The following is a 56,662-nucleotide window of genomic DNA, read 5'->3' as shown; positions in this document are numbered from 1 at the left end:
CATGCGGCGGTAGTCGATTTCCTGGAACGCTTCCCGGTCGACGAAATCATTGCCCACCTGGCCGATGAACAGGATCATCGGCGTGGAATCCTGGTACGCCGTGTGCACGCCGATCGAGGCGTTGGTGGCGCCCGGTCCGCGCGTGACGAAGCAGATGCCTGGCTTGCCCGTCAGCTTGCCGTAGGCTTCGGCCATGAAGGCGGCGCCGCCTTCCTGGCGGTTGATGATGAAGCGGATGCCCGAATCGTGCAGGGCATCGAGCACGTCCAGGTAGCTTTCGCCAGGCACGCCAAAGGCGGTGTCGACACCATGGATCTGCAGGGCATCGACCAGGATCTGGCCGCCGGTACGGGATTGTTGCGTCATGTTCGGCTCTTTATATTCTAGTGGGTGGCAAAGAAGTGGGGCAAGCGATGCGCATGCGCTCGCATGCAAGCAGCTTGTCTCATTCTATGTGAGCCGATTTGGCCCGGCTTTTGAAATGGCGACACCGAATTACACAATCCCTCGGGCCGGGGCCCGACGAGTGGCCCGGCGAGCGGTGTCGTTCCTGCACAGGCCTTTTTGCAGAAACATGCTGCGGCGCGGTACAATGGCGGGTGAAGCAGGCCAGACAGTCGCTGGCCGGTGCAGCAATGCGCTGGCGGGAGGAAGGTCCGGACTCCATAGAGCGGGGTGACGGTTAACGGCCGTCCGCTGAAAGCCGACCTGGTGTACTTGTATGCCGGGGGAGTATAAGGCGAGGAATAGGGCCACAGAGACGAGCGTATTAAGTTACGGTGAAACGCGGTAACCTCCACCTGGTGCAATTTCAAATAGGCACGCGATGATGCTGCTCGCGGAGCGTGCGGGTAGAAAGCTTGAGCGCCCGAGTAATCTGGCGCCTAGAGGAATGACTGTCATAGCGCCAACCTGCAAGGGAAGGCGCCGTAACAAAATCCGGCCTACCGGCCTGCTTCACTTGAATTCCAGCTCCCTGGTCTGCCGGGGAGTGTATCGGCCGCAGCGGTTTGCTTGCTGCGCGCCGCCAAAAAGCCCCCGCAAAGGGGCTTTTTTTGTTTCTAAAAATAGTGCAGTCAAGATAAAGTTGTATATACAACTAAAATGAACAATTGGTTAAAGTTTCTTCGTTTCAAGTAATTGCTGCATTGCAAAAATAGTTGACCCGCATCAGGCCAGCCCCGGAAAACAGGGCCGGTACGCGCCAAGAGCGCAATTTTTTTGCCTTAAACCAAGTCTTTTGCTGTGGCTGCTTACTGTTGTGCCTGGATGGCAAAAGTATTGCCATGTGTCAACTAACTGTAAAAAATTCAATTTTTACATTTCGTCTTTTTCGATGTTTACGGTAGGAAAACACATGTGTGCAGATGAGGTAGCACATTCACTATCTTTCATAAGTATCTAATTTATCGATATATTTTTATTTGAGACTGCTTCAACGATATGCGCTAAGTCCTTAATTTCATTAATAAAATTCCTGTTTTGCCAATCGGAAACCGCTTGACCACTATCTTTGCTTACTCTAAAGTGGGCAACTGTGTGAAAAAGTGTGTTTTTGTGGGAAATTTCCCCTTTTCATCATGATGCGCAAGCGTCGCAACCCAAGCTCAAAAAAGGTCTTCCGTGTTTCAAGGCGCGTCCGCAATCAATCTCGATGCCAAAGGCAGGATGTCTATCCCTGCCAAGCACCGTGACGCGCTGGCGATTCAATGCGAAGGCCGTCTGACCCTGACCAAGCATCCCGATGGCTGCCTGCTGTTTTTCCCCCGTCCCGTGTGGGAAAACCACCGCCAGCAAATCGCCGCCTGGCCCATGTCGGCGCGCGCCTGGCAGCGCATCTTCCTCGGCAACGCCGTCGACGTCGAACTGGACTCGGCCGGCCGCGTGCTGATCTCGCCCGAATTGCGCAACGCCGTGGGGCTGTCGCGCGAAGTCATGATGATCGGCATGGGCAGCCACTTTGAAATATGGGATGCCGCCAAGTTGGCCGACAAAGAACAGCAGGCGATCGATGCCGGCACCCCCGATGTACTTTCCAATTTTTCTTTCTAAGGCTCCGTAATGACACAACTCACGGTGCCGGAATTTCAGCATCGCACGGTGCTGCTCGATGAAGCGGTCGATGCGCTCGACCTGACGGGCGACCGCGCGCACGGCATTTACGTCGATGGCACGTTTGGCCGCGGCGGGCATAGCCGACTGATCCTGTCGCGCCTGGCCGCTGATGCGCGCCTGATCGGCTTCGACAAGGATTTGCAAGCCATCGCCACGGCCGAACAGATCGGCGACCCCCGCTTTGAAATTGTCCATGACAGCTTTGCCACCATGACGGCCAGCCTGGCCGCGCGTGGCGTGCAGCGTGTGGACGGCATCTTGCTCGACCTGGGCATCTCGTCGCCGCAGGTCGACGACGCGGCGCGCGGTTTCAGCTTCCGCAACGACGGACCGCTGGACATGCGCATGGATACGACGCGCGGCATCTCCGCGGCCGAATGGCTGGCGGTGGAAACCGAGCAGAAATTAGAGAAAGTGATACGCGATTATGGGGAAGAACGGTTTGCTTTTCAGATTGCAAAGGCGATTGTTGCTGGCCGGGCAGTCCAGCCAATTTCAAGCACACGACAGCTTGCCGGCATCGTGGCAGGCGCCGTCAAGACCCGCGAGAAGGGTAAGGACCCCGCTACCCGCACCTTTCAGGCAATCCGCATTTTCATTAACAAAGAGCTCGAGGATCTCGAGATCGGTCTGAACCAGGCGTATGCCTGCCTGGCGCCCGGCGCGCGCATGGCCGTGATCAGTTTTCATTCGCTGGAAGACCGCATGGTCAAGCGCTTCTTCGCCTCGAAGGCGAACGTGGAACAGCCTGACCGCCGCCTGCCGATCCGCGCGGTCGATTTGCCGCAGCCGGAAATGAAGCTGATATTGAAGATGAAGCCGTCCGATGCCGAGATCGAGGGTAATCCCCGTTCGCGTTCGGCCGTGATGCGCGTGGCGCAGCGTTTGCCCATTCCAGTTAGTGGCGGCGCCCGATGACTGGCAAGCTGTGTGTCGTGCTGTCGGCCCTGCTGGTGTGCTGCGGCCTGTCGCTGGTGAACGCGCAGTACCAGTCGCGCCACCTGCTGATCGACCTGGAGCGCGCGCAAGCGCTGTCGCGCCAGCTCGACATCGACTGGGCGCAGCTGCAGCTGGACCAGTCCACTTTGGGCAAGCATGAACGCATTGAATCGATCGCACGGCGCGACCTGAGCATGACGCCATTGACGGCGGCACGTACGCAATACCTGACGGAGGGCGAGTAATGAAGTTGGGCGGTAATAGCAACGGCCGGGTGGCGGCATCGAAAGGCGTGCCATTCTCGAAGAACCCCGTACTGGCAGTGCGTCTGCCCGTCTGGCGTTCGCGCGTCGTGCTGTTCCTGCTGTTCTTCGCTTTCGCCGGCCTGGGCGCGCGCGCCTTGTGGCTGCAGGGCGTGTCGACGCAGTTTTTGCAAAAGCAGGGCAAGGCGCGCTACGAGCGCACGCTGGAACTGCCGGCCACGCGCGGCAAGATCACCGACCGCAACGGCCAGGTGCTGGCCTCGTCCGTGCCCGTGAAAGCCATCTGGGCCATTCCCGACGACGTGCTGCAGGCGTCGCCCGAGAAAATCAATGCGCTGGCCGGCCTGCTGGAAATGAACGTCAATGAATTGCGCAAGAAGCTCGATTCGGACCGCAGCTTCGTTTACCTGAAACGCCAGGTCGAGATGGACGTGGCCGACAAGATCTCCAAGCTGGGCATCGACGGCATCGACGAGCGCAAGGAATACAAGCGCTTTTACCCACAGGGCGAAGTGATGACCCACGTGGTGGGCTTTACCAACGTGGAAGACGTGGGCCAGGAAAGCATGGAACTGGCGCAGCAGAAAACCCTCGTCGGCACCACCGGCAGCCGCCGCGTGATCAAGGACCGCCTGGGCCACATCGTCGAAGACATTGGCTTCATCCACGAACCGCATGACGGCAAAGACCTGACCCTGTCCGTCGACAGCAAGATCCAGTACATCGCCTTCACGCAGTTGAAGGAAGCGGTGGAAAAATTCAATGCCAAGGCAGGTGGCGCCGTGGTGCTTGACGTGCACACGGGTGAAGTACTGGCCCTGGCCAATTACCCCAGCTACGACCCGAACGACCGCCGCAAGCTCACGGGCCAGCAGCTGCGCAACCGCGTCATGACCGACACCTTTGAACCCGGTTCGACCCTGAAACCGATCACGGTCTCGCTGGCGCTCGACACGGGCAGAGTCAAGCCGGGCACGCTGATCGACACGGGTCCGGGCCGCTACACCATCGCCGACCGCACCATTACCGACACCAAGCCGCACGGCGTGATCAGTGTTTCCGAAATCATCGAGATGTCGTCGAACATCGGCACTTCGAAGATCGCGCTGGGCATGCCGTCGCAGGAAATGTGGGAAATGTTTACCAAGGTGGGCTTCGGTCAGCAGCCGAAATGGGGCTTCCCCGGCGCCGTGGCCGGCCGCGTGCGTCCGTATAAGTCGTGGCGCCCGGTGGAACAGGCCACCATGAGCTACGGTAACGGCATTTCCGTCTCGCTGATCCAGCTGGCGCGCTCCTACATGATGTTCGCGCGCGACGGCGACACGATCCCCCTGTCATTCCAGAAGGTCAATGAGCTGCCCGTGGGCCAGCAGGTGATCAAGCCGAAGACGGCCGCCGAAATGCGCGCCATGCTGGAACTGGTGGTCTCCGGCGCGCACGGCTCGGCCAAGCGCGCGCAGGTCGCCGGCTACCGCGTGGGCGGCAAGACGGGTACCGCCTACAAGGTGGAAAACGGCCGCTATGCGATGCCGCGCAAATACATCGGCTCGTTCGTGGGCATGGTGCCGATGTCGGCGCCGCGCTTCATCATTGCCGTGATGATCGATGAACCGACCGGCGCCGCCCACTATGGTGGACAGGTTGCCGCTCCCGCTTTCGCGGCGATTGCGACCAACGCGCTGCGCGCGATGAACGTACCGCCCGATTCCTCCGTTACCGAAATCGTGGTCCCGGCCAATGCCGGCCCGGAGGCCATGTGAAGTCACTCATGACCATACAAGACATCAGTTTGTGGATCAAAGCGGCTGCCCCGTCCGGGCAGCTGACGTCCGATTCGCGCCGCGTGCAGCGCGGCGACGTGTTTTTCGCCTACGCGGGCGCCACGCATTTCATCGACGCCGCCATTGAGCAGGGCGCCGCCGCCATCGTGCATGACGCCGTGGAGTGGAGCGCCGCATGGAGCGTGCCGCATCTGCTGGTCAGCGACCTGAAACGCCTGGCCGGCCCCGTGGCACATGCTTTCTACGACATGCCCGACAGCGCCATGTTCAGCGCCGGCGTGACGGGCACGAATGGCAAGACCTCGTGCGCGCTGTGGCTGGCGCAAGCCCTGGCGCGCCTGGGTGTAACCTCGTCCGTCATCGGTACCCTGGGCGTGGGCCTGTGCAAGCCACGCGGCGCCATCGAATTCGACGTCACCGGCTACACCACGCCCGACGCCGTGCTGCTGGCGCGCAAACTGGCCGCCATGCGCGACGCCGGCGCGCAAGCCGTTGCCATCGAAGTGTCGTCGATCGGCCTGGACCAGGAACGCGCGGCCGGCATGCATTTCGATGTCGCCATGTTCACCAATCTGACGCGCGACCACCTCGACTACCATGGCGACATGGCCACCTACGAGGCGGCCAAAGTCAAGCTGTTCGACTGGCCCGGTCTGAAAACGGCCGTCATCAACCTCGATGACCCCATGGGGCTGCGCCTGGCGCGCCACGTGGATGGCAAGCTGACGGGCGAATATCCCGTCATCGGCTATACCTTGCAGGATGCGACCAGCCAGCCTGACTTGCCGGGCGTGCTGATGCTGCGCGCCAGCCAGTTCCGCAGCCGCAATGCCGGCACCGACTTCCACCTGGAATGCGCGCTGGGCGTGGCGCTGGTCAAGACGCAGCTGGTGGGCCACTTCAATATCAGCAACGCGCTGGCCGTGCTGGGCGCCTTGCTGGCGCATGGCACCGGCCTGCGCGCCGCCATCGATGGCATCGAATCGCTGCAGCCGGCTCCCGGCCGCATGCAACAGGTGGGTGGCCAGGAAGCGCCGATGGTCGTCATCGATTACGCGCATACGCCGGACGCGCTGGAAAAAACCCTGGCCGCCTTGCGCCAGGTGGCGCAGGAGCGGGGTGGCCAGCTATGGTGCGTGTTCGGTTGCGGCGGCGACCGCGATCCGGGCAAGCGTCCGCAGATGGGCGCCATCGCGCAGTTGGCCGATCACGTGCTGGTCACCAGCGACAATCCGCGCAGCGAAGACCCGCACGCCATCATCGCGCAGATCGTCGCCGGCATGCGTGCAGACGGCCCGCAGCCGCAGGCCATCGAAGACCGCGCCGCGGCCATCCTGTCGGCCATCAAGCATGCCGCCAAGCCGGACGTGATCCTGCTGGCGGGCAAGGGCCATGAGCCGTACCAGGAAATCAAGGGCAAGAAACTGCCGTTCTCCGATGCCGATCATGCGCAGCTGGCCCTGTCCGCGCGCCTGACCATGATGAGGACGAACTGATGGACCGCCTCATGCACGCAAGCCTGGCAGAGTTGATGCCGTCGCTGGACGGCGCACAGCTGACGGGCGATGCCGTTTTTGACGGCGTCTCCACCGACAGCCGCAGCGCCCAAGCCGGCTCGCTGTTCGTCGCCTTGCGCGGCGAGAGTTTCGACGCCCACGATTTCCTCGACCAGGTGGCCGCGCGCGGCGTTGCTGCCGTGGTGGTCGAGCGCCTGCCAGCAGGCTGGGACAGCGGCAAGGTGCCGGCCATCGTGGTGGCCGATACATTGGTCGCGCTGGGCCGCATTGCCCATCACTGGCGCCGCCGTTTCAATTTGCCCGTCATCGGCGTCACCGGCAGCAATGGCAAGACCACCGTCAAGGAGATGATTTCATCCATCCTGGCGGCGGCCTTCGGCGAAGAAGCGCGCCTGGCCACGCGCGGCAACCTGAATAACGAGATCGGCGTGCCGCTGACCCTGTTCCGCCTAAATGAAGAACACAAGGCGGCTGTCATCGAGATGGGCATGAACCATCCGGGCGAGATCGGCCGCCTGGCCGCGATTGCCGCGCCGACCCTGGCGATGGTCAACAACGCGCAGCGCGAGCACCAGGAATTCATGCATACGGTGCTAGCGGTGGCGCGCGAGAACGGCGCGGCGCTGGCGGCATTGGCCGACGACGGCGTGGCCGTCTTCCCGCATGGCGATGAGTTCACGCCCGTGTGGCGCGAGCTGGCCGGCGCGCGTGCCGTCATCACGTTTGGCCTGTCGAAGGATGCTGATGTGAGCTGCACGCATCGCGCGGCCGAGGATTTTGGCAGCGACATGTTCGTCAGCGTGCGCGCGCAGGACGGCAGCTTGCGCCAGTTCTTCGTCGGCTTGCAGGCGGCGGGCGAGCATAATGTGCGCAATGCGCTGGCGGCCGTGGCATGCGCCGTTGGCGCCGGCATCGCCATCGAACATATCAAGCAGGGCCTGGAGGCGTTCGCGCCAGTGAACGGCCGCCTGCAGAAAAAACGTGCCGCCAACGGCGCCACCATCATCGACGACACGTATAACGCCAATCCGGATTCGGCGCGCGCGGCCATCGATGTGCTGGCGCAGGCTGCGGCACCACGCATCCTGGTGCTGGGCGAGATGGGCGAAGTCGGCACGCAGGGGCAGCAGTTCCACGAAGAGATCGGCGCCTACGCCGCCATCAAAGGCATCGAACACGTGCTGGCGACGGGCGGCCTGGCGCGCCATCTGGTGAATCCGGCGCAGGCTGCCGCCAGCCAGGAATCGGGCACGGTCGTGGAGTATTTCGAACAGTTCGACGGCTTGCTGGCGGCGCTCGATGCGCATCTGTCCGGCCGTTCGGATGCAACAGTATTAATCAAGGGCTCCCGCTTCATGAAAATGGAACGGGCCGTGCAGCATTTGATTGGTTCAAACAACAATAACAAGGAAGCTCACTAATCATGCTGCTCTGGCTCGCTCATTATTTCCAGGACGACATTGGCCCACTGCGGGTCTTTAACTTCATCACTTTCCGCGCCGTCTTTGCTACCCTGACGGCGATTCTGATCGGGCTGTGCGCCGGTCCTGCCGTGATTCGCATGCTCACGCGCATGAAGGTCGGCCAGGCCGTGCGCACGGACGGTCCGCAGACGCATCTGAAAAAACACGGCACGCCCACCATGGGTGGCGTGCTGATCCTGATCGCCATCGGCATTTCCACCCTGCTGTGGGCCGACTTGTCGAACCGCTTCATCTGGCCAGTGCTGATTGTCACGCTGGGCTTTGGCGCCGTCGGCTGGGCTGACGACTATCGCAAGGTGGTGCACCAGGACCCGGAAGGCATGCGCTCGCGCGAAAAATACTTCTGGCAGTCGTTGATCGGTATCGCCGCCGCCTTTTACCTGGCGTTTTCAGTGTCCGTGTCGGAACCCGATGCGGGCCAGGTGTGGAATTTGATCTACGCCTGGGTGCAGTCCGGCTTCGCCATGGACCTGCCGCCGAAGGCCGATCTGATCGTGCCCTTCTTTAAAACCATCAGCTATCCGCTGGGCGTGTGGGGCTTCATCGCGCTGACCTACTGCGTCATCGTCGGTACCAGCAATGCCGTCAACTTTACGGACGGTCTGGATGGCCTGGCCATCATGCCGACCGTGATGGTGGGCACGGCCCTGGGCCTGTTCGCCTACCTGACAGGTAACGCCACCTATGCGCGCTACCTGTTCATCCCGCACATCCCGGGCGCCGGCGAACTGGTGATCTTCTGCGGCGCGCTGGCCGGTTCCGGCCTGGCCTTCCTCTGGTATAACACGCATCCCGCGAAAGTGTTCATGGGCGACGTGGGCGCGCTGGCCCTGGGCGGCGCGCTGGGCACCGTGGCTGTCATCGTGCGCCAGGAAATCGTCCTGTTCATCATGGGCGGCATCTTCGTCGTCGAAACGCTGTCCGTGATTATCCAGGTCATCTGGTTCAAGTACACCAAGAAGCGCTATGGCGCTGGCCGCCGCGTTTTCCTGATGGCGCCGTTGCATCACCATTTTGAACAAAAAGGCTGGAAAGAGACGCAGGTTGTCGTGCGTTTCTGGATCATCACCATGATGCTGGTGCTGCTCGGCCTGACCACCTTGAAGCTGCGCTGATGATGTACGACGCTAAAACCGCACTGGTACTGGGCCTTGGGGAGTCAGGCCTGGCCATGGCCCTGTGGCTGGCCCGCAGCGGTGCTCTAGTCCGCGTGGCCGATACAAGGGAAACCCCTGAGCGCCTGGCCGCGCTGCAGGCCGCCGTGCCGCAGGCGCAGTTCATCGCTGGCGCCTTCACGGCCGAGCTGCTCGATGGCGTCGATTTTGTCGCCGTCAGCCCCGGCCTGGCGCCGGGCCGCGAACTGGCGCAGATTGCACCGGCCGCCCTGGAAAAAAATATCCCCGTATGGGGCGAGATCGAACTGTTCGCCCAAGCCTTGGCCGCACTCAAGGCGGAACGCGGCTATGCGCCGAAAGTGATCGCCATCACGGGCACCAACGGCAAGACGACGGTGACCAGCCTGGTGGGCCTGCTGTGCGAACGCGCCGGCCTGGCCACGCGCGTGGCCGGCAATATCAGCCCGGCCGCGCTGGACGTGCTGCGCGAGGTACTCGATGCGGAACCTGCGCCGCTGCCGGTCGATGCAGAAGCTGAAGCGGAGGAACCGGTCGCCAGCAGCTTGCCGCAGGCGTGGATACTGGAGCTGTCCAGCTTCCAGCTGCACACGACGTTCAGCCTGCAGGCCGATGCGGCCACGGTCTTGAATCTGTCGCAGGATCACCTGGACTGGCACGGCGACATGGCCTCTTATGCGAGCGACAAGGCGCGCATCTTCGGCGGCCAGACCGTGCGCGTCCTGAACCGCGACGATGCTGCCGTCATGCACATGGCCGATCCGCTGGCCGCGACGATCACCTTCGGCACGAGCGAGCCGCTTGACGTGGACAGCTTTGGCCTGGTCAATGAACGGGGCATCTTCTGGCTGGCGCAAGCCGTGCCCAGCGAAGAAGTCATCGAGAAAAAACGCAGGAAGAACGATCCGGCACCCGAACCGGTGCCGACGATGGCGAAGAAACTGATGCCGGCCGATGCGCTGAAAATCCGTGGCCAGCACAATGCCTCGAATGCGCTGGCGGCGCTGGCCCTGTGCCGCGCCATCGGCTTGCCATTCGCGCCATTGCTGCACGGCTTGCGCGAGTACCAGGGCGAGCCGCACCGCGTGGAACTGATCACGGCCGTGAATGAAGTCGAATACTACGACGACAGCAAGGGCACCAATGTGGGCGCGACCGTGGCTGCGTTGTTCGGCCTGGGCAAGGCGTTTGGCGGCGCGGAACAGCGTTTGGTGCTGATCGCCGGCGGTGACGGCAAGGGGCAGGATTTCTCGCCGCTGGCTGAACCCGTGTCGCGCTACGTGCGTGCCGTGGTGCTGATCGGCCGCGATGCGCCAGCGCTGCGCGCTGCTCTGGAGCCGGCTGGCGTGGACGTCATCGACTGCGCCACCTTGCCGGAAGCGGTCAAGCGCGCCAGCAGCCTTGCCTTAGCCGGCGATGCCGTGCTGCTGTCGCCCGCCTGCGCCAGCCTGGACATGTTCAAGAACTATGCGCACCGCGCGCAGGTGTTTGTCGATGTCGTGCGCGATATCGCGCTGGAAAACGGACAGGATATCTGATGGCCTTCCAACTGCCCTTCAGCTTTGGTTCCGGCTCGGCTGCCAAGCCGCTGGATAGCCGCGCGCGGCAATCGAAGATGATGGACTATGACAAGCCGCTGGTGTGGGTCGTCCTGCTGCTCATGTTGCTGGGCATGGTGATGGTGTATTCGGCCTCGATCTCGCTGTCGGACGCGCGCAAGTTCGCCGCCTACACGAACAATTATTTCGTCGTGCGCCAGGCATTGTTCATCGGTATATCGATCATCGTCGGCGCGCTGGTGTTCCGCATCCCTGTGGCCACCTGGCAAAAGATGGCGCCGTGGCTGTTCATCGGCACCCTGGTGCTGCTGGTGATGGTGCTGATACCTGGTCTGGGCGTGTCGGTCAACGGCGGGCGCCGCTGGCTGAACCTGCCGGGCCTGCGGCCGCAGCCGTCCGAGCTGATGAAGGTGGTGATGGTGCTGTACGCTGCCGATTACACGGTGCGCAAGCAGGAATACATGCACAAGCTGACCAAGGGCTTCATGCCGATGGCGCTGGCCGTCAGCTTCGTCGGCCTGCTGCTGCTGATGGAGCCCGACCTGGGCGCTTTCGGCGTGATCGTCTGCATCGCCATGGGCATTCTGTTCCTGGGCGGCGTCAACGCCATCTGGTTTGGCGGCATCGGCGCCATGCTGACGGCGATTTTCGTCACCATCATCGCCTTGTCGAAATTCCGCCGCGAGCGGTTTTTTGCGTATCTCGATCCTTGGCAGGAAGACAATGCGCTGAACAAGGCTTACCAGCTGACGCACTCCCTGATCGCTTTCGGGCGCGGCGAACTGTTTGGCGTGGGCCTGGGCGGCAGCGTGGAAAAGCTGCATTACCTGCCCGAAGCGCATACGGACTTTTTGCTGGCCGTGATCGGCGAGGAGCTGGGCCTGGTGGGCGTGCTGATCGTGATCGGCATGTTCTACTGGATTATCAAGCGCGCCTTCGACATCGGCCGCCAGGCGATCGCCATCGACCAGACCTTCGCGGGCCTGACGGCGAAAGGCATCGCCATCTGGATCGGCGTGCAGACCTTCATCAACATGGGCGTGAACCTGGGCCTGCTGCCGACCAAGGGCCTGACTTTGCCTTTGATGAGTTATGGTGGCACGGGCGTACTGATTAACTGTATCGGCCTGGCCATCTTGCTGCGCATCGATTACGAAAACCGGATCCTGATGCGCGGAGGCCGGCTATGAACAACGTGACGAACTTGAAAACGACGAAAAGACTGATGATCATGGCGGCCGGCACCGGCGGCCATATTTTCCCGGGCCTGGCGATTGCGCAGACGATGCGCGCGCGCGGCTGGGAAGTGAGCTGGCTGGGCACGACCCATGGCATGGAACAGGAACTGGTGCCGAAGAGCGGCATTCCCATGGATGCCATCGAATTTTCCGGCATGCGCGGCAAGGGCCTGGCGCACACGGTCAAAGGCGGCTTCAGGATGCTGGCGAGCTTTTTTGCCATCCGCCGTTTCATCGCCAGCCGCAAGCCGGACGTGGTGATGGGCATGGGCGGCTACGTTACCGTGCCGGGCGGCCTGATGGCGCGCCTGAAGGGCGTGCCGCTGGTGCTGGTCAATGCCGACGCGGCGCTGCTGCTGTCGAACAAGACGCTGGTGCCGCTGGCGCAAAAGGTTTGCTTCGGTTTTCCCGCCGATTTCGGCAGCGCCGCCGGCAAGGCCGTCGTCACGGGCAATCCCGTGCGCGCCGAGATCCTCGCCATGGCGCCGCCGCCATCCCGCTTTGCGGGCCGCAGCGGGCCGCTGCGCATCCTGGTGGTGGGCGGCAGCCTGGGCGCGAAAGCGCTGAACGACAATCTGCCCGCCGCGCTGGCCCTGATGCCGGAGGGCGAACGTCCGCTGGTGACGCACCAGTCGGGCAAGAAGAATATCGACGCCCTGCATGCCGCGTATGCGCAGGCGGGCGTGCAAGCCAATGTGGTCGACTTCATCGACGACATGGCCAGGGCGTATACCGAGGCCGACCTGGTGATTTGCCGCGCTGGCGCCATCACCCTGTCGGAATTGACGGCGGCCGGCGTGGCCAGCGTGCTCGTGCCGCTGGTGGCGTCGACCACCAGCCACCAGCGCGATAACGCGCAATGGATGGCAAAACAAGGTGCGGCGATTCATCTGCCGCAGACGGAAATGAGTGCGGCGTCGCTGAGCACCCTGCTGGCGTCAGTGACGCGCGATACCTGCCAGCACATGGCGCAAGCGGCACTGGCAGCAGGCAAGCGCGACGCCAATGAGGCGATCGCAAACGTATTGGAAAAACTGGCATGAGGTTAGCTCTGTGAAGCATAAAGTAAACAATATCCACTTTGTCGGCATCGGCGGCAGCGGCATGAGCGGCATCGCCGAAGTGCTGGTCAACCTGGGCTACAAGGTGTCGGGCTCCGACCTGGGCAGCAATGCGGCGACGCAGCGCCTGGCGAGCCTGGGCGCGACTGTCATGCTCGGCCACGCGGCCGAGAATATCGGCGACGCCGATGCGGTCGTGACGTCGGGCGCCGTCCCGCAAGACAATCCGGAAGTGGTGGCCGCGCGTGCGCGCAAGATCCCGCTGGTGCCGCGCGCCGTGATGCTGGGTGAATTGATGCGTTTGAAACGCGGCATCGCCATCGCCGGCACGCACGGCAAGACGACGACCACCAGCCTGGTCGCGTCCGTGCTGGCGCAGGGCGGCCTCGATCCTACTTTTGTGATCGGTGGACGCTTGACCAGCGCCGGTGCTAACGCCAAGCTCGGTTCGGGCGACTACCTGGTGGCCGAAGCCGATGAGTCGGACGCTTCGTTCCTGAACCTGACGCCGATGATCGAAGTGATCACGAATATCGACGCCGATCACATGGACACCTACGAGCACGATTTCGAAAAGCTCAAGCAGGCGTTCGTGCAGTTCACGCACCGTCTGCCTTTCTATGGCCGTGCCATGCTGTGCATCGACGATCCGCACGTACGCGCCATCATCCCGTTCGTGACCAAGCCGGTCACCACCTACGGCTTCGCGGAGGACGCCGAAGTGCGCGCCATCAACGCGCGCGCCGTGGGCCTGGAAATGCATTTCACGGTGCTGCAGGACGGCTATCCTGATCTCGACGTGGTGCTGAACCAGCCTGGCATGCACAATGTGCAAAATGCCTGTTCGGCGATCGCCATCGCGCGCGAAATCGGCATCGCCGACAGCGCCACCCAGCAAGGCCTGGCCGAGTTTTCCGGCGTGGGCCGGCGCTTCACGCGCTATGGCGACGTGGCGCTGCCGAATGGTGGCACCTTCGCCCTGGTCGACGATTTCGGCCACCATCCGGTGGAAACGGAAGTGACCCTGGCCGCTGCGCGCGCCGCCTATCCTGGCCGCCGCCTGGTGCTGGCTTTCCAGCCGCACCGCTACAGCCGCACGCGCGACCTGTTCGAGGATTTCGTCAAGGTGCTCGGTGCACCCGACGTGCTGCTGCTGTCCGAAGTGTATGCAGCCGGCGAAGCGCCTATCGTCGCCGCCGACGGCCGTGCCCTGGCGCATGCGCTGCGCGCGCGCGGCAAGATCGAACCGATTTTCGTCGAGTCCATGACGGAAATGGCCGACACCATCATGAGCGTGGCGCGCGACGGTGACGTCGTGCTGACCATGGGGGCCGGCTCGATCAGCGGCATCCCGCAACAACTGACAACGTATCAATCTCACACTGTAAAGGCCTGACGTGAACCAAGCTTCAGCTATCGACGTTAAACAATTGGGCAAGGTCGGCGTCCTGTTCGGCGGCAGCTCGGCCGAGCGCGAAGTGTCGCTGATGTCCGGCACGGGCGTGCTGGCCGCTCTGAAAAGCCGTGGCGTGGACGCGCATGCGTTCGACACGGGCGAACGCAGCCTGGCCGAACTGGCCGCCGAGCAGTTTGACCGCGTCTTCATCGCGCTGCACGGCCGCTTCGGCGAAGACGGCAGCCTGCAGGGCGCGCTGGAGCAGCTGGGCATTCCCTACACGGGTAGCGGCGTGATGGCGTGCGCGGTGGGCATGGACAAGGTCTATACCAAGATGATCTGGCTGATGCACCAGTTGCCGACGCCACAGTACGCGGTGCTCAATGACAGCTCCGACCTGGCCAAGGTGGCAGCTGAACTGGGCTTGCCGCTGATCGTCAAGCCGCCGCATGAGGGTTCGAGCATCGGCATCACCACCGTCAACGAAGCATCGGCCTTCCAGGCGGCCTACGATATCGCCGCCGGCCTCGATGATTCGGTGCTGGCCGAGGAATTCATCAAGGGCCGCGAATTCACCGTGGCGATTTTGGGTCAGGGCGCCACGGCGCGCGCGCTGCCGCCGATTGAAATCGTCGCGCCGCAAGGCAATTACGATTACCAGAACAAGTACTTCACGGACGACACGCAGTATTTTTGTCCGCCGCAGCTGGACCAGGCAATCGTGGCGGAAATGGAGCGCATCGCCGTGGCTGCCTACCGTGCCCTCGGCTGCGAAGGCTGGGGACGTGTGGACGTGCTGATGCGCGCGGCCGACAGCAAGCTGTTCCTGCTGGAAGTCAATACCTCGCCCGGCATGACGGGTCACTCGCTGGTGCCGATGGCGGCGCGCGCGGTGGGCATCAGCTATGAAGACCTGTGTCTGGAAATCGTCGCCGGCGCGCGTCTGAAAATGCACAAGGGACAGCACTGATATGTGGCATGACGCTAAAAGCCTCAATACGACTGCCAACGGCTTGCTGGCCGCGGTTCTGGTCGTGTGCGTGGCCGCCGGCGTCTGGTGGGTGTCGCAGCGTCCCATGTTCGACCTGCGCACCATCAAGGTGGAAAGCGCGGACGACAAGGGCTTGCGCCACGTGAATTACCTGACCCTGCGCAGCGGCACTTTGGGCCGCATCAAGGGCAATTTTTTCACGACCAATCTGGAAAGCGTGCGCGGCGTGTTCGAATCGGTGCCCTGGGTGCGCCGCGCCAGCGTGCGGCGCGAGTGGCCGAACCAGCTGATCGTGGCGCTGGAAGAACACGAAGCGCTGGGCACCTGGGGCGAGGACGGGCGTTTGCTGTCGGTCAAGGGCGACGTGTTTACGGCCAATGTGGCCGAAGCCGAAGATGACCATGAGTTGCCTGCCTTCGCCGGCCCCGATGGCAGCGAGAAGGAAGTGCTGGCCACCTATGTGCAGCTGGCAAAGTGGTTTTCACCTTTGAAGATGGTGCCCGAATCGCTGTCGCTGTCGAGCCGCTATGCGTGGACCGTGAAACTGGATAACGGCATGAGCGTGGCGCTGGGGCGCGAGCAGAATCATACGACCCTGAAGGCGCGGGTCGACCGGCTGGTGGGTATCTACCCGCAGCTGGCGAGCCGTCTGGAGAATATCGACACGATCGATATGCGCTACCAGAATGGCCTGGCGCTCAGTTCAGCCGGCCTGGTGATACCGGCCGAAGGCAAGGACGGCAAGCCGGCAGCGCCGATCAAGAAGAAAAATGGCAGTCCGATTAAAAAAACGACTTAACTTAATAATCAATTTAGCAATAGCCCAAAAAATTAGGCGACAGAAATGACAAAAGACGCGAAAAACCTGATCGTCGGCCTCGACATCGGCACCTCGAAAGTGGTGGCGGTGGTAGCCGAAGTGATGTCCGATGGACGCCACGAAGTGATCGGGCTGGGCCAGCACGAATCGAAGGGCCTGAAAAAGGGCGTGGTGGTCAATATCGAGGCCACGGTGGAATCCATCCAGCGCGCGCTGGAAGAGGCCGAGCTGATGGCTGACTGCAAGATCCGCAATGTGTACGCGGGCATTGCGGGCAGCCATATCCGCAGCTTCAATTCCAGCGGCATGGTGGCCATCAAGGACAAGGAAGTGACGGCGACCGACGTGGCGCGCGTCATCGAGACGGCAAAAGCGGTTAACATTCCGACCGATCAGCAATTGCTGCACACGGTGCCGCAAGAGTTCATCGTCGACAGCCAGGAAGATGTGCGCGAGCCTATCGGCATGAGCGGCATCCGCCTGGAGGTGAAGGTGCATATCGTCACCGGTGCCGTGTCGGCAGTGCAGAACATCGTCAAGTGCGTGCGCCGCTGCGGCCTGGAAGTGTCGGACCTGATCCTGCAGCCGATGGCGTCTGCCGATGCGGTGCTCACGCCCGACGAGAAGGAACTGGGCGTGGTGCTGATCGACATCGGCGGCGGCACGACCGATGTGGCGGTATTCTCCGATGGCGCGATCCGCCATACGGCAGTCATTCCCATCGCCGGCGACCAGATCACCAACGACATCGCCATGGCCTTGCGTACCCCGACCGCGGAAGCGGAAGAGATCAAGATCCGCTATGGCGTGGCCAAGCAGGTCCTGGCCGACCCTGGCGAATCGCTGGAGGTGCCAGGCCTGGGTGACCGCGGCCCGCGCAACCTGTCGCGCCAGGCGCTGGCGGCAGTGATCGAGCCGCGCGTCGAGGAGCTGTTCGCGATGGTGCACCAGGTGGTGCGCGAATCCGGTTACGAAGGCGTGCTGTCGTCGGGCATCGTGCTCACGGGCGGCACCTCCATCATGCCCGGCATGGTGGAAATGGCAGAAGACATTTTCCTGAAACCGGCGCGCCTGGGCACGCCCGAGTATCGGGGCCAGCTGGCCGACGTGGTGCGCAGTCCGCGCTATGCCACGGTATTGGGCCTGCTGCTGGAAGCGAAGAAGCAATACCTGCGCGGCCACATTGTGACGCGTCAGGACGGCTCGGTGAAGGCAGTCTGGCAGCGCATGAAGGAATGGTTTTTAGGTAATTTTTAAGGGCGTACTTCAAGCCCGGCAGCACAGGTTTTTTGGCAGCATCGCAGGTACACACACATAACTTTATTTTATATTTAACCGCAGTTTTCAATCTCCAGTTCTCCTACCAATATGAGGCCTGGCGCTTGGAAACCGCATCTGATAGGAGCACATCATGGAGTTCGATATGGTCGATAACACAGCTATAGGTACCGTCATCAAGGTCGTCGGCGTCGGCGGTGCGGGTGGCAATGCAGTCCAACACATGATCAACAAAGGCATGTCGGGTGTGGAGTTCATTGCCGCCAACACCGACGCACAGGCCCTGTCGACATCGAAGGCGCACAACATCATCCAGATCGGCGATACCGGTCTGGGCGCCGGCATGAAGCCTGCCGTCGGTCGCCAGCTGGCCGAGGAATCGCGTGCGCGCATCGCCGACGCGCTGCGCGGCGCGCACATGGTCTTCATCGCTGCCGGCATGGGCGGCGGCACGGGTACGGGCGCCGCTCCTATCGTGGCCGAAGTGGCCAAGGAAATGGGCGCGCTGACGGTCGCCGTGGTCTCGAAGCCCTTCTCGTACGAAGGCCAGAAGTGCATGGACATCGCCGACGAAGGCCTGGAGCAGCTGTCGCTGCACGTCGATTCGCTGATCATCATCCTGAATGAAAAACTGGAAGAGATCTACGAAGACGAAAGCATGCTGGAATGGATGCAGCATGCCGATGATGTGCTCAACAACGCGGTGGCGGGTATTGCCGAGATCATCAACGTGCCGGGCCATATCAACGTCGACTTCAACGACGTGAAAACCATTATGGGCGAGCAGGGCAAGGCCATGATGGGTACGGCGACGGCTTCCGGCGTCGACCGCGCGCGCATCGCCGCCGAACAGGCTGTCGCTTCGCCGCTGTTGGATGGCATCGACCTGTCCGGCGCGCGCGGCGTGCTGGTCAACGTCACGGCCAGCCGTGGCCTGAAAGGTAAAGAGATCAAGGAAGTCATGGCTGCCGTGCGCGCGTTTGCCGCGCCGGACGCCTCGATCGCGCAAGGTATCGCCTACGACGACGCCATGGGCGACGACATCCGCGTTACCGTGGTGGCCACGGGCCTGGGCCGTGCGAAGAAAAACATCCAGCTGGTACCGCAGCAAGTGCTGCGTACCGGCACCCACAACAGCCCGCTGACCCCGTCGGCGGCGATGGGCGGCGCGCAGGCAGCGACGACCAGCGTGGGCGTGGCCACGCCGGCTGCCGGTTTCGACGGCATGAAGGCGCCGGCAGTATGGCGCCGCGAATCGGCTTCCGAGCAAGTGCGCGCGATGGAAAAGAATGGCATGGAAACCTATGACATTCCCGCCTTCCTGCGCAAACAAGCCGATTAAGGTGGTTTGATGCAAGCAAGCATGACGGCGGCCTGAGGGCCGCCGTTTTTTTTGCCGTTTTTTGACTTTTGCCTTTGCCTTTCCGGCCACTTTCTGCACAAATACGGCAAGTCAGGCATACTATCGCGCAGTGTCGGCATCATGCCGGCAGCATCCTCAACCGACAGTACACAAGGAGTCAACATGACCATCAAGATCGGCGACACCCTGCCAGAAGGCACCCTGGCCGAATTCATCGAAAGCGAAACCGAAGGTTGCGCACTGGGCCCGAACACGTTCAACGTGCAAGACCTGGTCAAGGGCAAGAAGATCGCCATCTTCGGCTTGCCAGGCGCCTACACCCCGACCTGCTCCGCACAACACGTGCCAGGCTACGTGCAGCACGCTGCCGACCTGAAAGCCAAAGGCGTCGATGAAATCTGGTGCATCTCCGTCAACGACGCGTTCGTGATGGGTGCCTGGGGCCGCGACCAGAAAGCCACCGGCGTGGTACGCATGATGGCTGACGGCAATGCCGCCTACAGCAAGGCCCTGGGCCTGGACGCCGATTTTTCCAAGCACGGCATGGGCACGCGCTCGCAGCGCTACTCGATGCTGGTCGACAATGGCGTCGTGACGCAATTGAACGTCGAGCAGGGCGGCAAGTTTGAAGTGTCGAATGCGGAAACCTTGCTGGGCCAGCTGGCCTAAGCAGAGTGTGGCTTGGGTGGGCCTGTGCAGGTCGGCGTAGGTCGGCGTAGGTCGGCTTAGCGCAGCGTAAGCCGACGAGCGGAATTGGCATCACGTTTGCTCTGGCATTGTTGGATTACGCGCTGCGCGCTAATCCAACCTACGCAATAAAAAACGGCGCCATCGGCGCCGTTTTTTTATTGCACCGACGGTTTCGTCGCCTCGAACATGGCCGCATCGATGCTGAACGAATAATCGTCCTGCAGCGCGAAATACTTGCGTGCTTCTTCGGGTGCGCCATCGAACAGGTTGCGGATGGCCGAGACTCTTTCGGCGGGCGTGCGCATGCGCGCCACCCACTCGTCGAACTGCATCGTCAGCTTCCACACGCTGCGCAAGCTGTGCGTGAATCCCGCGTTATCGAATTTGGCGCCCCATTCGCAGGTGCGGTAATCGCGCACGTGCGACGCGTCGCGCAGCATTTCCACCGCTTGCAGAGTGCTGTCGTACAGGGCCGTTTTCGGCGCGACAATATCGACCACCAATAAAGTGCCATTTGGGCGCAGCACACGCCAGGCTTCCGCCAGGGCAGCGGCGACGTCGTTCCAGTGGTGCGCGGAAAAGCGCGTGACGACCATGTCGAAGCTGGCGTCGGCAAACGGCAAACGGGCCACATCGCCCTGTTGCGTGCGGATGTTGTGCAAGCCGCGCTGCACCCTGGCGCAGTCGACCACGTCGAGCATGGGCTGCGCCAGGTCGTAGGCGACGACCGATTGCGCCACGGGGGCGACGGCGAAGCTGGCGTGGCCGGCGCCGCAGCCCAGGTCCAGGACATGAGGTTTTCCCTGCTTGCCATGGCGGCGCGCGCATTCCTGCATCAGCACCAGGTCGGCGCCTTGCGCGTGTACCGCGCTGCTGAGGTAGGCATTCGCCGTCTTGCCAAACTGTTCGGTAACGACATCGTGCTGCTGCATGGTTTTCTCCTGTTGATGGGTGAGTTCCTGCAGAATAGGGATAAAATTATCCTGTAACAAGACCATAACTTATACTGGTATATCTACTACCATGCATCCCCGCCATGTCGAGCAAACTCGCTGAATTCATCCGCGCCCGGCGCGAAGCCGTCACCCCCGCCATGGCTGGCTTGCCTGGAGGTGGGCGCCGCCGCACGCCAGGCTTGCGGCGCGAAGAGCTGGCGCAGCTGTGCGATGTCAGTCCCACCTGGCTGACGTGGCTGGAGCAGGGGCGGCCCGTGTCGGCGTCGGCCAAGATGCTGGCCCGCCTGGCGCAGGTGCTGCAGCTGAGCGCGGCCGAGCGCGCCTATCTGTTCGAGGTGGCCGACAAGCATGATCCCAGTCATGGCACAGGCGAGGGCGGAGGGCCGGCCGCCGCCGAGCTGGCCGCCATCGTCGCCGCCATCGACGCGCCTGCATATATCCTCGACCGCGAATGGAATGCCGTGGCGTGGAACGGGGCGGCGTCCGCGTTGTTTGCCGGCTGGCTGCATGACGCCGGGGACACACCGAACCAGCTGCGCTTCATGTTCCTGGAGGCGGGGGCGCGCGAGCTGGTCGTCGGCTGGCCCGAACGGGCGCAGCGCCTGGTGGCGGAATTCCGCGCCGATATCGGCCGCCAGGCGGACCAGGCGCCGCTGGCCGGCCTGATCGCGGAACTGGCCGGCGCCAGCCTTGAATTTCGCCAGTGGTGGGGCGCGCAACAGGTGCAGGGCCGCGATGGGGGATTGCGCCGCTTCCAGCATGCGCAGCAGGGGCTGCTGGAGTTCAATCAGGTGACCTTGCACCTGGCGCGCCAGCACGACTTGAAACTGGTGATGCTGTTGCCGGTGTCATAAGGTAAACGGCCGCGCTTGCTATAATCGGGCCGACGGTATGGCCTTGCCAACCGGTCCTGGCTCCGGCCGTCGCCATGATGACGGTCCCGCTCTTTTGCCCGGAGTCTGTCCTGCTACCCCGCAACCAAAACCTGCGCAGCATCTATGTGATGCTGATCGCCGTCGCCATGTTTTCCCTGATGGACACGGCCATGAAGCTGCTGTCCGCCCATTATCCGGCCATGCAGGTGACGGCCTTGCGCGCCCTGTCGTCCTTGCCGCTCGTGTGTCTGTACCTGCTGTACCGCGGCGCTTTCAAGAATGTGCTGAAGGTGCGCTGGCCGCTGCACTTGCTGCGCGGCGCGCTGGGCGTGCTGATGATCACCTTGTTCGCCTACGGCTTGAAGCGCATGTCGCTGGCCGAGACGTATGCGCTGTTCTTCGTCGCCCCCTTGCTGATCACGGTCCTGTCGGTGTTTATCCTCAAGGAAAAAGTCGACTTTGCGCGCTGGTGCGCCGTCGCCGTGGGGCTGCTGGGCGTGCTGGTGGCGCTGCGCCCGGACGGCTCGGGATTTTTCTCGCTGGCCGGCCTGGCCGTGCTGGGCTCGGCCGCCTGCTACGCCATTTCGGCCGTCACGGGACGCATCCTGAGCCGCACGGACGCCAGCGAAAGCATGGTCTTCTGGCTGATGGTGATGATGGCCATCGGCGGCGTGGCCCTGTCGGCGCATGAGTGGGTGAGCATCCGCCGCGAAGACTGGTGGCTGCTGGCGGGCCTGTCCGTCAGCGGCTTCCTGGGGCAGCTGGCCATCACGGAGGCATTCCGCTTTGGCAAGGCGTCCAGCGTGGCGCCGTTCGAATACTCGGCCCTGGCCTGGGGCATGGCCCTGGACTGGCTGCTGTGGCGCGCCTTGCCCGACGAATACACCCTGATCGGCGCGGCCATCATCATCGGCAGCGGGATTTACCTGGTGCGCCGCGAAGCCGTGCACGCCGAGAGCGAGCATCCTTAATGAGTGGTTGTGGTATTTCTGGCGTCAGCCATGCCGCACCGCAACGAAAATCCGGCAAATAGATATAATCGACAGATGTTAAAACAACGCACTATCAAACAACAGGTCCGCACCATCGGTGTCGGTTTGCACTCTGGCACCAAGGTCGAGCTGACCTTGCGTCCCGCCGCGATCGACACGGGCATCGTGTTTCGCCGCATCGACCTCGATCCCATCGTCGAGTTTCCCGCCAGCGCCATGGCCGTGGGCGATACACGCATGGCTTCCGTGCTGATCAAGGATGGCGCCAGGGTTTCTACCGTGGAACATCTGATGTCGGCCGCGGCCGGCCTGGGCGTCGATAATATGTATATCGACGTGAATGCGGAAGAAATTCCCATCATGGACGGTTCCGCCTCGTCCTTCGTCTACCTGCTGCAGCAGGCTGGCGTGGAAGAGCAGCAGGCGCCGAAGAAATTCATCAAGGTCATCAAACCGGTGGAAGTACGTCACGGCAAGGGTGACGCGGAGAAATGGGCGCGCTTGTCGCCGTACGACGGCTTCAAGCTCGATTTCTTCATCGAATTCAATCATCCGGCCGTCGATGGCACGATGCAGCGCGCCTCCGTCGACTTCGGCGACGTGTCGTATGTGCATGACGTGGCGCGCGCGCGCACCTTTGGTTTCATGCAGGACGTGGAAAGCTTGCGCGGCATGGGCCTGGCGCGTGGCGGTTCGCTGGAAAACGCCATCGTCATGGATGAATACCGCATCCTCAACGCCGATGGCTTGCGCTATGAAGACGAGTTCGTGCGCCACAAGATCCTCGACGCCATCGGCGACCTGTACCTGGTGGGCCACCCCTTGCTGGCGTATTACACGGCGCACAAGTCCGGCCACGCACTGAACAACCAGCTGCTGCTGGCGCTGCTGGAACAGCCGGAAGCGTATGAAATCGTCTCGTTCGATACCAACGAGGCGGCGCCGCAATCCTACTTACGCCAGATGGAGCGTGAGTGGTCGTTGACGTAGGTCGGATTAGGCCGTAGGCCGCAGGCCGTAATCCGACAACCCCGCAGGCGCCAACAATGTTGTCGGATTACGGCCCGAAGGGCCTAATCCGACCTACGTGCTGCCGCCTGGCGTTGCTAATCTTTAGGTTCGCGGTGGTGGCGCAGCATATTGCGCAGCGCCGCGATCAATTGCTCGTTCTGCTTCGACGCGGGCAGGGCCGTGCTCAGCTCTTCCAGGGCCGTCATGGCCTTTTCCGGCAAGACCAGCGCCCGCGTATGCACGATGGGCGCGATGCTCCTGATGACCTGCACTTTCAGCTTGATGCCTGAAATCTGCCAGCCCTTTCTTTCCAGTTCCCCTTGCAGTTTCGGCAATTGCTGCTTGAGCTTGGCCGCCAGCGCCGCGTTCGGCGTGGCCAGCACCAGCTGGCCGCCCTCGAATTGCAGGATGTCGCAATGCTCGAACATCGCCGGCAAGGCCCTGGCGCAATCTTTTTGCAGGGCGGCCAGGCGCGTGACGGTGGGCATCAGGGAGGCCATCGTCGCATTGCCGCGCAGAAAGTCGGTCGCGCCCGTGACGGCCGGGCCTGAACGGGCAAAGCCGTAGCCGCGGCGCGGTGCCGGAGAGTAAGTGGGAGTTCGCATGGCCGAAACATAGCACACTCGCCCGCGCATGACGAGTGCGGCGGCGGGTGCGGCGCAGGCTGGCCGGCCGTATTGCCTTACAGTATGGAAAATGTCCGCAATTTCTGCCATTTGTTTGTCATTAAGCTATTGTTATATGGTGCATTAGCCCAACCTTGGCGGGAACGCATGATAAAATCATCGTCTTTTGCCATAGTCGAACTCCGTGCGGTCACGCGATTGTTACCTCGTTGTCACCTACCGAGCTTTTTTTAACGGCGTTTTTTCAAGAATTCAAGCATGTCATTACTGACCCAGATTTTCGGTAGCCGCAACCAGCGGCTGCTCAAGCAATACCAAAAAACGGTACGCGAGATCAATGCGCTCGAGCCGGCAATCGAAAAGCTGTCGGATGCCGAGCTGCAAGCGAAGACGCCTGCCTTCAAGGAACGCATCGCCGCTGGCGAAGCGCTCGATGCCTTGTTGCCGGAAGCATTTGCCGTCTGCCGCGAGGCCAGCAAGCGCGTCCTGCGCATGCGCCACTTCGATGTGCAGATGATCGGCGGCATGGTCTTGCATTTCGGTAAGATCGCGGAGATGGGCACGGGCGAGGGCAAGACCCTGATGGCCACCTTGCCAGCGTACCTGAATGCCTTGTCGGGCAAGGGCGTACATATCGTCACCGTCAATGATTACCTGGCGCAGCGCGATGCCGAGACCATGGGCCGCCTGTATGCGTGGCTGGGTCTGTCGACGGGCGTGAACATGTCGCAGATGGAGCACAGTGCCAAGCAGCAGGCGTACAACTCCGACATCACGTATGGCACGAATAATGAATTCGGTTTCGACTTCTTGCGCGACAACATGGTCTACGAAGCGCGCGAGCGCGTGCAGCGCAGCCTGAACTTCGGCATCGTCGATGAAGTCGACTCGATCCTGATCGATGAAGCGCGTACGCCGTTGATCATTTCGGGCCAGGCCGAGAACCACACGGACCTGTATTACAAGATCAATGAAGTGCCTGCGCTGCTGACTTTGCAGATCGGCGAAGAAACGCCGGACGGCAAGGGCAAGGTTGACGTGCCGGGCGACTATACCAAGGATGAAAAGGCGCACCAGGTGCTGCTGACGGAAGCGGGCCATGAAAAGGCCGAGCGCATCCTGATGGAAATGGGCCTGCTGCCGGAAGGCGCTTCGCTGTACGATTCGGCCAACATCACCCTCGTGCATCACCTGTATGCGGCCCTGCGCGCGCACGCGCTGTACTTCAAGGATCAGCACTACGTGGTACAGAACAGTGAAGTCGTCATCGTCGATGAATTCACGGGCCGTCTGATGACGGGCCGCCGCTGGTCCGATGGCTTGCACCAGGCCGTCGAAGCGAAAGAAGGCGTCAAGATCCAGAACGAGAACCAGACCCTGGCCTCGATCACCTTCCAGAACTACTTCCGCATGTACGCCAAGCTGGCCGGCATGACGGGTACGGCCGATACCGAAGCATACGAGTTCCAGGAAATCTACGGCCTGGAAACGGTCGTGATCCCGCAAAACCGTCCGCTGCAGCGCAAGGACCGCCAGGATCAGGTCTACAAATCGTCGGCGGAAAAATACAACGCGATGTTGAACGACATCCGCGACTGCTATGAGCGCGGCCAGCCCGTGCTGGTCGGTACGACCTCGATTGAAAACTCGGAATTGCTGTCGGGCATCCTGACCAAGGCCGACTTGCCGCACAACGTGCTGAACGCGAAGCAGCATGCCCGCGAAGCGGAAATCATCGCCCAGGCAGGCCGTCCGAAAGCCATCACCATCGCCACCAACATGGCCGGTCGCGGTACGGACATCGTCTTGGGCGGCAACGTCGAGAATCAGATCAAGTTCATCGAAGCCAATCCTGAACTGAGCGATGCCGACAAGGCTGCCCAGTCGCAGACCTTGCGCGATGAATGGCAATCCTTGCATGACCATGTGGTCAATGCGGGCGGTTTGCACATCATCGGCACCGAACGCCACGAATCGCGTCGCGTCGACAATCAGCTGCGTGGCCGTGCCGGCCGCCAGGGCGATCCGGGTTCGTCGCGCTTCTACCTGTCGCTCGACGATGCGCTGCTGCGCATCTTCGCCGGCGACCGCGTGCGCGCCGTGATGGATCGTCTGAAAATGCCGGAAGGCGAACCGATCGAGGCGGGCATCGTCTCGCGTTCGATCGAGTCGGCCCAGCGCAAGGTCGAAGCGCGTAACTTCGACATCCGCAAGCAATTGCTGGAATACGATGACGTCGCCAACGACCAGCGCAAGGTGATTTATCAGCAGCGTAACGAATTGCTGGAAACGACCGACATTTCGGACATGATCGGCTCGCTGCGCCATGGCGTGTTCACCGACCTGGTACACGAGTATGTGCCGCACGAATCGGTGGAAGAGCAGTGGGATATCAAGGGCCTGGAAAATACCCTGTCCAGCGAATGGCAGCTCGACTTGCCGTTGCAGCAAATGCTGGAAGCCGATTCGACCCTGACGGACGAAGAGATCCTGGAAAAAGTGCTGGTCGCGGCCGATGCCGTGTACCAGTCGAAGATCGATATCGTCGGCAAGGAATCGTTTGGCGGCTTCGAGCGCAATGTCATGCTGCAAAGCGTCGACAGCCACTGGCGTGAACACCTGGCGGCACTCGATCACCTGCGCCAGGGTATTCACCTGCGCGGTTATGCGCAGAAGAACCCGAAACAGGAATACAAGCGCGAAGCGTTTGAACTGTTTGGCCAGATGCTCGACATGATCAAGAACGACGTCACGAAACACGTGATGACGGTGCGTATCCAGTCGCGCGAAGAAGTCGATGCGGCCGAACAGGCGATGCAGCAGTCGCACGTGGAAAACGTGCACTACCAGCACGCCGAGTTCGATCCGAACGCGGCGCCGGAAGAACTGCTGGCACCTGCGGCAGGCGGCAACATGGACAACGTCGACGACATGAGTGTGAGCATGGGCGTCAAAGTGGGCCGCAACGACCCATGCCCTTGCGGCAGCGGCAAGAAGTACAAAGCCTGTCATGGAAAATTGGCGTAAAGCCGGTTTGACAGCTTGAACAAGAACGGAGACTGCGGTCTCCGTTTTTTTATGTCCGCGATGGCATGAGCTGCGTGTTCATGTGTTCAGGGAAAAGCCCAGTATTGCGGCGCCTGCGACGGAATGCCTTTCAAGCCGCCACGGTTCCTTGCCCGTTGCCCCGTCTTGATCATGGTGGCGATATCGGTCAGCAAGACGCGGTTGCTGGCGAAGTAATCGTGTCCCATGAAGTTCATGATGACGGTCGAGGCATCGACGAGTTCCATGCCGGGGATGCCGACGACGGGGCCGCGGATGTCGCCTATCCTGTCCCAGTCGGCAAAGGTGTAGGAAGCGCGCATGGCCTTGTCGTTCGCGGACGCGTACAGGGTGGTGGGGAGCTTGAGGCTGGCAAAACGGGGGGCGATCTGGTCGCGGAAGACATCGGCATTGATGTCCGGCGCCGCCAGCACCACCTGCTTGAACAGGGGCAGCAGGTCGGGGCGTTTTTCCAGCAGGTTGGCCAGGGCCACGGTCATCGGGCGGTTGCCCATGCTGTGGGCGATCAGGTAGATATCCGTGGCGGAAGAATGTTCCGCGAAGTCGGCCAGGAAGGCCTGCAGGTGCGCCTGCGTCCATTCGGCCGAATTCTGGTCGTATTCATAGCCAGCCAAGGTGCCTTTCGACGGCCAGCTGTAGAACACGGGCAGGGCGCCGATATCGAGGTCGACCGCCATCTGCGCCGTGCGCCGGGCGGCGTCGTCAAAGGAGTTGCTGTAGCCATGGATGTAGATGAAGGCGGCGTGCCGTTCCGGGGCAGCCTGTATCCTGGCCTTGACTGTAGCGAGAAAATCCGTGCGCGACAGGCGCGTGGCTTCCTTGATCAGTACATATTTTTGTGCATTATCGCTGGAAAGGATGGCGTACCAGGGCGGCAACGGCAGTTCGCCCGGCGCTCTTTTTTCAGGGATGCTCACCACGACGCTGCCATAGCTGAGGTAGGGCGCCGCGCGGTTGGGTTGCCAGCCATAATTATGGCTGCGGGCCTGGTATTGCCTGTCGGTGGCGTAATACACGGTGACGTGCATGGCGCCGGCTGGCGCAGTCTCGTTGCCGGACGCCAGCGTGCCGCCACTGCCTGTGCTGCCGACCAGATTGCCGAGGTTGCCCAGCAAGCCACCCATGCCCGACCATGCGCTGCCCGACGGCCTGATCGTCGATGGCTGCGCTACCTCGGCAGGCGGCGCTTCAGATGCCAGTTCGGCAGAGTCGCCGTCCAGACGGTACGCCACGCCATCCTGCACCGTACAGGCCGTCAACCAGGCCAGCAGGCAAAACAGGCATAACAGACGCAACAGGCATGACAGACCCGTATCGCTGTGCTGCATTCGGTTTGACTGAGCATGCGCCATGACATCCTCTCTGGCCGGTGCGATGGCATGACTCACCATCGTCCATTCCCCTACCTTAGCGCCGCCAGGTGGCATGGTTCTGATAAATCGCAAACCTGGCCACGCTGCCGACCCGCTGCGGCGCAGCCGGGGCCGTTGCGACTATTCATTTGCCGTATGTTCAACGGCGCCGCGAAGGCGCTACAATAGCGCTTCCCTTTTCCCTCGCAGAAGAAATCACCATGGCCGTCAATTCTCCCAAGCCCGTCGCCGCCGACTTGAAAGCCGTCGCCGGCATTGAAATCGGTGTTGCCGAAGCCGGCATCAAGAAACCCAACCGCAAGGATTTGCTGGTATTGAAACTGGCGCCGACGGCCACCGTGGCTGGCGTGTTCACCCTGAACCGCTTCTGCGCCGCGCCCGTGCAAATTGCGAAAGCCAACCTGGCGGCCGTGACGGCCGGCGCCGCGCCGATCCGCGCGCTGCTGGTCAATACAGGCAACGCGAATGCGGGCACGGGCGAATCGGGCCTGGCCGATGCGCAGGCCAGCTGCGCCGCGCTGGCCGACCTGCTGGGCTGCACGCCGCAACAAATCCTGCCGTTTTCTACCGGCGTGATCCTCGAACCGCTGCCCGTGCAGCGCCTGGTGGCCGGCTTGCCGCAAGCCGTATCGGCATTGACATCGGATAACTGGTTCTCGGCCGCCGAAGCCATCATGACCACCGACACGCAGCCGAAAGCCGGCTCGCGCACGCTCACCATCGGTGGCCACACGGTGACCCTGACGGGCATCAGCAAGGGCGCCGGCATGATCAAGCCGAACATGGCCACCATGCTGGGTTTCCTTGCGTTTGACGCCACCGTGGCGCAGCCGGTGCTGGACCAGCTGGTGAAGCAGGCGGCCGACAAATCGTTCAACTGCATCACCATCGACGGCGACACGTCCACCAATGACTCGTTCATGCTGGTGGCCACGGGCGCGGGAAGCCTGGTCATCGATTCCATCGACTCGCCGCACTATGCGGAACTGGCTGCCGCCGTGACCGAATTGTCGACCTTCCTGGCACAAGCCATCGTGCGCGACGGCGAAGGCGCGACCAAGTTCATGACCGTGACCGTGGAAGATGGCCGCAACGTGGAAGAGTGCCGCAAGATCGCCTATTCCATCGCCCATTCACCGCTGGTGAAAACGGCCTTCTTCGCCTCCGATCCGAACCTGGGCCGCATCCTGGCCGCCATCGGCTACGCGGGCGTGGACGACCTGGACGTGGGTCAATTGAATTTGTACCTGGACGACGTGTGGGTCGCCAAGAATGGTGGCCGCAACCCGGACTACCAGGAACAGGATGGCCAGCGCGTGATGCAGCAAAGCGAAATCACCATCCGCGTGAAACTGGCGCGCGGCGATGCCACGGCCACCCTGTGGACGTGCGACCTGTCGCATGACTACGTGTCGATCAACGCCGACTACCGCTCATGACCGGTCTCGATCAATTCCTGCTGCGCGCGGAAAGCTTGCTGGCGCGCGTGGAGGCGATCCTGCCGCAGGCGACGCCAGCGCCGGACTGGACCAGCTTTGCCTTCCGCTGGCGCCGGCGCCAGGGCGCCGCCAGCCATTTGCAGGCGGTGGCCCACGTGTCGAACATCGCGTTGGACGACTTGCACAATATCGGCACGCAAAAAGCGCAAATTGAACAGAACACGCGCCAGTTCGTCGGTGGCCGTCCGGCCAACAACGTGCTGCTGACGGGTGCGCGCGGCACGGGCAAGTCTTCTCTGATCAAGGCATGCCTGAACCAGTTTGCCGGCCAGGGCCTGCGCCTGATCGAAGTCGACAAGGCGGATCTTGCCGACCTGCCCGACATCGTCGACCTGGTGGCGGCGCGCCCCGAGCGCTTCATCATCTTTTGCGACGACCTGTCGTTCGAAGAGGGCGAGAGCGGCTACAAGGCGCTGAAGGTGGCGCTCGATGGCAGCATCGCCGCGCAATCGGACAATGTGCTGATCTATGCCACCTCGAACCGCCGTCATCTGATGCCGGAACGCATGTCGGACAATACCAGCTACAAGACGGACGACGACGGCGATCTGCATCCGGGCGAGACGGTGGAAGAGAAAATCTCGCTGTCCGAGCGCTTCGGCCTGTGGCTGTCGTTCTACCCGTTCAAGCAGGATGATTACCTCGATATCGCGGCCCATTGGCTCGCTTCCTTCGGCTGCACGCCGGAGCAGATCGCGGCAGCGCGCGGCGACGCCCTGCGCTGGGCCTTGCAGCGCGGTTCGCGTTCGGGCCGGGTAGCCTGGCAATTCGCGCGCGATTATGCTGGGAAACTACCTGCGGGAGAGTTGCCGCAATGAGCGATGTGAAAGTGAAACCGGTGGACGTCGCCGTTGGCATCCTGATGAAGCCGAATGGCGACGTGCTGCTGGGCCAGCGCCCGGCCGGCAAGCCGTATGACGGCTATTGGGAGTTTCCTGGCGGCAAAGTCGAACCGGGCGAAGCCATTTTTGATGCCTTGAAACGCGAGTTTGTCGAGGAACTGGGGCTGTATATCGACAGCGCCGAAGCCTGGTGCGGCGTCGAATATGTGTATCCGCACGCCCATGTGCGCCTGCATTTCTATATCAGCCGCGAATGGCGGGGCGAGCCGCAAAGCCTGGAAGGGCAGGCGTTCGCCTGGCAGGGCACGGTCGGCGTGGAACCTTTGCTGCCTGCCACCATTCCCCTGCTGGAATGGCTCGATGAGGTACGCCGGGAATCCCTGGCGTTGGCCTGATGTTCAATCGTGCCAGCGGGCAGCGCCATGCTGCGCGCTGGCGCAAGCTTTCCTGTGACTTTCCTTGTATCGTGCGCGCTTTGCGCTACAGTGCTTGCATCACGCACGGGGGAGTTTCGCATGCCGCTGACACTGACCTTTACCGATACCGATGAATTGCTGATCGCCGCGCTGTACAAGCGTGCCCGCGCGCATGGGCGCAGCATCGAAGAGGAGCACCGCGACATCCTGCGTAGCGCCTTGCGGCCGCTGCCGAAGCGTCCGCTCGAGGATATTTTGCGCAGCATGCCCGAGGTGGGGCTGGACGCGGATTTCGAGCGCCGCTCCTGACCCGCCATGCCTATGCCCGGCTATCTGCTCGATGCCGATGTGATCGTTGCGGCGCGCAAGGGCAACGCTGCGCCGGCAGGCGTGCTCGCATTTTTCGAACGGGTAGCACCTGAAGCGCGCTATGTGCCGGTGCAGGTGATCGCGCAGTTGCGTGCGGGCATACAGCGCAGCTGGCGGCGCGAAGCGGCGCTGGAAGCTCTGGCGCTGGAAGGCTGGCTGGAAGCCGTGCTGGCAGAGTATGCGCCGCGGCTGCTGGAATTTGACCTCGATTGCGCACTCGTGTGCGCACGCCTGCATGGCTGCGGCCACGCGCGCGGCGTCGATGGACAGATCGCGGCGATGGGCATCGCCTATGGCTTGACGGTGGTCAGCGGCAGGCTCGACAGTTTCGTGACGCAGGGACTGCGTCTGGAAAATCCTTTTGGTTGAGGCTAATTGCCGCTTACTGCGGCTTGTTGTCTTCGTCTGCGAGGGGATCTTCAAACGGATCGGCGGCGGGGATCGTGTATTTCTCTTCGGCCCAGGCACCCAGGTCGATCTGCTTGCAGCGTTCCGAGCAGAAGGGGCGGAATTTGTTGGCTTCAGTCCATTCGACTTTGGCGGCACAGGTAGGGCAATTAACGACGGTCATGATGGGGCAAATAAGTAACAGTTAAAAATTACAGAGCGTGAGCTCGAACGGAACATCTTCTTCCAGCGGCTTGGGTTTCAAGTCGCCACCCTGGGTAGTGAAGCGTACCCACAGCATATATTTGTTGGCGGAAATTTCAGGGATGGCACCGATGTTTTCATCCAGGCTCAGGCGTAGCATCTGGTACACCTTGCCTTGCAGCATTTGCTGGTAGCTGCCGCCATTGGCGATCAGTTTAACGGGGCCGCCGGAATCGCGCAGCAGGCGCAAGACCAGGGCCAGCGCATCGAACAGGGGCGCCAGCGGTGCGAACCAGGCGTGGATATCGGTCAGGCGCTGCTCGGAGCTGCGTTTTTGCCAGGCAAAGTAGGAAGGTAAGTCAAATTCGCAGGCGCCACCGGGGATGATGGTGCGGCCGCGAATACTCATCAGCCATTCATTGTCGCGGATATTCTGCCCCGTCTTGCCTTGCGCCGCCACCAGGGCGCCGCTGACACTGTCGAGTTCACCGAGGATGGCGTCCAGGGTTTCCGGTTCCACGTTCGGATTGCTGCGGTAGCCCAGCAGGCTCTGGCGCTGGCGCTCGAGTTCCTGCAGCAGGTCGGACTTCAGGTCGGCGCGGCCGGCCACTTCGAGCATGTCAAAAATAGTTGCCAAGGCAACATGGTGCTGCATTGCATGCTCTTGCTGGATGAAGAACTTGAATTTGTCGTACAGGTCTTCCAGCCGCAACAAGGTACGTATGCGTTCGTTGAAAGGGTATTCGTAGACAATCAAAATAATTCCCTTAAGTAAGGACCTGCAAACAATCCCGTGATTTTGAACCAAGCGTCGACAAATTACAAACGTTGCGGCCCGATTCCGGCCATTCTTTTTGAAAATGCCAGATATAAATCGTGCAACTGGGCAATCTGCGGCGCCAGGGCGGCCAAATCGCCATTATTGTCGATCACATCGTCCGCCGCCGCCAGGCGCATGGCGCGCGTGGCTTGCGTGGCCATGATGGCTTTGACTTGTTCTTCCGATAAGCCATTGCGTGCCATCACGCGCGACACTTGCAGGCTTTCCAGGCAATCGATGACCAGCACGCGGTTGACTCTTTCCACCCATCCGCCGGACTCGACGAGCAGGGGGACGGCAAAGATCACATAGCTGCCCGTCGCTTCGGCGGCGGCCGCCAGGGTGGCCTGGCGGATGCGCGGATGCAGGATGGCTTCCAGTTTCGCCTTGGCGGCGGCGTCGGAAAACACCAGCTTGCGCATTTTTGTGCGGTCGAGGGCGCCGCGCGCATCGGCGTAGTCGGGGCCAAATTCCGCCACCAGGGCCGGCATGGCGGCGCCGTTCGGTGCCGTCAGGCTGTGGGCGATCTGGTCGGTATCGACGATGGTGGCGCCGTGCGCGGCGAACAGGTCGGCCACCGTGCTCTTGCCGCAACCGATGCCGCCGGTGAGGCCGACGCTGAAATAAGGGACGTTTTGTCGTTGCATGTATTTATCCATAGGGGCGCAGTGCTGTACCGGTCAACCGGTCAGACCCAGCGTGAGGCGCGACAGGGGCGCGCCGTACAGCAGCGCGATCAGGCCCGCCGCCGCCAGGTAGGGGCCGAACGGAATCGGTTTGTCGCGTCCCCGCCTGGCGAAGACGATCAGGCCGATGCCGACCACGGCGCCGACCAGCGACGACAACAATATAATCGTCGGCAACATGGTCCAGCCCAGCCAGGCACCGAGCGCCGCCAGCAATTTGAAGTCACCATAGCCCATTCCCTCCTTGCCTGTCGCCAGCTTGAAGGCCCAGTACACGGCCCACAGGGCCAGGTAGCCAGCGGCCGCGCCGATGACGGCGTCCTGCAGGGGCACGAAGGTGCCATTGATGTTGACCAGCAGTCCCGCCCACAGCAGGGGGAAGGTCAGGTCGTCGGGCAGCATTTGCGTGTCGGCATCGATGAAGGTCATGGCGATCAGCAGCCAGGCAAACACGAGCGTGGCCAGGCCCGTCCAGCCGCTGCCGAAGTGCCAGATCAGGAGCGCCGACAGCGCGCCCGTCAGCAGTTCCACCAGCGGATAGCGCACGGAGATGGGGGCCTTGCAGGCGCTGCACTTGCCGCGCAGCAGCAGGTAGCTGATGACGGGGATGTTTTCCATGGCCGTGATGCGGTGGCCGCAAGCGGTGCAGTGCGAATGCGGCAGCATCAGGTTGTAGCGGTCCGTATACGGCAAGGGCAAGCCGCTTTCTTCCGCCACATAATTATCGGATTCGCGCTGCATCATTTTCGGCACGCGGTGGATCACCACGTTGAGGAAACTGCCGACGATCAGGCCGAACAGGGCGGCGACGAGGGCGATGGGCAGATTGCCGGGCGCGGCGAACAGCAGGGTATCTTGCAGCATGGTGGATTGGTCTGAGGTGATGATGTTGCCGCGCAAACATTGCCTGGCACTGCCGCAGTGTAAAACATCTGCCAGCACATGGGGATGTTTTGCGCAGGGTGCTGGAAACGCCTGCGCTGCCTTTAGATGGTCAATATTCGGATAGGGGCAACAATGAGGTCACCTTTATGGCTTGCGGTGCACCTTGTCGCGCCGGTTGACCGCGCGCTCCAACAGCGAGCGAGTCAGCAGCTTATGAAACGGCATGATGATAAACAAATAAACTCTTCCAAAGAGATTGTTTATTTTAACCAAGGTTGAAACCGTCACTTCCGATCCCTTCAGACTCGGTTGAATGCTTATCCAGATCCGAAAATCCAGATGCTTGTCGTCACCACCGACGACGACTTCAGTGCCCGTACTTGAAATAATCGGAAACATGCCGATCTTCCCCAGTCCGCGATCGCTAAAGCTGATACTTTTCTTTAGTCCCAACGGTGCGACGATTCCGTTGCGCAGAATAATGAGCCAGGTGAGCATGCGATGCGGTTCAGCGAACACGGCGCGCCCCGCTTGTTCGGCGTCCACGTAGGTTCGATCCCCCTGGCCGGAATAGCCGTCGGAGAAATCAATGCGCGTCAATCCTGACGCCGACATGGCTGCTGCCGGTGCGGCAATGAAGAAGACTTTGTTTGCTTCGTTTGTCATGAATAAAACTCTCTCTCTGTAAAGTGAGTGACGGTCGGACTGCGGTTGTTTTGATTGGCGCGCATTCCAAGTTTGCAAACGTGCTCTGGCGGACGGAATGCTTGCATCGTGGTCACATGGGCCCGCATGCTCTATCTAATATTGCGCCAACGCCTGCTTTCGGGGCAATGGCGTCTCGGATACTCGTATCAATGAGTCGTTCATAGATTGCGCTTTGGCCGGCCGGAATAAGTTCTCTGAGTGTTTCTTTACGTTTGTCCCGGCCGAACAAGGCTTCAACAGCCCAACCGATCAGATACACGGCAGACAAACAGCCACCTGCGGTCGCCACATTCCCTTTGCATACCAAGGGCAAATCGAGAACCTCAATTCCCAGCGCTTGCAGTTCCTCTTTGGCATCGGGATGAGTCGTGGCTGGCCCCAATGCCAGCAGACCCAACTTGGCAAGAATGAACGAGCCGGCACAGATCGATCCAATGAGCTGCGTATCTGGATTCAGGGAAAATGCACGCATGAAATCCTGGTTGGCGATAGCGCCTTTCACGCCAACTTTACCGCTGGAAAACAATACAACGTCTGCGTCATTCGCTTCGCTGATGCACCCGTGGGTCTTGATAAGCAGACCGTTTGCGGATTGATGTGCTTCCTTTGTTCCCAATATCTTCACTTGCCAGTCCGTTTTATTCCTCCCGAGGATGTCCCACATCAAGAACAAATCCAAATCGGTGAAATGATCAAAAATCACGATGACTATTTTCTTCATGTTGCGCTCCGCCGCTTGCATCGATTCAAAATGAGACCACGGACGAGCACCACATTTTTTGCGTCCGCAGTTGTGAATAAGTCCGTCAAATATCTGTTTGTGAGGAACTTCTTTTCCTGATTGGACGGGACTCAGTGCTGGCCCGCTAAGTAATCCTCAGGAAATTATTGTGAATTTATGACGAACAGAACCGGATGCTATGCAAGGCGCCCACTGCGACGCAGTGCGAGCACTGTTAGCAGCGGGCAACGCCGCAGAGCGCCGGTTATGGAAGTCAGAAATCACAATAATTTATTGGGGGTTACTTAGGACAGTTCTTGCCGACTGCGCGTCGGCTTTCAGTGCGAAGTAGGTCCACATTCCTCCAAGCAGATCTGCGACGCCGAAAAAAACGATCATTGGGCTGGCAAGGCCTATGGCAGCGAAGGTCGTGAAGGCCGCGAACACGAAGAGGCGCGTGTATACCGACGCTACCAGAAACGGCTTGTTTTCGTGCTTGGCCGCGACCCACGCATAGACGCCAAGCATGGATACGACAACGCCAAGCAAATGAATCCAGACCTCGGAGGTTGGCGGAATTTGTAAGATGAACAGCAAGAAGTTTGGCGCGACGACTAACACGGGCCCAACGACGAACAAGTAGATGGCGAATACTTTGGCGCTATACGCAGACTTGGACATGTTTTTTCTTTTCGAGAGAGTTGCCGACAGGTTTGGGGGTTACTTAGGATCAAGTGCAGCACTGGGTGATTGAACTGTGGTGCTCGGATATCACGCAAGCGCGGCGTGGCTGCTGCCAGGCATGATGAAGACTGCGCATCGCGGAAGCAGAAACGTCGTATGCATTTAACGAATCCAGGGGTTGGCGGTGCGCACACGTGCACCGAGGGTTTTGAGAAGCTGGAGCAGACCTAAATAGGCCCGGTCTACGTAGGGCAGTTCCTCCGGCAAGGACTGCAGGTGCCGAAGTGCCTGGCGCTGATGCTCGGCGGATGGACGTGGGTATGGCGGGTGTTGCGCAAAGTCATACACCGCCACGGTGAACGGCAACTTCTGCCAGGCATGCCGCTCGGCCATTGCCGGCAGCAGTTGCTGGCAAAAGTCCTGTTCATTCAGATTCGGCCCAATCAGGCCCAAGTCCCGATAGGCCTGATGCATGGCACTGTGGTCCGCCGGGTCGCGCAACTGTGCCGACCAAAGCGCGCTGAGCGCTTGGCAAAAGTCAGCGTCCAGCGCGTGGGTGCAGCCAAAGTCCAGCAGGCCCAGTCGGCCGTCCGGCATGAACAGATAGTTGCCCGGATGCGGGTCGGCTTGCAAGCGGTGCAGCACAAAGGTGCAATGAAAGAAGGCGTCAAACAGCAACTGACCAGCCTGGTCACGTGCGGCTTGATCGGGTTCGGTCAGCAACCATTCGTTCAGATGCAGTCCCGGCAGGCGTTGCATGGTCAGCACGCGGCGTGTGGTGCGGCCCATTACCGGCTGGGGGATCACCAGGCCCGGCAGCGTGAGATGCTGTGCAAACCATTGCATGGTCTGTGCCTCGTGCAAATAGTCCAGCTCCTCGGCCAGTTTCTGCTCGATGTCATCCATCATGCGCGCGATGATATCGGCTTTGGGCATCATCTCCGAGCGTTCCCCCAAGGCTTGCAGCAGGCTGCGCAGCATACGCATGTCGCTGCCTATGGAGTCCGCCATTCCGGGGTATTGTAGTTTGACGGCCACGGCCAGACCATCGGTCATGATGGCGGCGTGGACCTGACCCAGACTGGCGGCAGCAAAGGCGATCGGATCGAATTGCTGGAACAGGGCTTGCGGATCCTGGCCAAACTCCTGGCGCATCACTTTGATCACCAACGCGCGGTTCAGCGGCGTGACCTGGTAGTGGGCGCGGGCCAGTTCCTGGCGCATGCCCTCGGGTAGAAAGCCTAGTTCCATGCTGAGCAGCTGCGAGGCTTTGAGTGCCGTGCCCTTGAGCTGGTTCAACGCGGCAAACAGGATGCGCCCGAGTTCCGCCCCATGTTCCACGCGGGCCTGTTCCGTTTTCGCATCGTCGCGCGTCATCGACTTGGCCTTATGGCCCAGGTGGCTCAGCCCGGCTCGCGCCACTGCCATGCCGACAATCGCGCCACGCGAAAGACGCCCGGTACGCGGCAATTGCGCAACTTTGTTCGTCTTGGTCGTGGGCCTCATGAGCGTACCCCGCCCAAGCCGCGGCGGGCCAATTGCAGCAGATCCAGCAAGCCATTACCGTCTTGCATCAGGCGCGCCAGCTGGCTGCGCACCATGAAACCGCCCAGCTCCAGCAGCTTGTCCACCAGGCCGCTGCGCAAGGCTAACACGAGCACGCCCAAACTTAAATCGACCATTTGTGTGGTGTTGGAAAACTGGTCGGAGGTGTCGCGCAGCCAGTACGCAATGACGCCGTACATATAGTCGGCCAACAGTCCGGCCAGGCTAGGCTTGAAGCCGCAAGACACGATTTCACCGGTCGTCTCGGCCTGCTCCAGCATCTGGAGGAAGGTTTGCTGGAGCAAAGGCTTGCCGGGGAGTTGCTCACCCAACAGCAGCGTGGGCGCGCGCTCCACCATGCCGCGCGCCAGACCCACAAATTCACGGTCGGCCAGCAAGCCTTCCAGCAGACTCTCGACCACCAGTTGCAGGCGCTCCTGCAGCGAAAATTCGTTCTGTCCCTGCGTCTTGTCGGCCTGCGCCACTGCGTCTGCAATTGCTTGCTGAAAGTAGGCGGTTACCAGTTTCTCCTTGGTCGGGAAGTATTTGTAGATGGTGGCATCACCCACGTCGGCGGCACGCGCGATCTGCTTCATCGTGGTGCCCTCAAACCCATGCTGGGTCATCAGGTCCACTGCGGTCTGAATGATCAGCCGATGGTTTTTGGCTTGTTGGGCTTTGGAAGTACGCATGATCGAAATTTGAAGAAGAGTGGAATGTCGGGGCGGGGCAAAACAATCAAGTCTGGCCCTACCATGTAAGCAGTGCGACGGCGAGCGGGTAGCCCCCGGGATTACCTCATGCGCTGCATTGCGATATGAATATACGATACTTACTATCTATTAATTAAATATATTGTACATCTATTGGATAGTCAATGGCTATTATTTGATAGGAAGGTAGATGTATTACATGCATGGGTGTATGCATGGGTGCATGCCGGGTGTCGGTGGCAACCTGCAGGCGCGCAGTCAAATCACGGCGCCCAGCTTGAAAATCGGCAGATACAAGGCGATCACGAGCGAACCGACCAGCACGCCGAGCACCACCATCAGCGCCGGTTCCAGCAGCGTGGACAGGGTGGCCACCGTGGCGTCGATGTCGGCCTCGATGATGTCGGCCGCGCGCGACAGCATGGCGTCGAGTGCGCCCGACTCCTCGCCGATCAGGGCCAGTTGCGTCAGCAGCGGGGGAAACACGCCGCTGTGCTCCATGGCCAGGGCCAGACTGCCGCCGGCGCGGATTTCACGCTCGATGCGTGTCGTCGCTTCCTGGTACTGCGCGTGGCCGGCGGCGGCGCCCACCAGGCCGAGCGAGTCGAGCAGTGGCACGCCGGCGGCGAACATGGCGGCCAGGGTGCGCGTCCAGCGGGCAATCGCCGCCTTGCGCAACAGTGGGCCGAACACGGGCAGGCGCAATGCCCGCAACTGCGTGTTGCGCCGCAAGGCGGGCCAGCGGCGCCAGGCCAGGTGCAGCAGCAGGCAAGCGAGCACGAGCGCCGCCAACAGAGCCAGCCAGTAGCGGACAACAAAAGCGGATAAGTCCATGACGAGCAGGGTGGGCAGCGGCAAGGGCGCGCCGAAGCTGTCGAAGACCTGGCGGAAGGCGGGCACGACCACGCTCATGATGATGGCCGTGACAGCGATGGCGACGAGCACGATGATCAGCGGATACATCAGCGCGCCGCGCACTTGCCGCCGCAGGGCGATGGCCTTTTCCTGGTGCGTGGCCAGGCGCGCCAGCAAGTCCTGCACGATGCCCGCCTGTTCGCCGGCCGCCAGCAGCTTGCAGTACAGCTCGTCGAACAGCAGCGGGAACTGGCGAAAGGCCTGCTGCAGGCTGCTGCCCGCTTCGATGGCGTGGCGCAAGTCGCGCATCAGCTCGGTGACGGCGGGTTTGGCGTGTCCCTTGCCGGCGATGTCGAAGGCGTGCAGCAGCGGCACGCCGGCCGCCATCATGGTCGACAGCTGGCGCGTGAACAGCGCGATATCCTTGCGCGTGATGGCCTTGCCGGGCGCGGCGCGCACAGCCTGCACACGGGTGGCGAGGATGCCCTGGCGTCGTAGCGCGAGCGTGGCCGCGCTGGCGTCGGCGGCGCGCAAGATGCCATCGACCGCCTGGCCATGACGGTCCGTGCCCTTCCATGCAAAGCGCCGCTCGGCCGCCATGTGCACCTCCTGCCGTCACGGTAGCAGCGTCAGGAAAAAGCGCCAGCGGCGCCGGCGGCAAGCTTGAGGTGGCTCAGCCTTTTGTGGTTTGTACTTCCGTCTGCACAAGGGCCTGGGCTTTCACGTCGGCCGCCTCTTCCTCGTCGCTGTCGGTGCCCTTGCTGATGCTTTCTCCATCGTCGCGGCGCAAGGTCCAGAAGGTCAGCGAGGACAGTACCGTCAGGGCCGCCAGGGTCAGGAAGGTGTGGTGCAGGGCTGTGCTGAGCATGGCGCGGTCCGACTGCGGCATGTCGCCCAGGTACCAGCCCGTGATCAGCGAACCGAAGGCCAGGCCAAAGCTCATCGACAGTTGCTGCATCGAGCTGGCGATGGTGCTGGCCATGCTGGAGTCGGTCTTGTCGACATCGGCATACGCGATGGTGTTCATGCTGGAAAATTGCAGCGAATTGAAAAAGCCCAGGCACAGGCTGATGCCGACGATCACGTACAGGGGCGTGCCCGCGCCGACCTGCGAAAACATGGCGATGGTGATGCCGATCAGCACGGTATTGACGATCAACACCTGGCGGTAGCCGAAGCGGGCCAACACGCGCGCGGAAATGAATTTCATGCCCATGGCCGCCGCCGCCGACGGCATCATCAGCAAGCCGGACTGCCAGGCGGGCAAGCCCAGGCCCAGCTGGTACAAGAGCGGCAAGAGAAAGGGCAGGCCGCCCACGCCCAGGCGCGTGACGAAGCCGCCCACCACAGAGACGCGGAAGGTGCGGATCTTGAACAGGGTCAGGCGCAGCAGCGGGTGCAGTACTTCGCTCGAATGCCAGGCATACGCGGCCAGCAGGCTGATGGAAATGAACAGCAGCACCGCAAACGAGGTGGCATCGATGCGATGTTCGCCGAAAATTTCCAGCAGCCACGACAGCAGCGCGATGCCCGTGCCAAACAGCACCAGGCCAATCAGGTCCAGCGGACGGGGCTTGTCGCCGTAGTAATCGGGCATGTAGCGGTGCGCCAGGTACAGCGCCGCCAGTCCGACTGGCACGTTGACAAAGAAAATCTCGCGCCACGACAGCCAGTGCACGATCAGCCCGCCCACCGTGGGCCCCAGCAGTGGGCCGATCAGGGCGGGGATGATGACGAAATTCATGGCTGCCAGCAATTGTGACTTGGGAAAGGTGCGGATGATGGTGAGTCTGCCCACCGGCATCATCATGGCCGCGCCCACCCCTTGCAGCAGGCGCGCGGCCACCAGCATGGGGGCATTCACGGACAGGCCGCACAGGATGGAGGCGAGGGTGAAGATGGCAACGGCGGCGGAAAATACGCGCCGCGTGCCGAAGCGGTCGGCCATCCAGCCGCTGATGGGAATGCACACGGCCAGGCTCAGGATGTAGCTGGTGACGACGGCTTTCAGGCTCAGCGGCGTCACATGCAGGCTGGCGGCCATGGCGGGAATGGCGGTGTTGACGATGGTGGAGTCGAGTTGCTCCATGAACAGGGCGGTGGCGACCACCCAGGGAAGGTAGCTTTTAATCGGGGAACTGGTCATGGGTGCGAGCCTGAGGAGGAAGAACGGAGCCGACAGTACGATGAATTGTCACATAAATGGCGCCTGCGTGCCGCCCGCGCCCGTCATTCTGGCAGCGTGCGGGGGGCGGCGTCCATGGAACATTTGTTCCATGGCAATAGATTGCGGGCAAGGCTAGCATGTGTTTCTGGCAGCTCCGGCCTCATCTTTCCCGAAAGTCACACCACATGAAAAATGCATTTACGTTCCTTGTCCTGGGCGCAGCCCTGTCCGCATGCGGTGGCGGCAGCGATGGCGGTACGCCGGAAGCACCGGTCACGCCACCCGTCGTGGTGACGCCTCCCGTCGTCCCCGCCGACAGCGTGACGGTAGCATCGGAGGCCGTGGCGAAAGAGGCTGGCCTGACTGTCATTGCCGGTGCCAGTGCTGACGAAAGCGTGTATGACGTGGCCGCCGATATCGGCGACACCTGGCGCATCACGTTTGACAGCGTCAAGAAAACCTATGCCATCCGTGTCCTGTCGACGCAGTTCGGCTTGAGCGACCGCAGCGGCACGTTCAGCGCTACTACCACCGGTAATCTGACCACCTACACGGCAACGGATTTCAGCGTTACCGTCGATGCGCGCACGCGTCTGCTGTCGGGCAATATCAAATTGGGTAACATGGTCTCGACCGTCAGCGGCAGCGGCTATGCGGTGGGTGACGTGGCCAAGCTGGCCGGCAACTATATTTTCCTGGGTGCCATGCGCAATGCATCGAACGGCGCTGACCGCTTCAATCCGAAAGGCAGTCTCAAGATCGCAGCCGACGGAGCGGCCCAACTGTGCAATGGCGGCGTGTTCAACGCGCAAGGCGTGTGCTCTGCGGTATCGCCGCAGCTGGAAGCGGAAAACGCCAGCCTGACCCTGGTCAAGGATGCGAAGACCGGCTTGCTCGTCGCCCGCCAGGGTGGCCAGGACTTCGGCATCGTGCACGTGCACGCGGGGGACCGGGGGCTGGCGCTGTTCATCGACCGCTACAGCCGCAACCAGCAGAACGTGTTGCGCGTGGGCACCATCGTGGCGGCCAAACAACTGAAGATCGGCACCGAAATCGCCGGCAGTTACGCCTGCGCGGCGTCGGGCATCAGCGCAAACATCGTCGTTGCCGGCAGCACTGCCACTCTGACGAATAACACGACCGGCAAGACGCATGCGGAAACCATCACCGTCAACAAGCTGGGCCTGGGCGCGCAAGCCGTCGATTTCGATGGTATCGCCGTGTTCAAGGACCCGGCCGATGTGCCAGCCGACTATTCGATGTTCATGCCCGTGTCGTCGAGCATGGCAGTCGAGTTTTCGACCGACCGTTCGTACATGGGCATGTGCCTGAAAAAATAGCCGCTAGCGTTTGATCTGATCCAGCAAGTAGGTCGGGTTAGCCGGTACGGCGTAACCCGACATCCCCATCAGCGTGGCAATCGTTCCAGTGCATCCAGCAACGGCAGCGCCGCGTCGGCAATGCGCTCCAGGCTGGCCTCGCGCAGGGCGGCGGTGTCCACCGTGTGGCCGGAGTCCAGCCCCGCCCAGCGCAGCAGCGCCGAACATGCGGCGGGCGTGTCGAACATGCCGTGCAAATAGCTGCCCAGGATTTGCCCGTCGCCCGATACGGCCCCCTCGGGCCGTCCATCGATCATGAACGCCGGCTGCCGCAGGGCGGCGCCCTGCGAGACGCCCATGTGGATTTCATAGCCTGCCACGCGCGCATCGTCCGCGCCGGCAAACGCACATTGGCCGCGCACCTGTTGCAGCCGCTTGTCGTTTGTCAGCTCCGTCACCATGTCGAGCAGGCCCAGTGCCGTTGACTCTCCCGCCGCACCTTCCACGCCCAGCGGGTCGCACACGCTTTGCCCCAGCATCTGGAAGCCGCCGCAAATGCCGATGACCTTGCCGCCGTAGCGCAGGTGCTTCGCCAGATAGGCGGGCCAGCCCTGCTGCTGCAGCCAGGCCAGGTCGCCGCGCGTGTTCTTGCTGCCGGGCAGGATCACCAGGTCGGCCGGCGGAATCGGCTGTCCTTGCTGGATGAATTGCAGGTCGATGCCGGGATGGGCGCGCAGCGCATCGACATCCGTGTGGTTGCTGATGCGTGGCAGTTGCGGCACCAGCACCTTGAAGGCGCCGCGTTCTGTCTGCATCGCTTCGACGGCGTCTTCCGCGTCGAGGAACAAGCCTTGCAGGTAGGGCAGCACGGCCAGTACGGGCTTGCCAGTTTGCTGCTCCAGCCAGTCGATGCCGGGTTGTAGCAGCGAGATGTCGCCGCGGAAGCGGTTGATGACAAAGCCGAGGATGCGCGCGCGCTCGCTGTCGGACAAACATGCCAGGGTGCCGATGATGTGCGCGAAGACGCCGCCACGGTCGATGTCGGCCACCAGAATCACGGGACAGTCGACGGCTTCCGCAAAGCCCATGTTGGCGATGTCGCGTGCACGCAGATTGACTTCGGCGGGGCTGCCGGCGCCTTCGACGATGACGGCGTCGTACTGCTGGCGCAGGCGCGCGAACGATTCGAGCACGGCGCCCATGGCGATGGTTTTATATTGCTGGTAGTCGCGCGCATCCATTTCGGCGCGCACCTTGCCATGGATGATCACCTGCGCGCCCGTGTTCGACGACGGTTTCAAGAGTACCGGGTTCATGTCCGTGTGCGGCGCGATGCCGCAGGCCAGTGCCTGCAAGGCTTGCGCGCGGCCGATTTCTCCGCCGTCCGCCGTGACGGCGCTATTCAATGCCATGTTTTGCGGCTTGAACGGCGCTACCGTCACGCCACGGCGCATCAACAATCGGCACAGGGCTGCAACGACGGTGCTTTTGCCCGCGTCGGACGTCGTGCCTTGCACCATCAGGAAGGGGACGGGGGTGTTCATGGCTGGCGCTCCTGCCATTGCGCGATGATGTCGCTGATCTGGCGTAACCCCTCTGTAATGGCGGCCGGACCGGGCGACAGGATATCGGGCGACTTGATCTCGAACAGCATCTGGTTTTTCACGGCGGGAATCGCATCCCAGCCCGGGCGTGCAGCCAGTTGCGCGGGCTGGAACTTCTTGCCGCACCAGCTGGCGATGATGATGTCGGGCGCGCGCCGCACCACGGCCAAGGGATCGGCGATGATGCGCTCTTTCGCGCCCGGGTGCGCGGACAATTCCGGGAAGGCGTCCGTGCCGCCGGCGATGCCGATCAATTCCGCCGCCCAGCCGATGCCGCTCATCAGGGGATCATTCCACTCTTCAAAGTAAATCACGGGCTTGCACGTCCAGGCGGCGGCGCGGGCCCCAGCGGCGGCGATGTCCGCGCGCAGGCTGGCGATCAGTGCGCGTCCCGCTTCTTCGCGCTGCACCAGCGCGGCCAGCACGGCGATCATGCGCAGGATGCCGTCCACCGTGCGCTGGTTGAACTGGTGCACTTCGATGCCGGCCTTGACCAGGTCGCGGCAGATATCGGCCTGCATGTCGCAAAAGCCGATCACGAGATCCGGTTTCACTGCCAGGATGCGTTCCAGGTTCGTGGACGAAAAGCCGCTGATCTTGGTTTTTTCCTCGCGCGCCCGTGGCGGACGCACGGTAAAGCCGGAAATGCCTGCGATGACGTCTTGCGCACCCAGCGCATACAGCGTTTCCACGGCTTCCGTCGACAGGCAGGCGATGCGCTGGTAGTGACTCATGGCGCCGTCTTGGCGGCGGGAGCGCTGCGGCGCTGGCGGGCCACCTCCAGCTGTTCGCACATGGCGGCCGTGCCTTCGATCATGCGCGGGCCGGCGCGGTTCAGCAGGTCGCCATTCAGGCGGAACAGATTATTCCTGCGCACGGCCGTCATCGAGGGGAAGGCGCGCCACATGGCCAGGCCGCCTTCGCTGCGTGGATCGCTTTTTTCGCTGGTGCCGAAAATGACTTCCGGGTCTTCCTGCAGCACGCCTTCCGGTGTGACGACGGGCGCCACCACCTTCATCGCGGCAAAGATATTCTGCGCGCCGCACACGCGCATGGAGTCGCTGATGATGCTCGCGCCGCTCAAGGTGTACAGGGGCTTGTCCCACACCTGGTAAAACACGCGCACGGGCGGGCGTTGCGCATACTGGGCCGTCAGGCTGGCCAGTTTGGCGCGCAGCTGCGCGGCGGCCGGTTTGGCGACTTTTTCCGTGCCCATCAACTGTCCCAGGCGCTCCATGCTGTCCGGGATGTCGGCCAGCTTGCGCGGCTCACTGTGATAAATCGGCACCTTTAGATGGCGCAGCATGGCGATCTGGCGCTCGGCGCTGCCATGCATCCACACGACGATCAGGTCCGGTTTCATGGCGATGATACGTTCCATGTCGTACTGGCGGTTGTCGCCTACCTGCGGCAGTTTTTTCGCCGCTTCCGGATAGTCGCTATAGCTGACGACGCCGGCGATTTTCTCGCCGCCACCAGCTGCGAACAGCAGCTCCGTGACGTGCGGCGCCAGCGCCAGGATGCGCTGCGCGGGCCTGGCCAGGGTGACGGTATTGCCATCGTCATCGCGCACGGTGATGGCGGCGTGCGCCTGGGTCGAGATCAGTGCTGCCAGTAGCAGTGCTGTTTTCAAGTGGTTCATAGCTTCTTCCATGTGGTGAGTGCCTGTTCCAGCTGGAGCCAGGCGTCTTCGTTCGGCGGCAAGCCCAGGCGGATGCCGTAGGCGGCGTGGCGGAACAGGCGCACCCAGATGCCCTGCTGCGCCATGTGGCGCCAGAAGGCTTCGGCGTCTTCTTCCGGCCACCATTGAAACAGCGCGCAGCCGCCGCTGTCGATGCCGTGGCTGGCGAGCAGCTGGCGCAGGCGCTCGCCTTCATCGCGCAGGCGCAGGCGCATCGCATCCTGCCAGGGCGCGTCGGTCAGCGCGGCCAGGGCCACTTGCTGCGCCGGGCCGCTGACGGTCCATGGCCCCAGCATGTCGGCCAGCTTGCTGAGTAGTTCGGGATGGGCGGCGACAAAGCCCAGGCGCAGTCCCGCCAGGCCGAAGAATTTGCCGACCGAGCGCAGCACGATGAGTCCCGGCTGGCCCGCATGCGGCCCCAGGCCGGCTTGCGCTTGCGTGTCGCCAAACGCTTCATCGACCACCAGCCAGCCGCCGCGCAGGGCCAGCCTGTTTGCCCAGTCCAGCAGCACCTCGGGCGCGATGTGCGCGCCGGTGGGGTTGTTCGGGTTGCAGACAACCATCACGTCGCAGCTGTCCACCGCATTGGCCAGCTGCGCATACGGTACATGGCGCAAGCTGTGACCGTGCTGGCCCCAGTGGTGCGCGTGCTCCGCGTACGAGGGCGCGGCGACCACCACACAGGATGGCGCGCGCAGCCGGGGCAAGGCCTGAATGGCCGCCTGCGTGCCGGCCACCGGCAGCATGGCTGGCGCGTGATAGTAGGCACAGGCGGCGGCGGTCAGCGCCGGGTTGCTTTCCGGCAGACGGTGCCAGGCGCTGGCGCTGCTGGCGGGCACGGGATAGCCGTGCGGATTGATGCCGGTCGACAGGTCGATCCAGTCGGCCAGTGGTCGTCCATATTCGCGCGCGGCGTCGCGCAGGTTGCCGCCATGTTCAAGCAAGGTATTTCCCCCGCAGGTAATACAGCCCGGCCAGCAGCGCCACCCAGATCAGCCACAGCACGGCCGTTTCGGCCACCAGGCGCCAGGCGCGGTCGATGTCGCGCGCTTCGGCCGGACGGCCGGCGCCCAGCGGCGGGCGGCGTTCCAGCTCGCCGTCGTAGATGGCGTCGCCACCCAGGGCCAGGCCGAGGGCACCGGCGCCGCTGGCCATCACGGGCCCCGCGTTCGGGCTGCCCCAGCTGGGGGCCTGACTGCGCCAGCAGTGCCAGGCGCGCTGCTTGTCCGCCATGGTCTTGCCTAGCAAGACATAAGACAGGGCCGTCAGGCGCGCCGGCAGGTAATTCAATATGTCGTCGATGCGCGCGGCGCAGCAGCCGAACCAGTCGTAGCGTTCGTTGCGGTAGCCCCACATCGCGTCGAGGGTATTGGCCAGCCTGAACAGCACGGCGCCGGGGCCGCCTGCCACGGCAAACCAGAACAGGGTGCCGAAGACGGCGTCGTTGCCGTTTTCCAGCAGGGATTCCGTGCTGGCCTTGGCCAGGCTGGCCGCATCGGCGTTGGCCGTGTCGCGGCTGACGATGCGCGCCGTCAGCAGGCGCGCGTTGTCCAGGTCGTCCATGGCCAGGGCGTCGGCGATCGGTTGATTGTGGTCGCGCAGGCTGCGCAAGCCCAGGCACAGATACAGCAGGAAGACGTGCAGGGCCGCACCGGCCAGGCCGCACAACCAGTAGGCGGCATAGCTGCTCGGCAGTACGGCCAATACCCACGCCAGCGCGCCGCGCAGAAAATGCCCACGGCCCCGGTTCAGCAGGCGTTCGAGCGCGCTGGCGATGCGGCCAAAGCCCACCAGCGGATGCCAGCGGCGCGTCTCGCCCAGGATCAGATCGAGCAGCACGCCGGCCGTCATCAGGCCTGCCAGCATGGGCAGCGACAAGCCGCTCAGCATGGGGCGCCTTTCAGGTGCAGGGGCAGGCCGGCGGCGACAAACACGGCCCTGTCGCAGATGGCCGCCACGGCCTGGTTCAGACGGCCCGCCTCATCGGTGAAGCAGCGCGAGATGGCGCCATACGGCACGATGCCCATGCCCACTTCGTTCGATACCAGAACAAGGTCGCAGCCGGTATCGCCAAGTTCGGCCAGCGCGTACAGCAGGTGTGCGCGCTCGCTGTGGAACAGTTCGGGCAGGGCGATGTCGCCCACGTCGGGATAGGTTTCGCCACTGGAAAACATCAGGTTCGTCAGCCACAAGGTCAGGCAGTCGACCAGCAGCAGGCGTCCGGGCAATGCTTCCCGCAGGATGGCGTCGCCCAGACGCAGCGGTTCTTCCAGTGTCGCCCACTCGGCCGGGCGCTGCGCACGGTGGTGCCTGACGCGCGTGGCCATCTCCTCATCGCCCGCCTGCGCGGTGGCGATATAGACGATTTCCTTGCCCGACTCGCGGGCCAGCTTTTCCGCATAGGCGCTCTTGCCGGAACGGGCGCCGCCGAAGACCAGGGTGCGCGTCATGGCGCTGTTACCACTCGGTGCCGATTTGTGCGCCGATGCCGGCCGCATACGCATGCTTGACGACGGCCATTTCGGTGACGGTGTCGGCGATGGCGATCAATTCGTCCGGCGCGCCGCGGCCCGTGATGACCACGTGCTGCATGGCCGGGCGTTCCAGCAGGTCGGCGATGACCTTGTGCACGTCGAGGTAGTTGTATTTGAGGGCGATATTGAGTTCGTCGAACAGCACCAGACCGTAGCTGGGGTCGGCCAGGAAGGTCTTCGCCTGCTCCCATGCCAGTTCGGCTTTTTCGATGTCGCGTTCGCGGTTCTGCGTTTCCCAGGTATAGCCTTCGCCCATCGCATGAAAGCTGATTTCGTCGGGGAAGCGGCGCAGGAATTTTTCTTCGCCCGTCGACATGGCCCCCTTGATGAACTGCACCACGCCCACCTTCATGCCGTGGCCCATGGCGCGGATGGCCATGCCGAAGCCGCTCGAACTCTTGCCTTTGCCATTGCCCGTGTTGACGATGATGATGCCGATTTCCTTGTCGGCCTTGGCGATGGCCGCGTCGATGATGGCTTTTTTGCGTTCCATGCGCACGCGGTGGCGTTCGTTGATAGCGGCGGTGTCCGCGTTGATGTTGTCGCTCATTGTTGATCCTCTTTGGGTATGAATATCTTGCGTTTGCCGTGGGCGATGATCTCGATCGGGTGGCCCAGGTAGTCGCCCAGGATGGATGCCTGCATCACTTCGGCCACGGAGCCGGCCAGCCAGCCACCGTCGCCCATCAGCAGCAGCGCATGGGTCGAGACGCTGTGTGCCAGGTTCAGGTCATGTCCCACCATCACCACGGTTTTATTCTGTTCGCGGCACAGCTTCGACAGCAGGCCCATGACGCTGACCTGGTGCGCCAGGTCCAGCGCATTGGCCGGTTCGTCCAGCAGCAGCAAGGGCGTGTCCTGCGCCAGCATGGCGGCGATCGCCACGCGCTGGCGTTCGCCGCCGGACAGGCTGCGCACGTCGCGCTCGGCCAGGTGCTCCACTTCCATCGATGCCAGTGCCGCCAGGGCGATACGCTGGTCGTCGCTGCCTTCCCAGTAATGGTTGTCGTGATAAGGGTGGCGCGCCGACAGCACGGTTTCGATGACGCGGTACGAGAACGCATCGTGGCGCGCTTGCGCCAGGAAGGCCCGTTCACGCGCCAGCTCCTCCAGCGGCCAGTCGACCAGGGCGCGGCCCTGTATCGTCACGTGGCCCGCATCCGGTTCGCGCAAACCGGCCAGCGCGCGCAGCAAGGTGCTCTTGCCAGCACCATTGCGGCCGATCACGCTCCAGCATTCGCCATCCCTGATGTGCCAGGTGAGGTTTTCCACCAGGCAGCGCGTGCCTGCCTTCAGGCCGAGTTGGTAGGTGCGGATCATGCTTTTTTCATCCCCTGCGCAGCCGGTGCAATTGGTACAGGAAGACGGGTGCGCCTATCATGGCCGTGACCACGCCGACGGGCAGCTGCAAGGGCGCCAGCACGGTACGCGCCAACGTGTCCGCCAGTACCAGGAAAGTGCCGCCGGCCAGTGCGGCGGCCGGTATCAGCAGGCGATGATCGGGGCCGCAGGCAAAGCGCAGCGCGTGCGGCACGATCAGGCCGACAAAACCCACGCTGCCGGCGCTGGTGACGGCGCTGGCCGTGAGCAGGCCGGAACAGAAGAACAGTCCCTTGCGCAGGGCGCCTACGCGCACGCCCAGCGTGCTGGCCGCTTCCGCGTGCAGGGCCATGACGTTCAGCGAGCGCGCGCTGCGCAAGGCGAAGACCATGGCACCGGCCAAGACCAGCCATGGCATCAGCCGCGCGGGCGCGCCGGCCAGGTCGCCGATCATCCAGAACACCATGCTGCGCAAGCGGCTTTCCGGAGCAATCGAGAGCATCAGGGTGACGATGGCCATGCAGGCCGAGGCCAGGATCACGCCTGTCAGCAGCAAGAGCGAGGCGCCGCCTTCGGCAGCCGTGCCGCCGCGCAGGTCGCGGCGGGCAAATAAATACAGCAGCATGGACACGCCGACGGCGCCGGCAAAGGCGGCCGCGTCGACCACCCACAGCGCGCACATGAACAGCAGGGCGGCCAGCGCGCCGACGGAAGCGCCAGCAGAAATGCCCAACACGTACGGGTCGGCCAACGGGTTGCGCAGCAGCGCCTGCATCATGACGCCGGCCAGCGACAGCGCTGCGCCGGTGACAAAGGCGGTCAGCGCGCGGCCCAGGCGCAGGTCGAGCAGGGTGGCGGCGAGGGTCTCGGTCTTGCCCTGCACGACATGGAACAAGGCGGAAGGCAGGTCGGCGAGCGGAATCGCGATCGAACCGATCATGCCGGAGAAAATCAGGCTGGCAATTGCGCACACGATCAGCACCGTGAGGATCACGGTGGCGCGGTGGCGCATGTTGCGGAAAAATGGGTGCATGTACTGCCTTAAAAACGGGGACTGCAGAACTGCATCTGCGGGCGACGGCGGCATGCCATCGCCCGCAGCTTACATCATTACAACATGGTTATTTCGAGCCGTAACGCAGGCCGACGAAGAAGTTGGAGCCAGCGGTATTGTAGTTACGTGCCAGTTCATACTTCTTGTCAGTGATATTGTTCCAGCGTGCCAGCACTGACCAGTCACGTGCCACTTGATAGGTCGCGAACAGGTTGACCAGGCCATAACCGCCCAGGCTGGTCGTGTTGGCAGGATTTTCAAAGCGTTTGCCCGACAATTGCCATTCGGCGCCTGTGTTCAGTTGACCGATGTTGTAGTCGGCTGCAAAGTTGGCGTGACGCTTGGCGCGGCGCACCAGCGATTTGTCCAGGGTTTGATCGCGTGGATCTTGCAGGTCGATATTGCCGCTGAGGCCAAAGTCGCCAAACTTGCGGCGGCCGGTCAGGGTGATGCCTTCCAGTAATGCCTTGTTGACATTGTAGGCGCAGCCGAACGGATGCGTGGCCACTTCAACCGGACAGGTATCCGCATAAATCAGCAAATCGGTTACACGATTGTGATAGTACACGGCGCTCAGTTGCGTCTTGCCATCATCGTAGCGCAGGCCAACTTCCGCATTGCGGCCTTTTTCAGGACGGTTGCTGGTAATGCCGTAACCTGGGTAATACAGTTCATTGTAGGTGGGCTGGCGGAAGCTGGTGCCATAGCTGGCGGTAGCGCGCAAGGCATTGTTGATCTGGTAGCCGTAACCAAGGCTGCCAGTGGTGGTCGAACCGGTTTCCGACATCTTGTCGCGACGCAGGCTGGCGCTGAGCAGGTGCTGGTCGCGCTTCATGGTGTAGGACGCTGCCAGCGACTTGGTGTCGCGGGCACGATTCAAGATTGGCTTGGCGCTGGAGACGACTTCTTCCTTGCGGTAGCTGGCCAGCAATTGCAGCGTGTCGATGCCGATGGCGATGTCATTTTGCCAGTCGAAAGTCGATTGCTTGGTTTCCAGAGAGCTCTTGCCGGCCGCGCCCGCAGAGGTGTCCTCGTTGGCCTTGTCGCGTGCTTCGGCAACTTGTACCTTGCTGTGCCAGCCTGGAACGAATTCATTGTTCATGAATACGCCGATGTTTTCCAGTTTTTGATTGCTGCGCGTATCGTAGCCAGGGCCGCTATCGTACTGGGCTTCCAGTTTGCTGTTCATGAACACCAGGCCCAGGTCGTGCCCCTTGGCCAACTGGAAGCCAAGCTGGCCCGTGACGCTTTTCTTGTCGTAGCCGTCTTTGTCGGCGTTGTAAGAGAAATTACCTGGTTTGGTGGCCGAAAAGCCGTCGCTTTTTTCCTTGCTGACGTTCAGCGAGTAGCTCAGGCTATTGTAGCCACCGGTTGCACCCGAAACGCTGGCGTCATATTGACGCGTGGCATCGCTGCCAAAGCCGACCGATGCGCCAACCACGGGCGTGCCGCTGCCTTTTTTGGTGAAAATCTGGATGACGCCGCCGATGGCGTCGGCACCGTACAGGGTGCTCAATGGGCCGTAGACGATCTCGATACGGTCGATATTGGCCAGTGGAACCGGGCTCCAGTTGGCGGTGCCCAGGGTCGAGGAACCGATGCGGACGCCGTCCACCAGAACAATATTCTGGGTGCCATTCGCGCCACGGATGTACACCGACGCCGCCGTGCCCGCGCCGCCACTGCGGACGACTTCGATGCCACGCTGTTTTTGCAGCAACTCGGTCACGGAACCAGCGCCCGAACGTGCGATGTCGTCGCTGGTGATGATGGCCGTATTGGCCAGCAGTTCGCTGGTTTTTTGCGGTGTGCGGGTTGCGGTAACGATCACCGGATCGAAGGTATCTGGCGTGGCTTGGGCGAAAGCGGCAGGCGCGGCAATGGCTAGCGCGAGCGACGTGAGGGCCGCGTGGCGGGAAACAGCATGGGTCATGATAATTTTCAGTAAGTAATATGCAACCAGCCGACGTCCCCGTAGGCCAGATTGAACAGAAGTGGGAACTGAAGATGACGATCGAAGATGGCCATGGGCCATTCGGATCGCGAACATCCCCGTTCGCACACTTCCACCTGTCCTGGCCGGTATCCGGGCTGGCAAGTACCGCTATCCCACCTTCCCATGCTCGATGATTGCAAGCACAGTGGTTGTCAGAGATAGCTTGTCGTCCGCTTCCTGTCTGGAGGGGCGACACTTGCTTACCGTTGCGGGGGCAGCACACGCTCGCCGCGGGAGCGGCATCGTGTTTCCCGTTTAACTGCGCTCATGGACATGAGCGCGGGCACCAAAACCCCGCCATTATACGTGCAGCAGGCGTGGACTGAAATGCCTGGCTGGACGATTCGATATCAGAAATCGACGACGACCGTCGCGCCGTAGGCGATTTTATGGGCGGAACGGGCGGCCAGCAGGGCGGTTTCTTCCAATGGCAGCCGGGCTTGCAGTGCCGACAGCAGGCGGATGGTGCCCGCGTGACAGATGATGACTGCCGTTTCGTGTTGTTCACGCAACAGATCGCCTAAAAACGCATCGACGCGGGCGGCCATCGCCAGCACATTCTCACCCCCGCCGGGGCGGTACCAGGCCAGATCGGCGGCCCAGGCATCGATGTCCGCGCGTGCAATCGCGTGCCAGGGCTGCATTTCCCACGCGCCGAAATCCATCTCGGCCAGCCGCGCGTCGAAGTGCAAGCAGCTGGAAGGCAGGTCTTGCGCCAAGGCTGTCGCCAGGCCGGCGCAGCGGCGCAACGGGCTGGCATACAGCGGCACGCCGGCCGGCAGCGTTGCTTGCAGGCTGGCGCGCACCGTGGCCATTTCGTGCTGCGCCACCGCCACGTCGCTGCGGCCATAGCAGGTGCCGCTGGTCACCTGCGGCGCGGGGTGGCGCACTAAAATCAGTCGCATGTTAATACAAGCGTATGGGCGGCTGGAAGCTGGACAGGATGGCCAGGTAAATCGCCACTTCCGCCACTTGCTGTACTGCGCCCAGGCAGTCGCCTGTGTAGCCTTGCAGGCGGCGCTGGCATTTGCGGCCCAGCCAGAATGCGGCAGCTGTCGCCGCCACGATGGCAAAGACCAGCGTGGCCCAGTTAAATATGCCCAGCACGCCGCAGGCAATGGCGGGCAACAGGGCGCAGACGGCGGCGATGATGAACTCTCCGGTAGTCATTTCTTGCGCCATCGGCTTGGCCTTGCCTTCGTCGCGCGCATAGTCCATGACCCAGATCAGCGAGACGGCGGCCAGGCGAGACAAAGGATGGGCGATGAATAATGTCGCCACCAGCGTGGCAGGGGGCAGCGAAGCGAGCGCCGCGCATTTGATGGCCAGCAGGCAGATGATGCCGATGGCGCCATATGCGCCGATGCGCGAATCCTTCATGATTTCCAGTACCCGCTCGCGCGTCAGCCCACCGCCAAAGCCATCGCACATGTCGGCGAAGCCGTCTTCATGGAAGGCGCCCGTCAGATAAATGCCGGCGGCGACGGCCAGCAGCACGGCCACCGCCGAAGGCAGGAGCCAGCTGGCCAGCAGATACACTACGCCGGAAATGGCCGCCACCACCACGCCGACCAGCGGAAAGTAGCGCGAGGCGTGTTGCAGCCAGGCCGGCTCGAAACCCACCCAGCGCGGGATCGGCAGGCGCGTGAAGAACTGCAGCGCAATGAAGAAGAGGCGGCACTGATGGACTGCGGCGGAAACGGGATGGGTCATGGTCTTAATCTGGCGTGGACTTTTCGCTGACCTGGGCCGAGGCGAAGGTCGCCATCTCGCGCATGAAGTTGACGGCCGCGTGCAGCAGCGGCAAGGCCAGCGCCGAACCCGTGCCTTCGCCGAGGCGCAAGTCGAGGTGCAGCAGCGGACGCGCGTCCAGGCTGGCCAGCAAATGGCGGTGGCCGTTTTCATCGGAGCAGTGCGAAAACACGCAGTAATCGAGGATGGCCGGCTGCAAACGGGCCGCCACCAGCAGGGCGCTGCTGACGATGAAGCCATCGATCAGCAAAATCATGCGCCGTTCGGCCGCTTTGAGCATGGCGCCTGCCATCATGGCGATCTCGAAACCGCCGAAGGTAGCCAGTACGTCGAGCGGAGCATTGACTGTCGCATGATGGGCGACGGCCGCTTCGATCACATGCTGTTTGTGCAATATGCCTTCTTTTGACAGGCCGGTGCCGGCGCCCACGCAATCGGCGACCGGTGTTTGCGTCAGCTTGTGCATCAGCGCGGCGGCGGCGGTGGTGTTGCCGATGCCCATTTCGCCAAAGCCCAGTACATTGCCATCGAGTGTGGCGACCAGGTCCATCCCCGCCTGCATGGCGGCGATGCACTGTTCCTTGCTCATGGCGGCTTGGTTGGCAAAGTTGCGCGTGCCCGGGCCTTGCTTGCGGTCGAGCAAGCCGTCGCGCGGGCCGAAGTCGTGGTTGACGCCCGCATCTACTATATAGAGCGCGCAATTGTTCTGACGGGCAAAGACATTGATCGCGGCGCCGTTGGCCAGGAAGTTTTCCACCATTTGCCACGTCACACTTTGTGGATAAGCAGAAATGCCTTCGGCGACGACGCCATGGTCGGCCGCAAAAACGATGATGGCAGGCTGCTGCAATGCCAGTTGCGTGCTTTGCTGGATCAGGCCGATCTGATGGGCCAGGGTTTCCAGTAGTCCCAGGCTGCCCAGCGGCTTGGTCTTGCTATTGATGGCATGTTCGAGTGCGCTGGACAGTGCGGGATTGGCGGTGGGGGTGATGTGTGGGATAGGCATGGGAGTCAAGGTGGGTGAGGCAGGGGATTGTTGGCGCTACGATATCACACAGCAATATTTGCTCAGCTGCAAAATAGCCCTTGCGGCGCGCGCAGCCCAAGGCTATAATTCGCCCCCTCGCTGAACGATGCATGCAAATGCTGAGTGAGGCGGGTAAAAAAGAAGGTTGACGAAATGCTGAAAAAGCTTCATACTCTTCCTTCTTCGCAGCTGACAAACACAACGCTTTGTCGATAGCGCGAAAGTAGCACCGAATACCGTTCTTTAACAATTAACAGTCGATAAGTGTGGGCATTTGATGTAAGTGCAGCGTCAATCTTCGGATTGGCGTCTAACTTAAAATATCAAATGTTCACAAGAAATAATGA

General features: G+C 62.1%; 54 protein-coding genes, 1 other RNA gene and 1 riboswitch (1 of these 56 cut by a window edge). Of the genes, 27 read left to right on the top strand and 28 right to left on the bottom strand.

The annotated features are described in order from the left end of the window. Positions 1-366, bottom strand: partial view of a thiamine pyrophosphate-binding protein gene (locus ACP7EG_RS21115; RefSeq protein WP_426089169.1) — the 5' portion only. 1,338 nt of this gene lie to the left of the window's left edge; only the first 366 of its 1,704 coding nucleotides appear in the window; the start codon lies at positions 364-366; the stop codon falls past the left edge of the window. A gap of 235 nt (positions 367-601) precedes the next feature. Here ACP7EG_RS21115 and rnpB point away from each other — a divergent pair. The 17 genes from rnpB (at position 602) to ACP7EG_RS21030 (ending at position 19,607) form a co-directional block, all read left to right on the top strand. Continuing rightward, positions 602-963: RNase P RNA component class A (rnpB, locus tag ACP7EG_RS21110), an RNA gene on the top strand. A gap of 660 nt (positions 964-1,623) precedes the next feature. Continuing rightward, positions 1,624-2,052, top strand: coding sequence for a division/cell wall cluster transcriptional repressor MraZ (gene mraZ / locus ACP7EG_RS21105; protein WP_099760606.1), 429 nt, complete (start codon positions 1,624-1,626; stop codon positions 2,050-2,052). Positions 2,053-2,061: 9 nt separating this feature from the next. Continuing rightward, entirely contained in the window at positions 2,062-3,033 is a 972-nt protein-coding gene (gene rsmH / locus ACP7EG_RS21100) for a 16S rRNA (cytosine(1402)-N(4))-methyltransferase RsmH (RefSeq protein WP_426089168.1), read from the top strand. Beyond that, a complete protein-coding gene (gene ftsL / locus ACP7EG_RS21095; protein WP_034748894.1) occupies positions 3,030-3,299 on the top strand; it encodes a cell division protein FtsL in 270 nt (89 codons plus the stop codon). The genes rsmH and ftsL overlap by 4 nt, the downstream gene beginning before the upstream one ends. Then, positions 3,299-5,077, top strand: coding sequence for a peptidoglycan D,D-transpeptidase FtsI family protein (locus ACP7EG_RS21090; RefSeq protein ID WP_426089167.1), 1,779 nt, complete (start codon positions 3,299-3,301; stop codon positions 5,075-5,077). The genes ftsL and ACP7EG_RS21090 overlap by 1 nt, the downstream gene beginning before the upstream one ends. A gap of 8 nt (positions 5,078-5,085) precedes the next feature. Continuing rightward, entirely contained in the window at positions 5,086-6,594 is a 1,509-nt protein-coding gene (locus ACP7EG_RS21085; protein ID WP_426089166.1) for a UDP-N-acetylmuramoyl-L-alanyl-D-glutamate--2,6-diaminopimelate ligase, read from the top strand. Between the two features lie 11 nt (positions 6,595-6,605). Beyond that, positions 6,606-8,036, top strand: a complete 1,431-nt coding sequence (locus tag ACP7EG_RS21080; protein ID WP_426089308.1) for a UDP-N-acetylmuramoyl-tripeptide--D-alanyl-D-alanine ligase — start codon at positions 6,606-6,608, stop codon at positions 8,034-8,036. A 2-nt stretch (positions 8,037-8,038) separates the two neighbouring features. Next, on the top strand, positions 8,039-9,214 hold the full coding sequence (mraY, locus tag ACP7EG_RS21075; protein ID WP_096233899.1) for a phospho-N-acetylmuramoyl-pentapeptide-transferase: 1,176 nt from the start codon (positions 8,039-8,041) through the stop codon (positions 9,212-9,214). Continuing rightward, complete coding sequence (murD, locus tag ACP7EG_RS21070; protein ID WP_426089165.1) at positions 9,214-10,770, top strand: UDP-N-acetylmuramoyl-L-alanine--D-glutamate ligase; 1,557 nt, start codon at positions 9,214-9,216, stop codon at positions 10,768-10,770. Before mraY ends, murD begins: the two co-directional genes overlap by 1 nt. Continuing rightward, entirely contained in the window at positions 10,770-11,981 is a 1,212-nt protein-coding gene (gene ftsW, locus ACP7EG_RS21065) for a putative lipid II flippase FtsW (RefSeq protein ID WP_096233901.1), read from the top strand. The genes murD and ftsW overlap by 1 nt, the downstream gene beginning before the upstream one ends. Next, positions 11,978-13,072, top strand: coding sequence for an undecaprenyldiphospho-muramoylpentapeptide beta-N-acetylglucosaminyltransferase (gene murG, locus ACP7EG_RS21060; protein ID WP_426089164.1), 1,095 nt, complete (start codon positions 11,978-11,980; stop codon positions 13,070-13,072). The genes ftsW and murG overlap by 4 nt, the downstream gene beginning before the upstream one ends. A gap of 10 nt (positions 13,073-13,082) precedes the next feature. Next, entirely contained in the window at positions 13,083-14,486 is a 1,404-nt protein-coding gene (gene murC / locus ACP7EG_RS21055) for a UDP-N-acetylmuramate--L-alanine ligase (protein ID WP_426089163.1), read from the top strand. A 1-nt stretch (position 14,487) separates the two neighbouring features. Continuing rightward, positions 14,488-15,456 carry a D-alanine--D-alanine ligase gene (locus ACP7EG_RS21050; RefSeq protein ID WP_426089162.1) on the top strand — a complete coding sequence of 323 codons (969 nt, stop codon included), beginning with the start codon at positions 14,488-14,490 and terminating at the stop codon, positions 15,454-15,456. Between the two features lies 1 nt (position 15,457). Next, positions 15,458-16,276: a cell division protein FtsQ/DivIB gene (locus ACP7EG_RS21045; protein WP_426089161.1), complete on the top strand. Its 819-nt coding sequence runs from the start codon at positions 15,458-15,460 to the stop codon at positions 16,274-16,276. Between the two features lie 45 nt (positions 16,277-16,321). Then, a complete protein-coding gene (ftsA, locus tag ACP7EG_RS21040; protein ID WP_010394955.1) occupies positions 16,322-17,554 on the top strand; it encodes a cell division protein FtsA in 1,233 nt (410 codons plus the stop codon). Between the two features lie 154 nt (positions 17,555-17,708). Further along, a complete protein-coding gene (gene ftsZ / locus ACP7EG_RS21035) occupies positions 17,709-18,917 on the top strand; it encodes a cell division protein FtsZ (protein WP_426089160.1) in 1,209 nt (402 codons plus the stop codon). Between the two features lie 183 nt (positions 18,918-19,100). Continuing rightward, the gene (locus ACP7EG_RS21030; protein ID WP_058050716.1) at positions 19,101-19,607 is read left to right on the top strand and encodes a peroxiredoxin; all 507 of its coding nucleotides are present in this window, start codon (positions 19,101-19,103) and stop codon (positions 19,605-19,607) included. Positions 19,608-19,783: 176 nt separating this feature from the next. Here ACP7EG_RS21030 and ACP7EG_RS21025 read toward each other — a convergent pair whose 3' ends face one another. Beyond that, positions 19,784-20,560, bottom strand: a complete 777-nt coding sequence (locus tag ACP7EG_RS21025; RefSeq protein WP_426089159.1) for a class I SAM-dependent methyltransferase — start codon at positions 20,558-20,560, stop codon at positions 19,784-19,786. 104 nt (positions 20,561-20,664) lie between these two features. Here ACP7EG_RS21025 and ACP7EG_RS21020 point away from each other — a divergent pair, with 104 nt between their 5' ends. The 3 genes from ACP7EG_RS21020 (at position 20,665) to lpxC (ending at position 23,441) form a co-directional block, all read left to right on the top strand. Further along, entirely contained in the window at positions 20,665-21,438 is a 774-nt protein-coding gene (locus tag ACP7EG_RS21020; protein ID WP_426089158.1) for a helix-turn-helix transcriptional regulator, read from the top strand. A 149-nt stretch (positions 21,439-21,587) separates the two neighbouring features. After that, positions 21,588-22,430, top strand: coding sequence for a DMT family transporter (locus ACP7EG_RS21015; RefSeq protein ID WP_426089307.1), 843 nt, complete (start codon positions 21,588-21,590; stop codon positions 22,428-22,430). Positions 22,431-22,505: 75 nt separating this feature from the next. Further along, positions 22,506-23,441 (top strand): UDP-3-O-acyl-N-acetylglucosamine deacetylase, encoded by a 936-nt coding sequence (gene lpxC, locus ACP7EG_RS21010; RefSeq protein WP_141171802.1) that lies wholly within the window; start codon positions 22,506-22,508, stop codon positions 23,439-23,441. Between the two features lie 116 nt (positions 23,442-23,557). Here lpxC and ACP7EG_RS21005 read toward each other — a convergent pair whose 3' ends face one another. Further along, entirely contained in the window at positions 23,558-24,067 is a 510-nt protein-coding gene (locus ACP7EG_RS21005; protein ID WP_071079376.1) for a DciA family protein, read from the bottom strand. Between the two features lie 279 nt (positions 24,068-24,346). Between ACP7EG_RS21005 and secA the strand changes: the two genes are divergently transcribed. Next, positions 24,347-27,115 carry a preprotein translocase subunit SecA gene (gene secA / locus ACP7EG_RS21000; protein ID WP_426089157.1) on the top strand — a complete coding sequence of 923 codons (2,769 nt, stop codon included), beginning with the start codon at positions 24,347-24,349 and terminating at the stop codon, positions 27,113-27,115. An 86-nt stretch (positions 27,116-27,201) separates the two neighbouring features. Here the strand turns inward: secA and ACP7EG_RS20995 are convergent, their stop codons facing one another. Continuing rightward, a complete protein-coding gene (locus ACP7EG_RS20995) occupies positions 27,202-28,482 on the bottom strand; it encodes an alpha/beta hydrolase (protein ID WP_426089156.1) in 1,281 nt (426 codons plus the stop codon). A 245-nt stretch (positions 28,483-28,727) separates the two neighbouring features. On the opposite strand from ACP7EG_RS20995, the gene argJ reads away from it, so the two are divergent. The 5 genes from argJ (at position 28,728) to ACP7EG_RS20970 (ending at position 32,022) form a co-directional block, all read left to right on the top strand. Continuing rightward, positions 28,728-29,966, top strand: coding sequence for a bifunctional glutamate N-acetyltransferase/amino-acid acetyltransferase ArgJ (argJ, locus tag ACP7EG_RS20990; RefSeq protein WP_426089155.1), 1,239 nt, complete (start codon positions 28,728-28,730; stop codon positions 29,964-29,966). Beyond that, positions 29,963-30,844: an ATP-binding protein gene (locus ACP7EG_RS20985; protein ID WP_426089154.1), complete on the top strand. Its 882-nt coding sequence runs from the start codon at positions 29,963-29,965 to the stop codon at positions 30,842-30,844. The genes argJ and ACP7EG_RS20985 overlap by 4 nt, the downstream gene beginning before the upstream one ends. Then, positions 30,841-31,263, top strand: coding sequence for an NUDIX domain-containing protein (locus ACP7EG_RS20980; protein ID WP_289953172.1), 423 nt, complete (start codon positions 30,841-30,843; stop codon positions 31,261-31,263). Before ACP7EG_RS20985 ends, ACP7EG_RS20980 begins: the two co-directional genes overlap by 4 nt. Before the next feature lie 120 nt (positions 31,264-31,383). Next, positions 31,384-31,593, top strand: coding sequence for a FitA-like ribbon-helix-helix domain-containing protein (locus ACP7EG_RS20975; RefSeq protein ID WP_426089153.1), 210 nt, complete (start codon positions 31,384-31,386; stop codon positions 31,591-31,593). Between the two features lie 6 nt (positions 31,594-31,599). Beyond that, positions 31,600-32,022: a VapC toxin family PIN domain ribonuclease gene (locus ACP7EG_RS20970; RefSeq protein WP_426089152.1), complete on the top strand. Its 423-nt coding sequence runs from the start codon at positions 31,600-31,602 to the stop codon at positions 32,020-32,022. Between the two features lie 13 nt (positions 32,023-32,035). Here the strand turns inward: ACP7EG_RS20970 and yacG are convergent, their stop codons facing one another. From yacG to ACP7EG_RS20915, 11 genes are all read right to left on the bottom strand, one after another. After that, on the bottom strand, positions 32,036-32,227 hold the full coding sequence (gene yacG, locus ACP7EG_RS20965) for a DNA gyrase inhibitor YacG (RefSeq protein WP_034748814.1): 192 nt from the start codon (positions 32,225-32,227) through the stop codon (positions 32,036-32,038). Between the two features lie 18 nt (positions 32,228-32,245). Next, positions 32,246-33,001 (bottom strand): cell division protein ZapD, encoded by a 756-nt coding sequence (gene zapD, locus ACP7EG_RS20960; RefSeq protein WP_071079369.1) that lies wholly within the window; start codon positions 32,999-33,001, stop codon positions 32,246-32,248. Positions 33,002-33,063: 62 nt separating this feature from the next. Further along, a complete protein-coding gene (coaE, locus tag ACP7EG_RS20955; protein WP_426089151.1) occupies positions 33,064-33,711 on the bottom strand; it encodes a dephospho-CoA kinase in 648 nt (215 codons plus the stop codon). Between the two features lie 33 nt (positions 33,712-33,744). Further along, positions 33,745-34,614, bottom strand: a complete 870-nt coding sequence (locus ACP7EG_RS20950; RefSeq protein WP_426089150.1) for a prepilin peptidase — start codon at positions 34,612-34,614, stop codon at positions 33,745-33,747. A 165-nt stretch (positions 34,615-34,779) separates the two neighbouring features. Then, a complete protein-coding gene (locus ACP7EG_RS20945) occupies positions 34,780-35,301 on the bottom strand; it encodes a DUF2867 domain-containing protein (protein ID WP_426089149.1) in 522 nt (173 codons plus the stop codon). Between the two features lie 112 nt (positions 35,302-35,413). Next, positions 35,414-36,064, bottom strand: a complete 651-nt coding sequence (locus tag ACP7EG_RS20940; RefSeq protein WP_426089148.1) for a DJ-1/PfpI family protein — start codon at positions 36,062-36,064, stop codon at positions 35,414-35,416. 291 nt (positions 36,065-36,355) lie between these two features. After that, positions 36,356-36,745 (bottom strand): hypothetical protein, encoded by a 390-nt coding sequence (locus ACP7EG_RS20935; RefSeq protein ID WP_426089147.1) that lies wholly within the window; start codon positions 36,743-36,745, stop codon positions 36,356-36,358. Between the two features lie 165 nt (positions 36,746-36,910). Beyond that, positions 36,911-38,254, bottom strand: coding sequence for an ABC1 kinase family protein (locus ACP7EG_RS20930; RefSeq protein ID WP_426089146.1), 1,344 nt, complete (start codon positions 38,252-38,254; stop codon positions 36,911-36,913). After that, the gene (locus ACP7EG_RS20925) at positions 38,251-38,985 is read right to left on the bottom strand and encodes a TetR family transcriptional regulator (RefSeq protein ID WP_426089145.1); all 735 of its coding nucleotides are present in this window, start codon (positions 38,983-38,985) and stop codon (positions 38,251-38,253) included. The genes ACP7EG_RS20930 and ACP7EG_RS20925 overlap by 4 nt, the downstream gene beginning before the upstream one ends. 279 nt (positions 38,986-39,264) lie before the next feature. Beyond that, complete coding sequence (locus ACP7EG_RS20920; RefSeq protein WP_426089144.1) at positions 39,265-40,461, bottom strand: type II secretion system F family protein; 1,197 nt, start codon at positions 40,459-40,461, stop codon at positions 39,265-39,267. Between the two features lie 73 nt (positions 40,462-40,534). Further along, entirely contained in the window at positions 40,535-42,007 is a 1,473-nt protein-coding gene (locus ACP7EG_RS20915; RefSeq protein WP_426089143.1) for a DHA2 family efflux MFS transporter permease subunit, read from the bottom strand. 206 nt (positions 42,008-42,213) lie between these two features. Here ACP7EG_RS20915 and ACP7EG_RS20910 point away from each other — a divergent pair, with 206 nt between their 5' ends. Continuing rightward, positions 42,214-43,368, top strand: coding sequence for a hypothetical protein (locus ACP7EG_RS20910; RefSeq protein WP_426089142.1), 1,155 nt, complete (start codon positions 42,214-42,216; stop codon positions 43,366-43,368). A 68-nt stretch (positions 43,369-43,436) separates the two neighbouring features. Here ACP7EG_RS20910 and ACP7EG_RS20905 read toward each other — a convergent pair whose 3' ends face one another. The 13 genes from ACP7EG_RS20905 to cobT all read right to left on the bottom strand — a co-directional run bounded on the left by ACP7EG_RS20905 (position 43,437) and on the right by cobT (position 56,294). After that, positions 43,437-44,891: a cobyric acid synthase gene (locus tag ACP7EG_RS20905; RefSeq protein WP_426089141.1), complete on the bottom strand. Its 1,455-nt coding sequence runs from the start codon at positions 44,889-44,891 to the stop codon at positions 43,437-43,439. Then, positions 44,888-45,685 (bottom strand): ABC transporter substrate-binding protein, encoded by a 798-nt coding sequence (locus ACP7EG_RS20900; RefSeq protein ID WP_426089140.1) that lies wholly within the window; start codon positions 45,683-45,685, stop codon positions 44,888-44,890. Before ACP7EG_RS20900 ends, ACP7EG_RS20905 begins: the two co-directional genes overlap by 4 nt. After that, a complete protein-coding gene (locus tag ACP7EG_RS20895; protein ID WP_426089139.1) occupies positions 45,682-46,593 on the bottom strand; it encodes a cobalamin-binding protein in 912 nt (303 codons plus the stop codon). Before ACP7EG_RS20895 ends, ACP7EG_RS20900 begins: the two co-directional genes overlap by 4 nt. Beyond that, positions 46,590-47,576: a threonine-phosphate decarboxylase CobD gene (gene cobD, locus ACP7EG_RS20890; RefSeq protein ID WP_426089138.1), complete on the bottom strand. Its 987-nt coding sequence runs from the start codon at positions 47,574-47,576 to the stop codon at positions 46,590-46,592. Before cobD ends, ACP7EG_RS20895 begins: the two co-directional genes overlap by 4 nt. Continuing rightward, positions 47,569-48,522, bottom strand: coding sequence for an adenosylcobinamide-phosphate synthase CbiB (gene cbiB / locus ACP7EG_RS20885; RefSeq protein ID WP_426089137.1), 954 nt, complete (start codon positions 48,520-48,522; stop codon positions 47,569-47,571). Before cbiB ends, cobD begins: the two co-directional genes overlap by 8 nt. Then, positions 48,516-49,082: a bifunctional adenosylcobinamide kinase/adenosylcobinamide-phosphate guanylyltransferase gene (gene cobU, locus ACP7EG_RS20880; RefSeq protein WP_426089136.1), complete on the bottom strand. Its 567-nt coding sequence runs from the start codon at positions 49,080-49,082 to the stop codon at positions 48,516-48,518. The genes cbiB and cobU overlap by 7 nt, the downstream gene beginning before the upstream one ends. A 7-nt stretch (positions 49,083-49,089) precedes the next feature. Beyond that, positions 49,090-49,716 (bottom strand): cob(I)yrinic acid a,c-diamide adenosyltransferase, encoded by a 627-nt coding sequence (gene cobO, locus ACP7EG_RS20875; protein ID WP_426089135.1) that lies wholly within the window; start codon positions 49,714-49,716, stop codon positions 49,090-49,092. Continuing rightward, positions 49,713-50,486, bottom strand: coding sequence for an ABC transporter ATP-binding protein (locus ACP7EG_RS20870; protein ID WP_426089134.1), 774 nt, complete (start codon positions 50,484-50,486; stop codon positions 49,713-49,715). The genes cobO and ACP7EG_RS20870 overlap by 4 nt, the downstream gene beginning before the upstream one ends. 7 nt (positions 50,487-50,493) lie before the next feature. Next, a complete protein-coding gene (locus ACP7EG_RS20865) occupies positions 50,494-51,519 on the bottom strand; it encodes a FecCD family ABC transporter permease (protein WP_426089133.1) in 1,026 nt (341 codons plus the stop codon). Positions 51,520-51,607: 88 nt separating this feature from the next. Further along, positions 51,608-53,473: a TonB-dependent receptor domain-containing protein gene (locus tag ACP7EG_RS20860; protein ID WP_426089132.1), complete on the bottom strand. Its 1,866-nt coding sequence runs from the start codon at positions 53,471-53,473 to the stop codon at positions 51,608-51,610. A 127-nt stretch (positions 53,474-53,600) separates the two neighbouring features. Further along, positions 53,601-53,842, bottom strand: a riboswitch (cobalamin riboswitch). A gap of 44 nt (positions 53,843-53,886) precedes the next feature. Then, on the bottom strand, positions 53,887-54,441 hold the full coding sequence (locus ACP7EG_RS20855; protein WP_289953120.1) for a histidine phosphatase family protein: 555 nt from the start codon (positions 54,439-54,441) through the stop codon (positions 53,887-53,889). A gap of 1 nt (position 54,442) precedes the next feature. Further along, positions 54,443-55,249, bottom strand: a complete 807-nt coding sequence (locus ACP7EG_RS20850) for an adenosylcobinamide-GDP ribazoletransferase (protein ID WP_426089131.1) — start codon at positions 55,247-55,249, stop codon at positions 54,443-54,445. Between the two features lie 4 nt (positions 55,250-55,253). Beyond that, positions 55,254-56,294: a nicotinate-nucleotide--dimethylbenzimidazole phosphoribosyltransferase gene (gene cobT / locus ACP7EG_RS20845; protein ID WP_426089130.1), complete on the bottom strand. Its 1,041-nt coding sequence runs from the start codon at positions 56,292-56,294 to the stop codon at positions 55,254-55,256. Positions 56,295-56,662 lie beyond the last annotated feature (368 nt).

It is taken from the genome of Janthinobacterium sp. PSPC1-1, from assembly GCF_049897625.1.
In the GTDB taxonomy this organism is placed as follows: Bacteria; Pseudomonadota; Gammaproteobacteria; order Burkholderiales; family Burkholderiaceae_D; genus Janthinobacterium; species Janthinobacterium tructae.
The sequence above is the reverse complement of the archived record's forward strand: the minus strand, read 5'-3'. Positions and strand labels throughout refer to the sequence as shown.

Excerpts from the sequence above, each read along its gene's own strand:
- ACP7EG_RS21025 (WP_426089159.1), bottom strand. The coding sequence starts at position 20,560 with ATGCAGCAGCACGATGTCGTTACCGAACAGTTTGGCAAGACGGCGAAT.
- ACP7EG_RS20865 (WP_426089133.1), bottom strand. The coding sequence starts at position 51,519 with ATGCACCCATTTTTCCGCAACATGCGCCACCGCGCCACCGTGATCCTC.
- ftsW (WP_096233901.1), top strand. The coding sequence starts at position 10,770 with ATGGCCTTCCAACTGCCCTTCAGCTTTGGTTCCGGCTCGGCTGCCAAG.
- ACP7EG_RS20975 (WP_426089153.1), top strand. The coding sequence starts at position 31,384 with ATGCCGCTGACACTGACCTTTACCGATACCGATGAATTGCTGATCGCC.
- ACP7EG_RS20935 (WP_426089147.1), bottom strand. The coding sequence starts at position 36,745 with ATGTCCAAGTCTGCGTATAGCGCCAAAGTATTCGCCATCTACTTGTTC.
- rsmH (WP_426089168.1), top strand. The coding sequence starts at position 2,062 with ATGACACAACTCACGGTGCCGGAATTTCAGCATCGCACGGTGCTGCTC.
- ACP7EG_RS20995 (WP_426089156.1), bottom strand. The coding sequence starts at position 28,482 with ATGCAGCACAGCGATACGGGTCTGTCATGCCTGTTGCGTCTGTTATGC.
- cobO (WP_426089135.1), bottom strand. The coding sequence starts at position 49,716 with ATGAGCGACAACATCAACGCGGACACCGCCGCTATCAACGAACGCCAC.
- ACP7EG_RS20870 (WP_426089134.1), bottom strand. The coding sequence starts at position 50,486 with ATGATCCGCACCTACCAACTCGGCCTGAAGGCAGGCACGCGCTGCCTG.
- ACP7EG_RS20905 (WP_426089141.1), bottom strand. The coding sequence starts at position 44,891 with ATGAACACCCCCGTCCCCTTCCTGATGGTGCAAGGCACGACGTCCGAC.
- ACP7EG_RS20915 (WP_426089143.1), bottom strand. The coding sequence starts at position 42,007 with ATGACCAGTTCCCCGATTAAAAGCTACCTTCCCTGGGTGGTCGCCACC.
- ACP7EG_RS20970 (WP_426089152.1), top strand. The coding sequence starts at position 31,600 with ATGCCTATGCCCGGCTATCTGCTCGATGCCGATGTGATCGTTGCGGCG.
- ACP7EG_RS20920 (WP_426089144.1), bottom strand. The coding sequence starts at position 40,461 with ATGGCGGCCGAGCGGCGCTTTGCATGGAAGGGCACGGACCGTCATGGC.
- ACP7EG_RS20980 (WP_289953172.1), top strand. The coding sequence starts at position 30,841 with ATGAGCGATGTGAAAGTGAAACCGGTGGACGTCGCCGTTGGCATCCTG.
- ACP7EG_RS21045 (WP_426089161.1), top strand. The coding sequence starts at position 15,458 with ATGTGGCATGACGCTAAAAGCCTCAATACGACTGCCAACGGCTTGCTG.
- ACP7EG_RS20930 (WP_426089146.1), bottom strand. The coding sequence starts at position 38,254 with ATGAGGCCCACGACCAAGACGAACAAAGTTGCGCAATTGCCGCGTACC.
- ACP7EG_RS21080 (WP_426089308.1), top strand. The coding sequence starts at position 6,606 with ATGCACGCAAGCCTGGCAGAGTTGATGCCGTCGCTGGACGGCGCACAG.
- ftsZ (WP_426089160.1), top strand. The coding sequence starts at position 17,709 with ATGGAGTTCGATATGGTCGATAACACAGCTATAGGTACCGTCATCAAG.
- cobT (WP_426089130.1), bottom strand. The coding sequence starts at position 56,294 with ATGCCTATCCCACACATCACCCCCACCGCCAATCCCGCACTGTCCAGC.
- mraY (WP_096233899.1), top strand. The coding sequence starts at position 8,039 with ATGCTGCTCTGGCTCGCTCATTATTTCCAGGACGACATTGGCCCACTG.
- murD (WP_426089165.1), top strand. The coding sequence starts at position 9,214 with ATGATGTACGACGCTAAAACCGCACTGGTACTGGGCCTTGGGGAGTCA.
- ACP7EG_RS21090 (WP_426089167.1), top strand. The coding sequence starts at position 3,299 with ATGAAGTTGGGCGGTAATAGCAACGGCCGGGTGGCGGCATCGAAAGGC.
- ACP7EG_RS20950 (WP_426089150.1), bottom strand. The coding sequence starts at position 34,614 with ATGCTGCAAGATACCCTGCTGTTCGCCGCGCCCGGCAATCTGCCCATC.
- cbiB (WP_426089137.1), bottom strand. The coding sequence starts at position 48,522 with ATGCTGAGCGGCTTGTCGCTGCCCATGCTGGCAGGCCTGATGACGGCC.
- argJ (WP_426089155.1), top strand. The coding sequence starts at position 28,728 with ATGGCCGTCAATTCTCCCAAGCCCGTCGCCGCCGACTTGAAAGCCGTC.
- ACP7EG_RS21005 (WP_071079376.1), bottom strand. The coding sequence starts at position 24,067 with ATGCGAACTCCCACTTACTCTCCGGCACCGCGCCGCGGCTACGGCTTT.
- ACP7EG_RS20850 (WP_426089131.1), bottom strand. The coding sequence starts at position 55,249 with ATGACCCATCCCGTTTCCGCCGCAGTCCATCAGTGCCGCCTCTTCTTC.
- ACP7EG_RS20945 (WP_426089149.1), bottom strand. The coding sequence starts at position 35,301 with ATGACAAACGAAGCAAACAAAGTCTTCTTCATTGCCGCACCGGCAGCA.
- ACP7EG_RS21015 (WP_426089307.1), top strand. The coding sequence starts at position 21,588 with ATGCTGATCGCCGTCGCCATGTTTTCCCTGATGGACACGGCCATGAAG.
- ACP7EG_RS20940 (WP_426089148.1), bottom strand. The coding sequence starts at position 36,064 with ATGAAGAAAATAGTCATCGTGATTTTTGATCATTTCACCGATTTGGAT.
- lpxC (WP_141171802.1), top strand. The coding sequence starts at position 22,506 with ATGTTAAAACAACGCACTATCAAACAACAGGTCCGCACCATCGGTGTC.
- ACP7EG_RS20925 (WP_426089145.1), bottom strand. The coding sequence starts at position 38,985 with ATGCGTACTTCCAAAGCCCAACAAGCCAAAAACCATCGGCTGATCATT.
- ftsL (WP_034748894.1), top strand. The coding sequence starts at position 3,030 with ATGACTGGCAAGCTGTGTGTCGTGCTGTCGGCCCTGCTGGTGTGCTGC.
- ftsA (WP_010394955.1), top strand. The coding sequence starts at position 16,322 with ATGACAAAAGACGCGAAAAACCTGATCGTCGGCCTCGACATCGGCACC.
- ACP7EG_RS21020 (WP_426089158.1), top strand. The coding sequence starts at position 20,665 with ATGTCGAGCAAACTCGCTGAATTCATCCGCGCCCGGCGCGAAGCCGTC.
- ACP7EG_RS21085 (WP_426089166.1), top strand. The coding sequence starts at position 5,086 with ATGACCATACAAGACATCAGTTTGTGGATCAAAGCGGCTGCCCCGTCC.
- cobU (WP_426089136.1), bottom strand. The coding sequence starts at position 49,082 with ATGACGCGCACCCTGGTCTTCGGCGGCGCCCGTTCCGGCAAGAGCGCC.
- ACP7EG_RS20895 (WP_426089139.1), bottom strand. The coding sequence starts at position 46,593 with ATGAACCACTTGAAAACAGCACTGCTACTGGCAGCACTGATCTCGACC.
- coaE (WP_426089151.1), bottom strand. The coding sequence starts at position 33,711 with ATGCAACGACAAAACGTCCCTTATTTCAGCGTCGGCCTCACCGGCGGC.
- ACP7EG_RS20900 (WP_426089140.1), bottom strand. The coding sequence starts at position 45,685 with ATGAGTCACTACCAGCGCATCGCCTGCCTGTCGACGGAAGCCGTGGAA.
- ACP7EG_RS20855 (WP_289953120.1), bottom strand. The coding sequence starts at position 54,441 with ATGCGACTGATTTTAGTGCGCCACCCCGCGCCGCAGGTGACCAGCGGC.
- secA (WP_426089157.1), top strand. The coding sequence starts at position 24,347 with ATGTCATTACTGACCCAGATTTTCGGTAGCCGCAACCAGCGGCTGCTC.
- ACP7EG_RS20985 (WP_426089154.1), top strand. The coding sequence starts at position 29,963 with ATGACCGGTCTCGATCAATTCCTGCTGCGCGCGGAAAGCTTGCTGGCG.
- ACP7EG_RS21030 (WP_058050716.1), top strand. The coding sequence starts at position 19,101 with ATGACCATCAAGATCGGCGACACCCTGCCAGAAGGCACCCTGGCCGAA.
- ACP7EG_RS20910 (WP_426089142.1), top strand. The coding sequence starts at position 42,214 with ATGAAAAATGCATTTACGTTCCTTGTCCTGGGCGCAGCCCTGTCCGCA.
- ACP7EG_RS20860 (WP_426089132.1), bottom strand. The coding sequence starts at position 53,473 with ATGACCCATGCTGTTTCCCGCCACGCGGCCCTCACGTCGCTCGCGCTA.
- murG (WP_426089164.1), top strand. The coding sequence starts at position 11,978 with ATGAACAACGTGACGAACTTGAAAACGACGAAAAGACTGATGATCATG.